Source organism: Kitasatospora sp. NPDC050463 (genome assembly GCF_040655255.1).
GTDB lineage: Bacteria > Actinomycetota > Actinomycetes > Streptomycetales > Streptomycetaceae > Kitasatospora.
In genome coordinates, this window is the sequence record NZ_JBFAJO010000051.1 from 1 (window position 1) to 57,017 (window position 57,017).

Annotated in this window: 46 protein-coding genes and 3 pseudogenes; 24 read left to right on the top strand and 25 right to left on the bottom strand. The window is 71.6% G+C overall.

Annotated elements, in window-relative coordinates; genetic code table 11:
- Window positions 1–273: 273 nt before the first annotated feature.
- Complete coding sequence (locus tag AB0J08_RS27630; protein WP_360639904.1) at window positions 274–3,456, bottom strand: BTAD domain-containing putative transcriptional regulator; 3,183 nt, start codon at window positions 3,454–3,456, stop codon at window positions 274–276.
- A gap of 249 nt (window positions 3,457–3,705) precedes the next feature.
- Here AB0J08_RS27630 and AB0J08_RS27635 point away from each other — a divergent pair, with 249 nt between their 5' ends.
- The 8 genes from AB0J08_RS27635 (at window position 3,706) to AB0J08_RS27670 (ending at window position 12,596) form a co-directional block, all read left to right on the top strand.
- Window positions 3,706–3,903, top strand: a complete 198-nt coding sequence (locus tag AB0J08_RS27635) for a hypothetical protein (protein WP_360639907.1) — start codon at window positions 3,706–3,708, stop codon at window positions 3,901–3,903.
- A 144-nt stretch (window positions 3,904–4,047) separates the two neighbouring features.
- On the top strand, window positions 4,048–5,022 hold the full coding sequence (locus tag AB0J08_RS27640) for an LLM class flavin-dependent oxidoreductase (RefSeq protein ID WP_360639910.1): 975 nt from the start codon (window positions 4,048–4,050) through the stop codon (window positions 5,020–5,022).
- A complete protein-coding gene (locus tag AB0J08_RS27645) occupies window positions 5,019–5,729 on the top strand; it encodes a flavoprotein (RefSeq protein ID WP_360639913.1) in 711 nt (236 codons plus the stop codon). Before AB0J08_RS27640 ends, AB0J08_RS27645 begins: the two co-directional genes overlap by 4 nt.
- Entirely contained in the window at window positions 5,719–6,729 is a 1,011-nt protein-coding gene (locus AB0J08_RS27650; RefSeq protein WP_360639916.1) for a hypothetical protein, read from the top strand. Before AB0J08_RS27645 ends, AB0J08_RS27650 begins: the two co-directional genes overlap by 11 nt.
- Window positions 6,656–9,475 (top strand): insulinase family protein, encoded by a 2,820-nt coding sequence (locus AB0J08_RS27655; RefSeq protein WP_360639919.1) that lies wholly within the window; start codon window positions 6,656–6,658, stop codon window positions 9,473–9,475. Before AB0J08_RS27650 ends, AB0J08_RS27655 begins: the two co-directional genes overlap by 74 nt.
- Window positions 9,472–10,647 (top strand): class V lanthionine synthetase subunit LxmK, encoded by a 1,176-nt coding sequence (gene lxmK, locus AB0J08_RS27660; RefSeq protein WP_360639922.1) that lies wholly within the window; start codon window positions 9,472–9,474, stop codon window positions 10,645–10,647. The genes AB0J08_RS27655 and lxmK overlap by 4 nt, the downstream gene beginning before the upstream one ends.
- Window positions 10,644–11,675, top strand: a complete 1,032-nt coding sequence (locus AB0J08_RS27665; protein ID WP_360639925.1) for a T3SS effector HopA1 family protein — start codon at window positions 10,644–10,646, stop codon at window positions 11,673–11,675. The genes lxmK and AB0J08_RS27665 overlap by 4 nt, the downstream gene beginning before the upstream one ends.
- 489 nt (window positions 11,676–12,164) lie before the next feature.
- The gene (locus tag AB0J08_RS27670; protein ID WP_360639928.1) at window positions 12,165–12,596 is read left to right on the top strand and encodes a helix-turn-helix transcriptional regulator; all 432 of its coding nucleotides are present in this window, start codon (window positions 12,165–12,167) and stop codon (window positions 12,594–12,596) included.
- A 79-nt stretch (window positions 12,597–12,675) separates the two neighbouring features.
- Here the strand turns inward: AB0J08_RS27670 and AB0J08_RS27675 are convergent, their stop codons facing one another.
- The 5 genes and pseudogenes from AB0J08_RS27675 to AB0J08_RS27695 all read right to left on the bottom strand — a co-directional run bounded on the left by AB0J08_RS27675 (window position 12,676) and on the right by AB0J08_RS27695 (window position 16,733).
- A complete protein-coding gene (locus tag AB0J08_RS27675; protein WP_360639931.1) occupies window positions 12,676–13,278 on the bottom strand; it encodes an ATP-dependent Clp protease proteolytic subunit in 603 nt (200 codons plus the stop codon).
- Window position 13,279: 1 nt separating this feature from the next.
- The gene (locus tag AB0J08_RS27680) at window positions 13,280–13,918 is read right to left on the bottom strand and encodes an ATP-dependent Clp protease proteolytic subunit (protein ID WP_360639934.1); all 639 of its coding nucleotides are present in this window, start codon (window positions 13,916–13,918) and stop codon (window positions 13,280–13,282) included.
- Between the two features lie 217 nt (window positions 13,919–14,135).
- A pseudogene (locus AB0J08_RS27685) lies at window positions 14,136–14,417 on the bottom strand (GNAT family N-acetyltransferase); the annotation flags it as partial.
- Window positions 14,418–14,655: 238 nt separating this feature from the next.
- The gene (locus AB0J08_RS27690) at window positions 14,656–15,309 is read right to left on the bottom strand and encodes a hypothetical protein (protein WP_360639937.1); all 654 of its coding nucleotides are present in this window, start codon (window positions 15,307–15,309) and stop codon (window positions 14,656–14,658) included.
- A 716-nt stretch (window positions 15,310–16,025) separates the two neighbouring features.
- Window positions 16,026–16,733 carry an NPCBM/NEW2 domain-containing protein gene (locus tag AB0J08_RS27695; protein WP_360639940.1) on the bottom strand — a complete coding sequence of 236 codons (708 nt, stop codon included), beginning with the start codon at window positions 16,731–16,733 and terminating at the stop codon, window positions 16,026–16,028.
- A 418-nt stretch (window positions 16,734–17,151) separates the two neighbouring features.
- Between AB0J08_RS27695 and AB0J08_RS27700 the strand changes: the two genes are divergently transcribed.
- The gene (locus AB0J08_RS27700) at window positions 17,152–17,349 is read left to right on the top strand and encodes a hypothetical protein (RefSeq protein WP_360639943.1); all 198 of its coding nucleotides are present in this window, start codon (window positions 17,152–17,154) and stop codon (window positions 17,347–17,349) included.
- Here AB0J08_RS27700 and AB0J08_RS27705 read toward each other — a convergent pair.
- A complete protein-coding gene (locus AB0J08_RS27705) occupies window positions 17,336–18,265 on the bottom strand; it encodes an NADP-dependent oxidoreductase (RefSeq protein WP_360639946.1) in 930 nt (309 codons plus the stop codon). The two genes, AB0J08_RS27700 and AB0J08_RS27705, sit on opposite strands and share 14 nt — an antisense overlap.
- A gap of 87 nt (window positions 18,266–18,352) precedes the next feature.
- On the opposite strand from AB0J08_RS27705, the gene AB0J08_RS27710 reads away from it, so the two are divergent.
- The gene (locus AB0J08_RS27710) at window positions 18,353–19,288 is read left to right on the top strand and encodes an AraC family transcriptional regulator (protein WP_360639950.1); all 936 of its coding nucleotides are present in this window, start codon (window positions 18,353–18,355) and stop codon (window positions 19,286–19,288) included.
- Between the two features lie 276 nt (window positions 19,289–19,564).
- Here the strand turns inward: AB0J08_RS27710 and AB0J08_RS27715 are convergent.
- A pseudogene (locus AB0J08_RS27715) lies at window positions 19,565–19,726 on the bottom strand (NUDIX hydrolase); the annotation flags it as partial.
- 92 nt (window positions 19,727–19,818) lie between these two features.
- Window positions 19,819–20,706, bottom strand: coding sequence for an NAD(P)-binding domain-containing protein (locus AB0J08_RS27720; protein WP_360639953.1), 888 nt, complete (start codon window positions 20,704–20,706; stop codon window positions 19,819–19,821).
- A gap of 51 nt (window positions 20,707–20,757) precedes the next feature.
- Between AB0J08_RS27720 and AB0J08_RS27725 the strand changes: the two genes are divergently transcribed.
- Window positions 20,758–21,117, top strand: coding sequence for a helix-turn-helix domain-containing protein (locus AB0J08_RS27725; RefSeq protein WP_360640067.1), 360 nt, complete (start codon window positions 20,758–20,760; stop codon window positions 21,115–21,117).
- A 257-nt stretch (window positions 21,118–21,374) separates the two neighbouring features.
- Here the strand turns inward: AB0J08_RS27725 and AB0J08_RS27730 are convergent, their stop codons facing one another.
- Window positions 21,375–21,551: a hypothetical protein gene (locus AB0J08_RS27730; RefSeq protein WP_360639956.1), complete on the bottom strand. Its 177-nt coding sequence runs from the start codon at window positions 21,549–21,551 to the stop codon at window positions 21,375–21,377.
- A gap of 172 nt (window positions 21,552–21,723) precedes the next feature.
- Entirely contained in the window at window positions 21,724–22,419 is a 696-nt protein-coding gene (locus AB0J08_RS27735; protein WP_360639959.1) for a hypothetical protein, read from the bottom strand.
- Between the two features lie 83 nt (window positions 22,420–22,502).
- On the opposite strand from AB0J08_RS27735, the gene AB0J08_RS27740 reads away from it, so the two are divergent.
- The 4 genes from AB0J08_RS27740 (at window position 22,503) to AB0J08_RS27755 (ending at window position 25,088) form a co-directional block, all read left to right on the top strand.
- The gene (locus tag AB0J08_RS27740) at window positions 22,503–22,733 is read left to right on the top strand and encodes a hypothetical protein (RefSeq protein ID WP_360639962.1); all 231 of its coding nucleotides are present in this window, start codon (window positions 22,503–22,505) and stop codon (window positions 22,731–22,733) included.
- A 99-nt stretch (window positions 22,734–22,832) separates the two neighbouring features.
- Window positions 22,833–23,822 (top strand): hypothetical protein, encoded by a 990-nt coding sequence (locus AB0J08_RS27745; protein WP_360639965.1) that lies wholly within the window; start codon window positions 22,833–22,835, stop codon window positions 23,820–23,822.
- A gap of 39 nt (window positions 23,823–23,861) precedes the next feature.
- The gene (locus AB0J08_RS27750; protein ID WP_360639968.1) at window positions 23,862–24,125 is read left to right on the top strand and encodes a hypothetical protein; all 264 of its coding nucleotides are present in this window, start codon (window positions 23,862–23,864) and stop codon (window positions 24,123–24,125) included.
- A gap of 51 nt (window positions 24,126–24,176) precedes the next feature.
- Window positions 24,177–25,088 (top strand): S8 family serine peptidase, encoded by a 912-nt coding sequence (locus tag AB0J08_RS27755; protein WP_360639971.1) that lies wholly within the window; start codon window positions 24,177–24,179, stop codon window positions 25,086–25,088.
- Window positions 25,089–25,177: 89 nt separating this feature from the next.
- Here the strand turns inward: AB0J08_RS27755 and AB0J08_RS27760 are convergent, their stop codons facing one another.
- Window positions 25,178–25,558, bottom strand: coding sequence for a replication-relaxation family protein (locus AB0J08_RS27760; protein WP_360639974.1), 381 nt, complete (start codon window positions 25,556–25,558; stop codon window positions 25,178–25,180).
- 215 nt (window positions 25,559–25,773) lie between these two features.
- Here AB0J08_RS27760 and AB0J08_RS27765 point away from each other — a divergent pair, with 215 nt between their 5' ends.
- The gene (locus AB0J08_RS27765; protein WP_360639977.1) at window positions 25,774–26,157 is read left to right on the top strand and encodes a hypothetical protein; all 384 of its coding nucleotides are present in this window, start codon (window positions 25,774–25,776) and stop codon (window positions 26,155–26,157) included.
- 336 nt (window positions 26,158–26,493) lie between these two features.
- On the opposite strand, the gene AB0J08_RS27770 is transcribed toward AB0J08_RS27765, so the two are convergent.
- The 4 genes from AB0J08_RS27770 to AB0J08_RS27785 form a co-directional block, all read right to left on the bottom strand.
- Window positions 26,494–27,234 (bottom strand): hypothetical protein, encoded by a 741-nt coding sequence (locus AB0J08_RS27770; RefSeq protein WP_360640070.1) that lies wholly within the window; start codon window positions 27,232–27,234, stop codon window positions 26,494–26,496.
- A 2-nt stretch (window positions 27,235–27,236) separates the two neighbouring features.
- The gene (locus AB0J08_RS27775; RefSeq protein WP_360639980.1) at window positions 27,237–27,725 is read right to left on the bottom strand and encodes a GNAT family N-acetyltransferase; all 489 of its coding nucleotides are present in this window, start codon (window positions 27,723–27,725) and stop codon (window positions 27,237–27,239) included.
- 179 nt (window positions 27,726–27,904) lie between these two features.
- The gene (locus AB0J08_RS27780; protein ID WP_360639983.1) at window positions 27,905–28,534 is read right to left on the bottom strand and encodes a maleylpyruvate isomerase N-terminal domain-containing protein; all 630 of its coding nucleotides are present in this window, start codon (window positions 28,532–28,534) and stop codon (window positions 27,905–27,907) included.
- Between the two features lie 885 nt (window positions 28,535–29,419).
- Window positions 29,420–31,624 carry a serine/threonine-protein kinase gene (locus tag AB0J08_RS27785; protein WP_360639986.1) on the bottom strand — a complete coding sequence of 735 codons (2,205 nt, stop codon included), beginning with the start codon at window positions 31,622–31,624 and terminating at the stop codon, window positions 29,420–29,422.
- Window positions 31,625–32,081: 457 nt separating this feature from the next.
- On the opposite strand from AB0J08_RS27785, the gene AB0J08_RS27790 reads away from it, so the two are divergent.
- On the top strand, window positions 32,082–32,645 hold the full coding sequence (locus AB0J08_RS27790) for a GNAT family protein (RefSeq protein ID WP_360639989.1): 564 nt from the start codon (window positions 32,082–32,084) through the stop codon (window positions 32,643–32,645).
- A 192-nt stretch (window positions 32,646–32,837) separates the two neighbouring features.
- Window positions 32,838–33,053 carry a transposase domain-containing protein gene (locus tag AB0J08_RS27795; protein WP_360639992.1) on the top strand — a complete coding sequence of 72 codons (216 nt, stop codon included), beginning with the start codon at window positions 32,838–32,840 and terminating at the stop codon, window positions 33,051–33,053.
- A 353-nt stretch (window positions 33,054–33,406) separates the two neighbouring features.
- On the opposite strand, the gene AB0J08_RS27800 is transcribed toward AB0J08_RS27795, so the two are convergent.
- Window positions 33,407–34,924: an RICIN domain-containing protein gene (locus AB0J08_RS27800; RefSeq protein ID WP_360639995.1), complete on the bottom strand. Its 1,518-nt coding sequence runs from the start codon at window positions 34,922–34,924 to the stop codon at window positions 33,407–33,409.
- Window positions 34,925–35,454: 530 nt separating this feature from the next.
- Here AB0J08_RS27800 and AB0J08_RS27805 point away from each other — a divergent pair.
- From AB0J08_RS27805 to AB0J08_RS27820, 4 genes are all read left to right on the top strand, one after another.
- On the top strand, window positions 35,455–42,792 hold the full coding sequence (locus tag AB0J08_RS27805) for a LamG domain-containing protein (RefSeq protein WP_360639998.1): 7,338 nt from the start codon (window positions 35,455–35,457) through the stop codon (window positions 42,790–42,792).
- 679 nt (window positions 42,793–43,471) lie between these two features.
- Window positions 43,472–44,395, top strand: coding sequence for a thermonuclease family protein (locus AB0J08_RS27810; RefSeq protein ID WP_360640002.1), 924 nt, complete (start codon window positions 43,472–43,474; stop codon window positions 44,393–44,395).
- Window positions 44,396–44,715: 320 nt separating this feature from the next.
- Window positions 44,716–45,900, top strand: a complete 1,185-nt coding sequence (locus AB0J08_RS27815) for a CapA family protein (protein WP_360640005.1) — start codon at window positions 44,716–44,718, stop codon at window positions 45,898–45,900.
- A 355-nt stretch (window positions 45,901–46,255) separates the two neighbouring features.
- Complete coding sequence (locus tag AB0J08_RS27820) at window positions 46,256–46,732, top strand: LysM domain-containing protein (RefSeq protein WP_360640008.1); 477 nt, start codon at window positions 46,256–46,258, stop codon at window positions 46,730–46,732.
- Here the strand turns inward: AB0J08_RS27820 and AB0J08_RS27825 are convergent.
- Entirely contained in the window at window positions 46,654–47,010 is a 357-nt protein-coding gene (locus tag AB0J08_RS27825) for a hypothetical protein (RefSeq protein ID WP_360640011.1), read from the bottom strand. The genes AB0J08_RS27820 and AB0J08_RS27825 overlap by 79 nt on opposite strands.
- Window positions 47,011–47,034: 24 nt before the next feature.
- Window positions 47,035–47,583 (bottom strand): helix-turn-helix domain-containing protein, encoded by a 549-nt coding sequence (locus tag AB0J08_RS27830; protein WP_360640014.1) that lies wholly within the window; start codon window positions 47,581–47,583, stop codon window positions 47,035–47,037.
- Between the two features lie 526 nt (window positions 47,584–48,109).
- Here AB0J08_RS27830 and AB0J08_RS27835 point away from each other — a divergent pair.
- Window positions 48,110–49,057, top strand: coding sequence for an SDR family NAD(P)-dependent oxidoreductase (locus AB0J08_RS27835; protein WP_360640017.1), 948 nt, complete (start codon window positions 48,110–48,112; stop codon window positions 49,055–49,057).
- A 416-nt stretch (window positions 49,058–49,473) separates the two neighbouring features.
- On the opposite strand, the gene AB0J08_RS27840 is transcribed toward AB0J08_RS27835, so the two are convergent.
- From AB0J08_RS27840 to AB0J08_RS27850, 3 genes are all read right to left on the bottom strand, one after another.
- Window positions 49,474–50,031, bottom strand: coding sequence for a hypothetical protein (locus AB0J08_RS27840; protein ID WP_360640020.1), 558 nt, complete (start codon window positions 50,029–50,031; stop codon window positions 49,474–49,476).
- Between the two features lie 258 nt (window positions 50,032–50,289).
- Window positions 50,290–51,375, bottom strand: a complete 1,086-nt coding sequence (locus AB0J08_RS27845; protein ID WP_360640024.1) for a HEAT repeat domain-containing protein — start codon at window positions 51,373–51,375, stop codon at window positions 50,290–50,292.
- A gap of 358 nt (window positions 51,376–51,733) precedes the next feature.
- Window positions 51,734–53,206: a tyrosinase family protein gene (locus AB0J08_RS27850; RefSeq protein ID WP_360640027.1), complete on the bottom strand. Its 1,473-nt coding sequence runs from the start codon at window positions 53,204–53,206 to the stop codon at window positions 51,734–51,736.
- Between the two features lie 208 nt (window positions 53,207–53,414).
- On the opposite strand from AB0J08_RS27850, the gene AB0J08_RS27855 reads away from it, so the two are divergent.
- The gene (locus AB0J08_RS27855; protein ID WP_360640030.1) at window positions 53,415–53,837 is read left to right on the top strand and encodes a hypothetical protein; all 423 of its coding nucleotides are present in this window, start codon (window positions 53,415–53,417) and stop codon (window positions 53,835–53,837) included.
- 757 nt (window positions 53,838–54,594) lie between these two features.
- Here the strand turns inward: AB0J08_RS27855 and AB0J08_RS27860 are convergent.
- The 3 genes and pseudogenes from AB0J08_RS27860 to AB0J08_RS27870 all read right to left on the bottom strand — a co-directional run bounded on the left by AB0J08_RS27860 (window position 54,595) and on the right by AB0J08_RS27870 (window position 56,853).
- Window positions 54,595–55,200 carry a DUF5134 domain-containing protein gene (locus tag AB0J08_RS27860; RefSeq protein ID WP_360640033.1) on the bottom strand — a complete coding sequence of 202 codons (606 nt, stop codon included), beginning with the start codon at window positions 55,198–55,200 and terminating at the stop codon, window positions 54,595–54,597.
- A gap of 352 nt (window positions 55,201–55,552) precedes the next feature.
- On the bottom strand, window positions 55,553–55,927 hold the full coding sequence (locus AB0J08_RS27865; RefSeq protein ID WP_360640036.1) for a DUF6193 family natural product biosynthesis protein: 375 nt from the start codon (window positions 55,925–55,927) through the stop codon (window positions 55,553–55,555).
- 75 nt (window positions 55,928–56,002) lie between these two features.
- Window positions 56,003–56,853: pseudogene (locus AB0J08_RS27870) on the bottom strand (IS5 family transposase).
- Between the last annotated feature and the right edge of the window lie 164 nt (window positions 56,854–57,017).

The following is a 57,017-nucleotide window of genomic DNA, read 5'->3' on the forward strand; positions in this document are numbered from 1 at the left end:
GTGTTGTCCGTCACCACGGACAACACAACGAAGACCTCAGTAGGTGTTTGTACAAGAGGCCTCGCCGACAGGGCCGTCGAACGCGCCGGCGCCCACGCCGAGCGCTGGAGCGACCACGCCCCAGTCACCGTCAAGTCCGACCTCGGCGATAACTGACCTATGGGCAGGTGCAACTCAACAGCGCGCGATGGCCTCGACGTATCACGCCACGGCCCCCGGTAGAACGCCCCAGGCAGATTCCTCCTTCGGTCTGCGGCAAGCCACGGTCCGCCGCTACCCGGCGGCGTGGATCCGGCGTGCGGCACCGTAGTCGGCGGCCGGGGGGTGTGCCTGGGACAGGGCGGTCAGCACGGCCCCGGCCCGGCTCTCCAGCGGCCGGTACCCTGCCTCTGCGGCCAGGTCGCGGGCCCGGCGGGCGAGTTGTTCGGCATCGTTCCGCGACCCGGCCTCGTGGTTCAGCTCTGCGAGGCCGATCAGGGCCACCACGGCCGGTTGCCGGCTGCCACACGAGTCCGCCAGACGCAAGGCCCGGCGATGGTGCAGCCGGGCCACCGTGCGGTGGCCGAAGCGGTGCTGGGTGGTGGCCAGCGCGTTGAGCGCGACGGCCTCCGCATAGGGGTCACCGGCGCCGTGGAGAATCGCGGCTGCGGTTCGGGCGAGTTTCAGTACCACCTGTTCGGCGGCGCCCGCGTCGAGTTCGACACAGGCCAGATACGCGAGGGCAGTGCTTTCCCCGTCCACGTGCCCGAGCTTGCGGTCCAGGCGGCGGGCCTCCTGGAGGCAGTCCCGAGCAGCGTCGAGCTCTTGGCGCTGATGGTGGGAGATCCCGAGGTTGATCAGGGCGGCGGCCTGCCCGCGTTCGTTGTTGGCTGCCCGGTGAAGGGCGAGGCTCTCCTGCAGATACTCGATGGCGGTGTCGATGCGGCCGATGAGCCCGCATATCGTGCCGAGATTCTGAAGGTTGATCGCGACGTTGATGCTGCGGCCGAGCCTTCGGTTGACGGCCAGGGCCCGGTGCTGCTGCTCGGCGGCCTCACTCGAGTGGCCCTGGATCGACAGCGCGATCCCGAGGTTGGCGTGCCCGGTGGCCTCTCCGACCAGCCATCCGGCGGCGACGGCGAGCCGGATCGCCTGCCGGTAGTGGTCGACGGCGGCGGTGAGGTCCCCGGTGCAGTTGGCGATCACGGCCTGGTTCAACTGCATGGCGGCCCGGGCGCGCGCATCGCCGTGTCGTTCGGCCGCTTCAAGACCGGCCTGCGCCACGGTGGTCCACTCGACGACGTTCCGGTGGGCCATGTAGTAGCCGCGCAGCGCGTCCGCGAGCAACCAGGCGGTCTCGGGTTGACAGGCCTCGGCGGCCGTCACGGTGGCGGTGACGAGGTTGTGCCGTTCGTCGGCGAGCCAGGTCGCGGCCCGGCCGGGGTCGGGGAAGGCGGCACCCTCGTCCGGCTCGGACCGGACCCTGGGCAACTGGGGGAACATCACGGCGGCAGCAGCTCCGGCATACCGGCCGTACCAGCTGTAGGCACCCCGCACCACCGCGGCTCGTGCGGCGTCCGGCTCCTCGACGAGTACCAGATCACGGGCGTACTGGCGGAGCAGGTCGTGCAGCTGGTAGCGGCCCTCGGACGAATGATTGACGAGGTGAGCGTCGACCAGCCGCCGCAGAAGCACCTCGTTGCGGGCCGGCGCCTGTGGACCGGCCGACTCTTCTCCGCGGGTGGCGAGCAGGAGTACATCGGCCAGTGCTGCTGGGAAGTCCGTGAACGGCAGCAGCCCGAGCAGCCGGAACAGCCGCCTCAAGTCAGGGTCGAGCGCGGTGTACGAGTGGTCAAAGGCAACCCGGACAGCCGCGGCCTCGTCGCCGCGTACCGCCAGCTGGTCGAGCCGGTTGCCTCCGCCGAGTCTGGCGACCTGGATCTCCAGGCCTGCCCCGGGCTCGGAGGAGGCCTGTGCCGCGGCGATCCGGAGCGCCAGAGGCAGGCGGCCGCATAACCGTGCGAGCGCAAGGGCGGCCGACCTCCCGGTCTCCTCCGCACCCGGGGGTTGTCGCTCGCCGGCCGTCCGGCGGATCAGCTCCACCGACTCGTCTTCGCCGAGGACACCGAGCGGCAGTTCCCGGGCTCCCTCCCGGGCCACCAGACCGGTCAGCCGGTTACGGCTGGTCACCAGGACCGGAACCCCGGTCGCGCCGGGCAGCAGTGCCCGAACCTGGTCCACCGAGCCGGCATTGTCCAGGACGACGACCATCCGGCGGTCCTCGACAGCCGAGCGGAACAGCGCAGACGCCTGTTCCTCGTCGGACGGCACCCGGTCCGGCGGCACGTTGAGCGCGACGAGGAAACCTGCCAGCGCCTCCACCGGGCGCAGCGGCCGCCCCGGGCCGTGGCCGCGGAGGTCGACGAAGAGCTGCCCGTCGGGGAAGTGCCCGCGCGCACGCTGCGTCCACTGGATGGCCAGGCTGGTCTTGCCGATGCCGGCCATCCCGCTGATCGACACCAGCATCGGCCCAGGGCTGGCCAACTCCTTCTCCAAGGCGTCGAGTTCACCGGCCCTTCCGACGAATCCCGCGATCGGGCGGGGCAGTTGACGTGGCACGATGAGCCGCGGGGCGGCCGAGGGCGGAGCGGTGGACGAGGAGGCGGTGGGCTGCGGCCCAGGGGGCTGCGGCGCAGTCGTCGGTGTGACAGCCGCCAAGGCCGGAGCCGGCCGCGCCACCTCCAGCGCCGGATCGGCGGCCAGGATGCGCAGGTGGAGCCGGCGCAGCTGCGGTCCCGGGTCGATACCGAGCTGCTTCACGAGTTCCCGCCGGGTGCGCTCGTAGTACTCCAACGCATCCGCCTGACGCCCGCTGCGGTACAGGGCGAGCATGAGCCGGCCGGCCCGGCCCTCGTCGAGGGGGTGGTCGGCTGCCAGTCGCTGCAGTTCGCCGAGCACCTCGGCATGCTCGCCGGAGCCGAGCCTGAGGTCCATCAGGTCGGCCTCGGCAGTGCGGTGCCGTTCGTCGAGCAGTGCGCGCAGGTCGTTCAGCCAGGGCGTGTCGATCCGGGGCAGCAGGGCGCCGCGTCGGAGCGCGACGGCCTGCTCCAACAGGAGCCGCGCACGAGCCGGTTCGGCGGTCCGCGCCTCGTCCGTCCAGCGTGCGAAGCAGTGCAGATCGACCGCCATGGGGTCCACCTCGACGGTGTACCCACCGTCCCTGCGCTCGATCCGGGCCGCTCCGGACTCCTCCAGGGCCTGCCGCAGCCTGGACAGGTAGCTATAGAGGGTGCTCCGGCCACGGCGGGGCGGGGCGTCGCCCCAGACCCGTTCGATCAGCTGCTCCGCGGGCACGCAGGCGCGCAGGTCCGCCAGCAGGGCGACCAGGACGCACTGCTGCCGCGGGTGCCCGACATCGACGGCCCGTCGGCCGGCCCGCACCTCGACACCACCGAGTAACCGGATCTGAACTGACATGCCGTCACTCTCCTTCGATCTGCGGGAAATCACGACGCTCGCAAGCCGACGCGCCGCAAGCCTAGCCATCGCAACCGGAAGGTGAAATCGGCGAGCCGACCTGCGAGTTCAACATCGCTCGCAAGGTCCGGGCAAGCCTCGGCTGCGACCTTCGAATCAGCCACACCGGCCGGGGAACGCGGTCGCAGTCCCCGGCCGGCGCGCATCGAGGCGCCCAGGTGGCCGTCCCTCACACCGCAGGAGGAAGTCATGCAGAACACCCTCGCCGTCCAGGACGACATCGACGTCATGCAGCTGCTCGGGGGCTTCGAGGCCTACGCCCAGGCGTCCGAGCTGGAGCTCGACGCGTCGGTCGACGCGCCGGCGCTCAGCCCCGTGTTCATCTCCGTGGCGACGATCAAGTTCACGATCGTCTCGGTGACCGTCACGGTCGCCAACGGCTGCTGACGATAGTCGCACGACGGCGGCTCTGAGGAGGGACGTTGCACCCCTCAGGGCCGCCTGCCGCACCGTCCCCTTCCGGGCCGCGTCGCGGTGTGGCCGCCGTTGCCGCACCGCGACGCGGTCGGGACCTACTCCCAGGGTGGCCTGATGAACCGCCATGTATCCGTCCTCGTCCCCTTCGTGCCCGCCCGGGCCGAGCAGATCATGCCGTTCGCCGCGTTCGTCCAGTGGCGGGGGGCCGCGGCGCTCTGGCAGGGGCAGGGCATGACCACCGAACAGCACCAGGTCTTCACGCAGGTCTGCGGGCTCGGCGCCCGCGTCCCGTTCGGCATCGGCGTCTCGCTCATGCCACTGCGCCATCCCGCGCAAGCGGCGCTGGAGGCCCGCACTCTCGCCGCCGCATCGGGGCACCCTGTGACCGCCGCGTTCGGGCCGGGCGCACCGGAATTCCAGCGCGCGCTGCTCGGCTCCGCGTACCCGAGTCCGCTGACGGCCGCACGTGAGTACCTGGCGATCGTCCGGGCCCTGCTGACCAAGGGCGAGGCCGACCAGGGCGGCACGTACTTCTCCTACCGCGGCCGGCTCCCCCAGCTGCCCACCCCTTCGGTCCGTCTGGGCCTCGGCACCCTGCGGCCGGGGATGGCCCGGCTGGCCGGGGAGGTCGCGGACGTGACGGTCAGCTGGCTCACGCCGCCAGGCTACCTGCGCGACGTCCTGCTGCCCGCCGTCCGCGAGGGTGCCGAGAAGGCCGGCCGGCCCGCACCGCGGATCGTCACCGTTGTGCCCACCGCGCTGGAACGGGCCGGACGCGACACCATTGCGCTGCTGACCGCAGGCAGCGAGCTCCACCTCCGGGCCCCCCACTACCGGGCCATGCTGAACCGGGCCGGGGTGCCGGTCGACCCCGGCCGCCCCCGGGAGAGCGTCCGCGCGGCCGTCGAAGCCGGTGCCATGGCCACCGGGAGCACGGAGCGGATCGCCGAGACGGTGACCGCGTACCACGACGCCGGAGTGGACGAGGTGGTGCTGAACTGCACTGGCGTAGCCGGGGTCCTGGGCCCGCACGCCGCTCTCGAAGATCTGAACGCGCTCTTCACCGGCACCGGATGGGGGACACGATGAGCACGGCAACGGACCCGGTCCCGGCGCCGCCGCCCCTGGGGGTGGCTCGGCTGCTGCTCGTCGGGAGCGGCTCCACGGCCGCGGCCGACCTCCCGTTCTGGGGGGACTGGCTGCGCTACGCCTATCCCGGTCTCACGGTGCGCGCGGTCGTCACCCGTAGCGCCGAACGCTTCGTCACCCGGGAGGCGCTGGCGGGCCGGTTCGGCGGCGGGGCTCTCCTCGACGTCTGGCCCGACGAGGCGACCCCGTCCGCCCGGCACGTGGAGCTGGCGACCTGGGCGCAGGCCATCGTGGTGTACCCGGCGACCTTCGGATTCCTCGCCCGTCTCGCGCTGGGCCTGGCGGACAGCCCCGCCCTGCTGGCCGCCCAATGCACCGACGTCCCGATCGGGGTCGCCCCGGCGCTGCCCCCCGGGGCGACGACCGCGGTGCCCTACCGGTCCCACCTCGCCGCCCTGGAAGCGCGGCCGAACGTCGTGGTGGGAGCACCCGTCCTCGCCCGGAGCCAGACGACGGGCCGGCCCGGGGCCTGGGCGCCGCTGCCGTTGCACCGGCTGCTGGCACTCGTCGAGGCACGGCGGGTACTCCTGGCGGGCGAGGGCGGGAACGGGGAGGGGAACGACCGGCAGGCGGAAGACCGGACCGTGCACGGGGACGACGCGGCCGGGGACGGTCCCCCGGCCCGGGGGGCGAATCATGCCCACTGACGCCGCCGAATTCGGTACGGGCCTGCTGCGCACCACGTTGCGCCGCACCGTGCACGGCTACCGCTGGTCCCGCTCGCCCGGCCCCCGGGCGCCGTCGCCCTTCGCAGCCCTCTCCCCCGGGTTGGTCGACCTGCTCGCCGCTCTTCCCCAGATCCCCGGGGCCGGCTGGCTCCTCGGGGAGGAGGACCGGCTGGGTCACCGCCACTACTCGGCGCGGAGCCCGCTGAGCGCGGCCCACCTCCTGCTGCTGGGCGCCGGCATGGCGGAGGACGACCCTTCCCGCACCCCGATCGTCGAGGCCCTCACCGATCTGGGCCGGCTCCTGGCCAGCCTCCACCGCGTCCGGCTACCGCCCGGGCTCCCACCGCCCGCCGCCTCCCGCGCGCTGCGCAGGCTGCACGCATGGCTCACCGACCGCTCGTCCGTCCCCGGTGCGCAGCTGCTGCGCACCGCCCTGGGCACGCGGCGCTACGCCACCCTGGCACGGGGCTGTGCGAGCGCCCTGGCCCCGGGAAGTTCCGGGGTTCTCTGCCACGGGGCCCCCGGTCTCGGCTCGTTGCTGCTGCCCGACGACACGGGCGGGGCAGCGGCGATGTTCATCGGGGAGGACCTCTGCCGGGCCCCGGCCGGGTACGACCTGGGATGGCCGGTGGGCGAGCTGATCGAGCTGCGATCCTCGCTCGGAGTCCGCGCGCCGCAGTCCTGGCAGCCGCTCGTCAACGCGGTGGCCACCGGGTACGGAGCGGCCGGGGCCGTGACCGACCCTTTCTGGCCCGCCCTGCGCATCGCCGTCCACGCCCACGACACCATCGCATACCGCCCCTGGCCGCCCGAGGCCGCGCTCCCGCGCTTCGTCCCTCTGCTCCGCGATCTCCTCGACGCCTCCGACCTCCACAGATCTGATCTTCTCCCGGAAAGGAGCCCTCATGCGCCCGTTGGCAGGGACATCAGCAGGCCTCAGCAGGACCACGCTGGCGAACGGTCTGACCCTCCTCACTGACCTCCGGCCCGACCGGGCCACCGTCGGTGTCTGCGTGCACTACCGGGCGGGCTTCCGCGCCGATCCCTCCCACCGGCCGGGCCTGGCCCACCTGGTGGAGCACCTCATGTTCCAGGACGGCCGGAGCCGGGCCGGCAACGCCTACTTCGCCGCGTTGCACGCCGGCGGAGGCACAGCCGGCGCCACCACTCACCAGGACTACACCGACTACTTCCACGGTGTCCCGGCAGGCTCCCTACCGCAGGCTCTGGCCGCGGAGGCCGACCGCATGAGGGCGCCCAGGTTCGCGGCGTACGGCATCGCGCGGGAAGTGGGGGTGATCCAGCAGGAGGTGGACCTGTTCAACGGCAAGGGCCCGTGCCCCGGGTTCCCCTGGCCCCTGCTCGCCGACGTCCTGTTCGACCTCCCGGCGAACACCCGGGACGGCTACGGCAACGCCCGCACGCTGGACGGCACCACCGTGACGGAGTGCGCGGACTTCTTCGCCCGCCACTACGCGCCCGCCAACGCGGTGCTGACCCTGTCGGGCCCGCTCGAACCGGCCGTCGCTGACCTGGTCGCGGCCCACTTCGGGGGGATTCCCGCCCGCGCCGTGCCTCCGCCACCGGCCGCCGACGAGCCTCCGCCGACCGTCGACCACGTCGTCACCCGCTTCATTCCCGGCCGCGGGCCGGCTGCCTCGGCCATCGGGTACCGGCTCCCCCCGGTGCCGGGGGACCTGCGCGGCTACCTCGCCCATCTGCTGATGGCGCGGATGCTGTCCTCCCTCGACGGCGGTGGTCCGCTCGGGCGGGCCCGGGTAGCAGGACCGGCCGGCACGACGGAGAGGGCGGGATCGGCCGGCCGGATGGAATCAGCCGGGCCGGCTCCGGGGATCGACGACGCGCGGTGCGGGTTCTTCGCGCCGCTCGACACGACCGGCCCCGACGCCTTGGTCATCGCCGTTCGCCGCCCGCACGGCGCGCCGCCGCAGGAAGCGCTCGCCGTCGTGGACCGGGCGCTCGCCTCCGTCGCGGACGGCGGCCCGCACGGCCTCGACCTCGGTGGCCTCATCGAACGCGTCGCGCTGGAGCATCGCCGCGAGCACGATTCCCCGACCGCCAGGGCCCGTGGCCTGGGACGGTTCGAGACGCTCTTCGGCCAGGCCGAACTCCTCGACGGGCTGCCGGACCTGCTCCGCGCCGTGCCCGCGGCAGACGTCGCCTCAGCCGCCGCAGGGCTCCTGGCCTCGCATCGGGCCGTCCTGCACGTCGAGCCGGCGAAGCCGAGCGGCGGCGTCCGGCGGGGTGCGGGCCCGGCGCGGCCCCACGGTTCCCGGGCGGACGCCGGTCCACCGGCGTCCGGTCCGGGAGCGGTCGATCGGACAGGCCCGGGGGTGGGCACCGGCGCGGCTCCGGGCTGCGGCGCGGCGGCCGCCGACACCGTGGTGCCCGCGTCCCGGGCCGTGCGGGTGGACGCTGGACGGGGCCCCTCCCGGGTCGCCGCACCCACCCGGCCGGCCCGGGACGCACCCGCGCTGTTCAGCGCGTTCAGCGAGGTGGTGCCCGCGCCGGACCGACCCGGGGAGGCACGGGTGGCCACCGTCCGCGACGCCTCCGCGCCACTGCTGGAGTTGCGACTGTGCCTGACCCTTCGCGACGCCCATGACGCTGTCACCGCGTTCACGGTCGCGCGGCTGCTCGCCCGGCGTTGGGCCGCGAACCCCGGGCTCGGCGGCGACTGCACCGCGTCGGTCGAGGGCGTGCGCGTCCACCTGACCGGGTGGCTCCCCGCTGGGACCCGGCGGCGCTGGCCGAACGCGCTGGCCCAACTGCTACACGAACCCGTCCGGCCGGCCGAGCCGCGGGACGGCGCGGACCGGGTCGCGGCTGCGGTCCGCCGAGCCCTCCAGGACCCCGCCTGGGCTCTGGACCGGGCCGCGCTGCGGCTCCTTCACGGCCCGACCGCCACCCCTGCCGGCCTCCGACCCGACATCGAGGCGCTGGTGGACCGGCCGCTGCCGCTGGCCTCCGCGACCCTCGTCGCGGTCGGCGACCTCGACCCCGAGCAGGTGGCCGCGGACGCCCGCCCCGCCCTGGACCTTTCTCCCCCGGCGGCCGGCACCCGGGCGGGCGCGGAGACCGGGGTGGTGAGGAGCGCACAATCCGGTGACGGCGCCGGATCGGCGCCGCCCGATCCCGCCCTGCTGGTCATCCGCCGACCGGGGCCGTCCTTCGCCCTGCTGTGCGCTCGGGAACCCGCCCCCCGCACCGACCCCGCCGCCCGCTTCCTGGCGGTGGCGCTCGTCGGCGGCCACCCCGGCGCGCGGCTGACCGAGGACCAGGGCCGCGCCGGTGCGATCCGGGCCGTGGCCGGACGGGACGGCCGGTTCGGCGTGCCCCGGGTCACGATTACCACCGCTGCCGGCCCGGAGAACACCGAGGACGCCCTCACCCGTCTCGCCCGTGGGCCGGCCCGGCGGGGCGGGCGACCGGCTGTGCCCACGGCTGCGGAGATCACCGCGGCCCGTGTGTTCTGCGCCGGCCAGCTCGCCCGACTCGACAGCTCGAACGCCCTGGCCGACCAGCTCCTCGCCTGGATCCTCCTCGGTCACTCCACCAGCGGGCTCGCCGACCTGCCACGCGCGTTCGCAACCGTCTCCGACACGGAGGTGGCCAAGGCCGTCCGGGACCTCTTCGACGTGCCCGCCTTCTCCGGCGTCCTCTTCCGGAACACCCACGAAAACACACCGCGGAGCACCCCATGACGCTCACCCCGATACCGGAACGTCCGCAACCCGCCCGGTTCGCGACCGTCGACCTCGACCGCGTGCCGCAGGTCCAGCATCTACTGGACCGACTCGGCCTCGGCCGCTACGACCGCTCCACCGTCGTCACCCTGCCGGGCCGCAATGACACCTGGGCCGGGCCCACCACCACGGGAGCAGCCGTCTTCGTCAAACGCCTCACCGGCCCGAAGGAGGACGTCCGGCAACGGCTCGACCGTGCGCTCACCTTCGAGCGGTTCAGCGACCACGCACCGGCCGGCCACCTGCGCGGCCCCCGGCTCCTCGGCCACGACGCCGATGCGGGGCTGATGGCGTTCGAGTACCTCGCCGACGCGCGCGGCGGAGACATCCTGACCGGCACCGGACCCGAAGCCGCAGACACCGCCTGGAAAACGGGTGGCGCGCTCGCCCGGCTGCACGGGACCGCTGCCCCGTCCGGCGGGGCCGGACTCGAGCACCGGCCGCCCGCGCTACCGTCCGACTTCCTGCTGCGAGGCCTGCCGCTGCCCATGTACGAGCGCGCGAGCGGCGCCGAACTCCAGGCCTGGCATTTGCTGCAGAACGACCCGGCCGTGCTCGACGCGATCGATTCCCTCCTCGACGCCGAGCGCACCGCCCCCCGAGGACCGGCCCACTGCGACCTCCGTCTCGACCAGTTGCTGATCACCCCCGGGAGCCCGACCGGAGCCCTGGCGGCCGACTGGGAGGAGTTCCGGCTCGCCGACCCGGCACGCGATGTCGGAAGCCTGGCAGGGGAGTTCCTGTACCGATCGGTGATGGACATCGTCAGCCCTGGCGCTCCCGACCTCCCTTCGAACGGGTCGGACGGCACGGACCGTGAGCAGTTCCCCGACACCACTCTGACCCGGGGCGACGTCCTGCGCCGGGGCGCCGGCGCCCTCGCCCGGCTCCGCCCGGTGGTACGGGCCTTCTGGAGCGGGTACCGGGCCGAACGGCCCGACGCCGATCCCCGCCTGGCCGAACGGGCCACCGCCTTCGCCGGATGGCACACGATCGACCGGCTCCTCGCCGCCGCGGCACGACGCAACCGTCTGCTCGGCATCGAGCGGGCCGCCGCCGGCATCGGCCGCACCGCCCTGCTCGAACCCGCCCGCTTCGCCCCCGTCATCGGCCTCGGAGGACAGGGATGACCACAGAACTCGCCGAACCACTGGCCGCACTGCTCGACGCCGTCTCGCTCGCACCGGACCGCACCTCCGCGACCGTCGGCGATCGGACCCTTCGGGCGGCAACACCCGCCGCGCTCGAGCGCGAACTCGGCAGCGCCCTGTACGAGATGTTCCACGCGGGCCGCGAGCACCGTTCCGGGCCCGTGCAGCTCGCTCTCCACGACGCCGACCTCGTTGACGCGCTGCGCCGAGGTGTGCCGCACCGTCATGTCGAACGCGAGGTCCCGCTCGCCGAAACGCCCGAACGGAACGAACGGTCCTCCTCACGCACGCGACACGACGGGGCTGAACCGCCCAAGCGCGCCGGGGACCTCGCCCTGGCCGGCGCACAGGTGCTCGTGTCATTGGGGGGAGTCCGGGTCCGGCTCCCCGCGGCCGCCGTCGCCACCGCCCCGGCCACCGGCACCGCCCGGGTGACGCTCTCGTCGTGCCGCCCCGCGCTCTCCCCCGGCTTCTTCTCCGTCCTCGGCTCCCGGGAACCGCAGCCCGGCGAGCCCCTGCTCCGGGTCTACGCCCACCTCAGTACCCCCTCCGCTGCCCTGCCGGCCTGGTCAACAGCACTGGACGTACTGGAGAGAGCCGAAGCCGCGTACCGCGCCAAGATCCTCGCCCTGCGGTCGGAATACCCACGCCGCGACGCCCTTGTCATCTACCTGGGCGCAGGCTCGTGGCACGCCTGCCACGACCTGGCGGCCGTCCTGCACGGCTTGCCTGGTATCGCCGCCGACACCTCCGACTTCGCCCTCCAACTCGCCCCCGGCATCGCAGCGGCCTGGGAACCCGACGACGACCGGCCCAGCATGCGGGACCTCAGCTTCGGCCAACACCGGGCCACGGTCCTCGCCCAGGCTCTGATCACGACGGGCCCGGGCGGTGACGCGGCATCCGTCTACCGCGAGGCGGCCACCGCCCTACGACTCGCCCAGATCGACCCCACCGCCCCCTACCGCAACTTCGGCTCCGCCCCGCTCCAGAGCCCTAATCTCTGACGTGTTCATCCGGCTCAGTACCTGCAGGGCAGATCGCCGGCCCACCACTGGCCGGCGTCGAGGAGGCGTTGGACCAGCTCGCACAGGCTGGTGGCCCCGCCCTATCCGGAGGGGCATGCCCATGCAGTCCTCATCAACGTGACGGCGGAGCTCCAGCAAGAATTGATCGACCGTCGCAGCGTCAAACGAAGGCCACACCACCATGACCCGGGAACTCGGCGAGTGGATCGTGAACGAGATCACCGTGACCGACTGACCGACTGACCGGCCGACCCGGTGTGATCGGGCGGTCCTGCGGGACCGCCGGCGGCTACGCCCGGACGCACGGCCCCTGGGAGCCCTTCCTGATCGCTCCCCGGGAGCCCGCTCTGCCCCGCGGGCTCCCGGGGAGCGCCCCGCGGTCCGGCCCGCGCAGCTTCACTGCGCGGCTTCACTGAGGGCAGAACGGTGCTCCCTTCCCTCGGCGCCCCTGATGCCTAGTCTGAAAGGGTGAGCACTGAAGCCCCGAACGAAGCCCGCGTCATCCCCTTCCGCCCGCAGACCTCGCCTCCCGCGTCCGGTGGCGCGGCCCGCCCCCCGCGACCGGCGAGAGCCCCGGAGCCGACCGCGCCGAAGGAACCCCTGTGGCGCGACATCGTCGGCGATGTGCTGCGCCGCGAGCGGCTCTCCCAGGACCGCACGCTGAAGGACGTCGCGCAGGCGGCCCGAATCTCGATGCCGTACCTGTCGGAGCTGGAGCGCGGACGCAAGGAGGCCTCCTCCGAGGTCCTCGCGGCCGCCGCCCGGGCCCTCGGGCTCGGCCTCACCGACCTGCTCTCGCTCGCCCAGGACGAGCTGGCCCGCTACGCCGCCCCGAGCCGGGTGGGCCGGGGCCGCACGGCGCCCACGGCGCGGTACGACGGCCTCTGCCTCGCCGCCTGAACGAGGCGATGGCCGGTCGGCCGGTCCGGCGGGGCGCACCGCCGGACCGGGCGCCCCGCCGGCCCTCGGCCGCGCGAGGTCAGGCGAACGGGAGCCGTCGGCTCAGCACCTCGTCGGCGATGCCGTAGGCGACGGCCTCCTCAGCGGTGAGTACCTTGTCCCGGTCCATGTCCGCGCGCAGCGTCGCCGTGTCGTGCCGCGTGTGCCGGGACAGCACCTCCTCCACCTGCGCACGGATGCGGACCATCTCCTTGGCCGCGAGGCTCAGATCGGAGACCGTCCCTTGCCGGCCGCCGCTGGCCGGCTGGCCGAGCAGCACCCGCGCGTGCTGGAGCACGAACCGTCGCCCGGGGTCTCCTCCGGCCAGCAGCACCGCCGCCGTGGAGGCCGCCTGGCCGACGCAGAACGTGGCGATCGGGGCCTGCACGAACGTCATGGTGTCGTAGATCGCCATGAGCGAAGTGAACGACCCACCGGGCGAGTTGAGGTAGATCGAGATCTCGCGCTCCGGGCTCTCCGACTCCAGGTGCAGGAGTTGCGCGATGACCACGTTGGCGACCCCGTCGTCGATCTCGGTGCCGAGGAAGATGATCCGCTCGTTCAGCAGCCGACTGAAGACGTCGTAGGACCGCTCGCCCTGCGCGGTCCGCTCGATGACGTAGGGAACCGTGTACGACCCCATGTCACAACCCCATCCGTCGGCGCGACGAGGCCGGGCGGATGTCGGCGACCGACTCCACCACCCGGTCCACGATCCCGTACTCCCTGGCCTGCTCGGCCGTGAACCAGCGGTCCCGGTCGCCGTCCCGCGCGATCGTCTCCTCGCTCTGCCCGGTGTGCTCGGCGGTGATCCGCTCGATGGCCTCCTTGGTGTACTGGAGGTTCTCCGCCTGGATCTCGATGTCCGCGGTGGTGCCGCCGATGCCCGCCGAGGGCTGGTGCATCATGATCCGCGCGTTCGGCAGCGCGAACCGCTTGCCGGGCGCCCCCACGGTGAGCAGGAACTGGCCCATGCTGGCGGCGAAACCCATCGCCAGCGTCGAGACGTCGTTCGGGATGAGCCGCATGGTGTCGTAGATGGCGAGACCCGCGGTGACCGAGCCGCCGGGGCTGTTGATGTACAGGCTGATGTCGGTGCGCGGGTCCTCCGCGGACAGCAGCAGGAGCTGCGCGCACACCCGGTTGGCCGACACGTCGTCGACCTGCGTGCCGAGCAGGACGATCCGCTGGGCGAGCAGCTGCGCTGCGAGGTGGTCGTCGAAGCGGCTGGGCGGTGTGTCGCCCTCCGCCGCACGGGGCCGGGGCGTGGTGGGTGGAGTCATCTCTGCTCTCCTTGTCGGGGCGGGCTTGCCTCGACTCCACTTTTGACCCGGGAGGCGCCCCCGATGCGGTTTATCTGCCCGCCGCAGATTCGCCGGAAGCAGAGGTCCCGGCCCGGACACGGCGCTGGCGACGGACATCCGGGAGCGGGCGGGGCCGGGCGCAGCGGCCGGTGCGGGCGGTACCGGGGCTTCCGCCCGCTCGGGACTCCGGGCCGACTCAACCGGACGGTGTGCGCGAGGAGCACACGCCGAACCACTGCTCGGCGCCGTACCCCCCGAACCGCTCCACCTCGGTGAACCCCGGCTTCGCCGCCAGGCACATCGAGCGCTCGTTGGCGGTCTGGGTGCAGAGCACCACCGGCTCGCCGGGGAACGCTTCGGCGAACCGGTCGAGTGCCACCGCGCACGCCTCGGCGACGTACCCGCGCCCCCACGCTTCCGGCAGGAACAGGCAGCCGAGCTCGGCCTCCCCTGCCTCGGGACGGACGTGACCCGGACGCCGTCGGTGAGGTGAGCGGTGGGGGTGTCCGCGGCACGCGTGTCGAAAAGGCAGGCGCCACCGTCGGGCGTGGCGTCTCGCCGTCAGCCGACCACGTCCGACCCGCCGCGCCGCCGGGGCCGGCGTCGCCGCACGCCGCCGGCCCCGGCGGCGTTCACCACGAGACCGTTCACGGCCTCATCGGTCAGGTGCCCGCGCCGAGCCGGGCTGCCTGGCCATCCACCGCCCCGTAGCCGGCTCAGATGTCCACCCAGAAGGCCTCCATCCAGTGGCCCTCACCGATGCTGCCGATCCACTGGTCGTACGACCACTGGCCCGTGCCCTTCCAGCCGACGTTCTGCACGTGGGCAGCGGCCTTCATGGTCTCGTTGGTGCTTCGCAGGCGGATCGCCTCGAGTACGTTGCCGTTGGCGTTGGAGATCTCAAGCATGTAGCCCGGCGGCACGTAGTCCTCCGAAGCCGTCCCGTCGTTCGCCCAGTGCGTCTGCACGTTGAAGTTCAGAGCGCCGACCGTGCCGACGATGAAGCGGACCGCGTCGATCGGGTCGTTCTTCGCCTCCGTTCCGGTGAAGCCCGCTTCGTTGCTGCACACCACGGCGGTCCATCCCGCGGTCCGCGCGTGCGCCTGGAAGCACAGGACGCGCCCCTGGGTCTCGGGGCTGAACGCGGTTCGCGCCGCGCTCGCCGCGTCCACGGTCCGGGCCTGTTCCGGGGACAGCTTCTCGACCTTGACCACCACGCCCGTCGCGGGAGCGGGCGGGTCGGCCGCCTGCGCCGCTGGCACGATCCCGACGAGCGTGAGAGCAGTGAGCGCCGAAACGGCGGCCAGTGCACGGAATCGCATGATAACTACCCCATTCGATTGCTGGATACGCTGCTTTGCACGCGTCATGAAATAGCACCCGGAACGCCCCGACCACAGGATTATCGGACACATTTTCAGCCGGACCCCATAGGCCTTGGACCAGCCCCTCATCGAGGCACAAAGCCCTGGTGGACGACGCGATGACCTCAACCGAAGAGGGTGCCACGGCCCAGCAGCGAGCCAGGTTGGGCCGATATCTGGGGATAGAACTGATTCCGCCGGATCTTCGGCCAACTGTCCCGACCATTTCCCTGTGAGCTGTGCGGTCGGCCCCAATAATGTCGGATGGCATGAGAAGTGGCATGAATTCCCGACATTTGCTTCGATCAGCCCCCGGCCGGGGGCGCTGTGTTCGGGCTGGGCGTGTGGATCACGTCGCCAAGCGGGCCTCGTCAGCGCCGAGGCTCCCCCACCGCTGCCTGCAACTGGGCTTAGCCGAGGCCCAGTTCGCGCAGCGCCTCGGCGTCACCGGTGCGGTGGGCGTACGCTGCGCCCGCGGCGCGCCCGGGGGGAACTTCGCCCACCGGATCGGGTCGTCCTCGAACGTGACCGGCTCGGCCTCGTCCGCCTCCGGCACCGGGCCCTGTCCATCCTCCGTCAAGGATGCTCCATCGGGCACCGGGGGCCTGCGGCGCGGATCGACCAGTGTTGATCAGACTGGTGGGATCGTCCACCGACGGCAGTTGCAGGGTCAGCGACGTCTTCGCCGCCATCTGCAACGCCTTCGCCCAGTCGGCCCGGCCCTAGGGGGCCTTGGTGACGACGGGGTCGATCCACGCCCCGACGTTGTTCAGGCCGAAGGCGAAGCAGTACTCGGAGCCAAGGGTGATTCGGAAGACACCGCTAACGTCCAGGTTGACGGGCATTGTTGAGCCGACCGACACGGCTCGTTCCACCTTCCGCTCGCCATCCAGCTCGATGTACATCTTCACGGTCGTGCCGGAGGACGAGCTGTCGGCCAGGCCGTACGACATGGTCAGAGTGGTGTACTCGCGGTCGAGTTGCCAGGTGGCGGAGGCGCACGTGCTGGAGAGCACCGTGGGGTAGACCGTGCCGTTGACCTTCTGCGGTCCCCGGGTGTAGCTCTCGCTCTTGTGGTTGACCGGCTGCAGGTCGTCCACCAGGGAGACCCGCTTCGGTGCGGGAGCCGCCGTCTGGCCGCTGCCGCTCGGGGTCGGAACGGTGGAGGGTACGGACGAGCTGGTCGGGGTCGCGGTCACGGTTGCGGTCACGGTTGCGGTCGCCGTGACGGTCTGGGTGACCGTCTGGGCTGTGGGCGAGTTCACCACCGTCGGAAGCCCGAAGAAGCCCAAGAGGAGGCCGGCGACGGCGGTGCCGGCCGAGACCAGCGCGGCTATCTCCCCGAGGCGGCGACCGCCCGCGGGCGTGGGCCCGCCGCCAGCACCCAGCGGATCCGGTGGGGCTCCGCCCGGCGGAGGTTCAACGGTCACTGGTTCTCCTTCAATCAGCTTCAGTGCGACAGGTGTTGATATCTCTCTACATCAACTGGCGAGACGTCAGAAGTGATATTGGCCGCTCCCTGCCCCCTAAAACAGATGGCCCGGGGACATGGGCAGGACCAGCAGGGAGAAGCGGTGACCTCCGGGCAGGGGGCCGAAGTTGATCCGAAGGCGAGCACCACCGGCACCACCAGCGGGGCAGCTTGTGGTGACCTCCGGTTCCGTCACGGTGAGACGGTGACGGAACCGACTGCCCCAGCAGGTGCCAGCCCCGCTGCGGCCGGCACTTCCCAACTCGGCCCGCACAGGCCGGCCCGGCCTGTACTGCGGGCAAACGTGCCGCCAGGCCGCCCTACGCCAGCCTCGCCCGACCGGACAGGCCCGCAAGCTACGGGAGCTGCTGGAGAGCATGGCACCGCAGCCGGCCGGCGCCGGACAGCAGGGCCCGGAGTCGATGGGTGGCGAGGAACTCGCCCAGGTGGTCCGGCACACCAGAGCCGCCCTGGAGCACTCGGCGGCCCGGTACGAGGCTCTCGACCTGCCGCCCGACCGGTTGGGCTCGGGGAGGCGGCAACAAGGTGCGGCCTCCGCTCTCAGGGGACGATGACGACCTTGCCGCGGATACGGCCGGCTTCACTGAGGCGGTGGACGTTCGCAAGGTCGGCCAGCGAGTGTGATGCGCTGATGTCGAGTGCGACCTTCCCCGCGTCGACGAGTTCCACGAGCGCCGCCAGGTCCGCCGCATCGTTGCGGGCGACCATGTGCGTCGCCCTCACCCCGGCGTCGGCAGGCGGTTCGACAGGGGTCGCGATCGAGACGATCCGCCCGCCCGGCCGTACCGCGGATGCCAGGGCCACGGTGTCGTGCGGGCTCAGTGGGACGAGATTGAGCAGGGTGTCCACCGGACCGTCGAGCGCGGCTGCGACCGGCCCGGCGGTGTAGTCGATCACCTGGTCCGCCCCGTGCCGCCGGACGGCCCCGGCGCTGCGGGGACTGGCGGTGGCGATAACCTCTGCCCCGGCATACTTGGCGAGCTGCGTCACGAAGCCGCCGACCCCTCCCCCCGCGCCGTTGACCAGCACGCGCTGGCCAGCGGCCACCTTCCCGTGCTCGAACACCGCCTGCCAGGCCGTCAGGCCCGCCACCGGCAGGGCTGCGGCGTGCGTGAGAGGAACGGCTGCCGGTGCCGGAACCAGCAGTGCACCCGGCGCCCGAACGTACTCGGCGGCCGCTCCGGCACCCTCCAGCCGCCCGACGACCCGGTCGCCGACGGTGAACCCCTCGGTCCCCGGGCCGATCTCGGCGACCGTGCCGGCGACGTCCCAGCCCAGCGTGTAAGGGAGATCCACGGGCAGGAACGCCTGTAGCAGGCCGGCGCGCAACGCGGCCTCGGTGGGGTTGAACGAAGTCGCCGCGACGCGGACGAGCACTTCACCGGCGCCGGGTCGCGGCCGCGGAACGTCGTCGTAGCGGATCACGGACGCATCGCCGAACGCGTGGATACGAGCGGTCTTCATCTTCATGTCGTGAACCTACGGCCGTCCACGGAGACGATCCATGCGCCAGGGTGCCCTGTTCATGCGTGCTCGTCTCATGCGTACGCTCGCTCCATGGATGTGCTCAGCGACGTGATCACGGTGGCGCGAAGCGGCCGGCCCCGGTCGGCGTACGTGCGATGGCATGCACCCTGGCGACAGCAGTTCGCGTCCGTACCGGGTTCGGCAGGCTTCCAGGTGATCCTGGAGGGCCATTGCTGGCTCCTGTCGCCACACGCGGCGCCGGTCCAACTGGACGCGGGCGATGTGCTGTTCCTGCCGCACGGCAGCGGGCACACCCTGGCCGACAGCCCGGCAACCGCGGCCACAGCCCCGGTCTGCAGCCCCGACGACGCCGAGGTGCCCGGGCCCTACGCGTCGGACAGCGTCGACCGGCTCGGTCAGGGCGGCCCGGCCACCGTGGTGCTCTGTGGTGCCTACCGGCTCGACCCGTCCCGAACCCACCCCCTGCTGCTGACCCTGCCCGACCTGATCCACCTGTCGGCCGACCGGGACCGCCATCCCGAGTTGCACGCGGCGGTGCAACTCCTGGCCGCCGAGGTGGGCAATCCGCGCCTGGGCACCAGCGCAACCGTCCCCGCGCTCCTGGACACGCTCCTGATGTACATCCTGCGCATCTGGCTCGCCGAACAGCCCGCCCGAGACAGCATCACCGGCTGGGCCGCAGCACTCAACGACCCGGCGGTCACCGCCGCCCTCCACGCGGTCCACCGGGACCCGGCAGCGCCCTGGACCGTGGCGAAACTCGCCGCGGAAGCCGGCCTCTCCCGGGCGACCTTCGCCAGGCGCTTCACCTCCAAGATCGGTCAACCGCCCGTCGGCTACCTGACCTGGTGGCGACTGACCACGGCAGGCCGCCTACTGCAGGCGACGGAAGCGCCCTTGAGATCCATCGCCGCCCAGGTCGGATACACCTCCGAGTTCGCCTTCGCCAACGCGTTCAAGCGCACGTACGGGCTGGCCCCCGGCGCGTACCGGCGCCGAAGCTGATTCGGCGGCGAGGACCGTGAGTACGTTCACCTGGATGCGACCGGGCACGCGGACGGCGGCGGTGTGCACATTCGGGTGTACGCCGACAGCGCCCGGCCCGGGTCGTCCTGCTCGGCCTGGACGACTGTCTCCACCAGGGCGTCGCGCAGGTGGGCGGTGAGGACCAGGTGCCGGCGGCGCAGCGACTCGTCCTCGCCCGGCCAACCGGCCGCTCGGCCGCTCGGTCTCCTGGTCCTGGACGAAGCGCAGCTGCGGCGGGTCGGGCAGCGCCGCCAGGTCCAGGCCGAGCTCCTCGAGCAGCTCCCGGCGCAGCGCGCCGAGCGGATCCTCGCCGTCCTCGACCAGGCCTCCGGGCAGCGAGTGCTGGAGGCCGGCCGAGCGCTGGCGCCGGATCAGACGGGCGCGGCCGTCGTGGATCAGCACCGCGCAAACCCCCACCCGGTGCTCTTCCGGTCTTTCGCCGTGGACCTGGCCGCCCAGCCGGGCGACTTGGACGCAGTCGCCTGAACTGCCGCTGACCCCGGGGAAGTTCAGTGTCGGCCGAGCACCTCGGCGAGGCGGCTCACGCCGTCCTCGCCGTGGCCGAGCGCGATGGTCCGGCGGACCAGTCCCTCGGCCGCACGCATCACGCCGGAGTCGATGCCGTGCGACTCGGCGGCGTGTACGACGTGAGCCATCGTGGAGACTCCGGAGGTGAGCGGGTTGATCGCGCCCGAGTAGCTGGCGCTGTCGAAGTCTGCGGCGAACTCGGCGAACAGCGGGGGGAGGATCGCGCCGATGCCCTGGGCGAACGGCGCCAGCTCCCGCCCGCTGATCCCCTCCGCCTTGGCCAGCGCCAGTGCGTGCACGTACCCGGCCATCGCCGTCCAGAAGATGTCCAGCAGGGCGATGTCGAACCCGGCCGCCCGGCCGATCTCCTCGCCGAGGTGGGTGTGGGTGCCACCGAGGGCCGCCAACACCGGCTGGTGCCGCCGGTACAGGTCGACCGGGCCGCTGTGGATGAACACCGCCTCCGGCGTACCGATGCTCGGGGCCGGGGTCATGATGGCGCCGTCCAGGTACTCGACGCCGTGCTCCGCCGCCCAGGCGGCCGTGTTCCTGGCACGTTCCGGCGAGTCGGCCGTCAGGTTGACGACCGTGCGGTCCTTGAGCGCGGCGGCGACCTCCTCGCGGCGCAGCACGGCGTCGGAGGCGTCGTAGTTCACCACGCAGACGATGACCAACTCGGCTGCCGCCACCGCCTCTTCGGCGGTCGCGGCGCTCACCGCTCCCTTGGCGACCAGCTCGGAGTCCCGGCCGGGGGTCCGGTTCCAGACCGTGGTGCGCACCCCGGCCCCGACGAAGGTGGCGGCCAGGGCACGGCCCATCGGCCCGAGGCCGAGCACGGTGACGGCGGACTGCACGTGGTTGGTGGACATACTTCAGCTCCTGTAGACATGGTGGTGGACATCGAGAACGAGGGGGCGAAGATGACGCGCAGCCGGGCCGTGGACCCGAACGTGTGCGGTGTGACGGCCGCGATCTCCGTGATCGACGGCAAGTGGAAGACGTCGCTGCTCTGGCTGTTGGAGGCCGGCCCGCACCGGCCCGCCGAACTCCGCCGACGGCTGCCGGATCTGAGCGAGAAGGTCCTCACCCAGGCGCTGCGAGAGATGGAGTCCGACGGCCTGGTGCACCGTGAGGTGCACGACGTCCTCCCACTGAAGACCGTCTACTCCCTGACCGACTTCGGGCTCCGCCTCTCCGAGGCGCTGGGCCCCGTCTCCGACTGGGGCCACGAACGCCTCGACCGGATGGCGGCCGAACCGGCGGAGCCGCCAGCACTCTGACCTTTCGTCATCTCCCTCCGCCCCCTCCGGGATCAAGACTGCCCGCCGCTCACCGCCCTGCCCAGTACACACAAAGAAGTGGGTACGACCCGGGGCCCGAGCCCGCGGCGGCGTCCCGGACGCTCGCGGCCGTCAACGGGACGACAAGGGCGGCGCCGCGGACGTGGCTCAGCCACAAGCGCCCAACTGGCGGCGGTCCCGAGGAGATCTCCTCGGGACCGCCGTGATCCGCGTGGCTCGCGGGCGTGCGTCGTGTCCTATGCCGTCCGCCTCCGCAGCGTCTTCGAGGTGACCGCGATCCCCGCCGCGACTGCTGCCAGCAGGGTGCCGACGATGGAGCTCACGACGGCGCCGGTGTCGAGATGCAGGCCCACGTCGGAGGAGGTGGCCTGGGCGAGGCCGGCGGCCATGCCCGCCAGCGGGGGCAGCGTCACCGCGACACCGAGAACGGCACCGACGGCGACGACCAGGGCGGTCTCGCCGACCGAGAAGAGGAGCAGTTGGCAGACGGTGCGGCGGACCTCATCACCGCGAAGTCGCGGCGCCGACCGTGGGCGGCCATGGCGATGCTGTTGGCGACGGCGATGACGCTGTAGCCGACGGCGATCACAATGAGCAGGTCGGCGAGGCTGTCGGTGAGCCTGGCATCGGTGTTGTAGTCGGCCAGGGCGTACTCGGTGACGTCGTGCACGGCGGTGCGGGGACCGCGTCGGTGGCCCTGTCGTCACCGGGAACGAAGATGTCGTTGGTGAGCGCGGCCGGGTCGTGGGCGCGGACCAGGTCGCGGGAGACGACAAAGTCACCGCGGTCCGGGTCGTCGGCCAGGACCGCCCCGACGTGCAGGGTGACGCTGAGGCCGTCGGCGAACCGAACCAGGACGTCCTGACCCGCCCTCAGACCCAGTTCCCCGGCAACACGCTCGCCGAGCACGGCCTCGCCCGGACTGTTCCAGTAGATCGCCTGGTGGCTACAGTTGCCGCTTGCGGGGTCGGTGCGGTGACGCACGATGCGCACGGCCTGGACCGCGTGGGGGAAGTCCAGGTCGAGTTCGGTGACGGTGAGGGCTCTGGTCGCTCGGGTCTCCCTGCGGCCGTCGCCGATCTCGCGGTCGCAGCGGCCCGCGGTGACGTCCTTCCACGGTAGTGACCGCAGGCGGCGGTGGAGTCCGGGCTGGTTGGCCTTGACCCCCAGCAGGTAGTGGGCCTTCTTCTCCTCCACCAGGAAACGTGCGTGGCCACGCTGGGTGTGCAGGGCGTCCGCGGTGACGGCGCGAGCGTGAGGATCCTCGTGCCCATACTCCATGGCTGTTCATCACTGTCCGTTCCCATGGCGTCCCGGGCGGAGGGTCGCGGCCTACGACCTCCGCCACCCGAGGGGTGAGGAGGATGACCGAGAGTGAGAAGCGGGACGGCGCCCGCCGTGCTGACGGTGAGCGTCCCCCGCGCCGGGTCCGCGTCCCCGGCTTCGTCACGGACGAGGACATCGGCCTCGGGGACGCCGTCAAGCGCGTGACGAGCACGATGGGGATCAGGAGGCCCTGCGGCGGCTGCGAACGGCGAGCGGCCGCGCTCAACCGCCGGCTGGTGCTGTCGAGGGGACACGGTCACCCATCGTGACCACCGGCCGCGAACACTCGGCGTGACGACCCGGCGTGACGCGTCCCGCCCGCACGGCACGCAAGGCGCACACGGCACGCAAGGCTTGAGGAGTCATCCATGGACCACCCGACCGACCAGGAGTTCCAGGCCCGGCCGCAGCCCCCGGAGGACGACCGGCCGCCGACCGAGCCCGAGCGCTTGGGACCGGCCCTCGAACCGGCCGCCTCCGCGGCCACCCCCGCTGCCGCCACCTCGGCCTCCGGCGGCACCGGCGCCACGGCGGACTGCGGCTGCGACACCGCCGCGTTCGCCGAGCAGGGCGGCGCAACCGAGCGCGCCAACCACTACGTGTACGTGCTCGGCCAGGTCGACTTCCGGTTCCCGAGCCTGGCGGTCGAGAAGGAGGTCGCCCAGGCGGTGGCCCGGTCCGAGAGCGCGGACCTGACGGACCGTCAGGCCGTCCACGCGGTGATCACGCAGCCCGAGAATCGTTACCTCGCACGGCAGTTGTGCTACGCGCTGTGCGTGCAGGGGATGGAGACCTACATCCTCCGGCCACGGGACCCCGTGGAGTTCGACCGGCTGGTCGAGGCCGTCCGCCCGGAGCCCAAGGGCACCGACCTGGACGTGGTCATCGGACACCGCGGTCCGCTCGCGCCACCCTCGCTCTGTAACGGGCTGACGATCCCGCTCGTGAGCTTCGAGCAGATCTACTCCTTCACGAGCGACGAACTCATTGCCGCGATCGGCAAGCCCCAGGGGATGAGCGACGAGCGGTTCGAGGCCTCCTCCCACGAACTGCTACACCGCGTCATGCAGTTGGCCGACAACGCGGGCGACACCGACGAGCACCGTGCCATCAACTACCTCGCCGTCCGCTACCCGCGGATCTACGAGAAGACCGTGGAGGCCTTCGCCGCCGAATCCTCCCTGAGCGGGGTGAGCTTCCACGAGTCCCGGCTGAGCGGCGCCCGCCGGATCACGGACGTCGTGTTCTGCTACACGGACCGCCGGACGGACGTGAGCGAGAAGTTCTTCGTCCGGGTGGACGTGACCGAGCCCTTCCCCTTCCTGGTCAACAAGCTCTGTGCCTACTACGACCGTTGACCCGCGCCAGTCCGGCGCGGAACGAAGGAGGTGTGAGAGATGAGCGTCCCGGGCTTCACCGCCGACTCGGCGGTCTACCGGACGAACGGGCACTACCGGACGACATCCGGCGGCGGCTCCGCCGGATACCGGCAGATCATCACCCTGCAGGACGGGTTCTGCAGACTGGTCGAGTGCCCGGTGATCTGCAATTCCGCCTGCCGTGGCGGCCCGGAGAGCGCCAGGTGCGAGCAATGCATGAAGCGCTGCAAGATGGACTGCGACTCCGACGTCGACGATCCGTTCGCCAACCGCCGTGCCTGAACGTCTGGTGACGCCCCCCAGCCGACGACCTACGACACGGAGGACGATGCGATGACGGCACCGCTGGACCAGGTCGGGCTCTCGCCCCTGATGGCGCGAGGCGCCGGCCGGCCCGAGGTCGCCGTCGGGGTGGTCGACGGCCCCGTCGCCCTCGACCACCCGGGGCTGGCCGGCGGGCGCCTGCGCCTGCTGCCCGGCGGCGTCGGGGCCGGCGGCGGGGACCACCGGGTCGGCTGCGGCCGTTCCGCCGACCCCGTCTCCTGCCGTCACGGCACCTTCGTCGCCGGTCTGCTCGGCGCCCACCGGATGTCGGACCCGCCCGGCATCTGCCCGGGCTGCACGTTCCTGCTGCGCCCCGTCTTCGGGGTCGGCCGATCCTCCGACGGGGGCAGCGTGCGGCTCACGGCGGCCGCGTGGCCGGAGGACCTCGCCGACGCCATCGTGGAGACCGTGGACGCGGGCGCCCGGGTGCTGAACCTGAGCGTCGCACCGGAACGCCCCTCCAGCGCCGGGCACCGCGAGCTGGAGTGGGCGCTCGACCACGCGGCCAACCGCGGCGTGATCACGGTCGTCGCCGCCGGGAACCAGGGCGCGGTCGCCTCGTCCGTCCTCACCCGCCACCCGTGGACCGTCCCCGTGGGCGCGTACGACCGGCGGGGGCGGCCGATGGACCTGTCCAACCTGGGCGGATCGATCGGCGGTCGCGGCATCGGCGCGCCCGGCGAGGCGGTCGTCGGCCTCGGTACCGACGGCCGCCCGCTGGCGCTCACCGGCACCAGCGCGGCCGCCCCGTTCGTGGCCGGCACAGTCGCCCTGCTGCGGTCCGCGTTCCCGGCCGCCTCGCCCGCCGACGTGCGATCGGCCCTGCTGCGCGCCGGTTCCGGGCGGCGCCGGACGGTGGTCCCCCCGCTGCTGGACGCCTGGGCCGCGTACGGCACCCCGCACCGGGCCAGGGTTGGCTGACCGGGTTCCAGCGGGTTCCAGGGCTCGCCGATCACCTGGCCGGAGCCGAGGGTCGATGCCCACGGGACGAGTGCGCAGCATGGCTGCGGTCACGAAGAGGTGGGCGGCGGTGACGAGGGTGACGTGGCGGTGCCGGCCCAGGGCAACCGGCAGGTACCCGGCGCGGAGTGCGCCCCAGGTAGGCCCGGCGCCACCAGAGCACCGTTCGGTCGGCTGGCTCCTCGCCGAGGGCCGGATCGTTGGCCCGGACCTTCACGCGAAACACCTCGCGGGTAGGCGGTGAACTTCGCCGCCACCCGGGCAGGGCCCATGGTGGAACGGTCGACCTCCACCATCAGCACCGGCACCCCGGTCTCCGGCGCCTGGAGCACCGCGTCCGGCCGAACCCTGCGCTTGCCGTGGACCTGTGTCGTGCCGCCCGGGCAGATCACGAGTGCCAGCGACCCATGCCGCATACCTATCCGAACCATGGCAAGCTGGGCGTAAGTGATAGTGCTCTACAGAGGAAAATCACCCATGACACATGGAGCCCACCCCCATGCTCCTACCATCCGCGCGAACATCGACCGGGCCCGCGGCTGCGAAGAATGCCGCAGCTGGGGCACCGTGATCACCCCCGAGGGCCGCCACGAGCTGTGCCCCAGGTGTCAGCACCCTGATTAACGCCTGCCCAGCGGTTCGCTCCGTGGGTGCGTCCTCCGGGCAGGTAGCGGCGTCGGGTCGGGCAGCCGCCGAGTCCCTCGCCAACCCCGGCCACAGCGGCGCGAACGGCACGGCCGGTCGGCACGGCGACAGAGGCGGGAGCGGCAGGGCCAACACCCAGGGCCTCAACGCCCCCGGTGGCACCGGCAGCACAGCCGGTTCCGCCGGAACAGGCGGCGCCGCCCCCACCCAGGATCTGCCCACCGCCGTCAGCGCCGCCCTGCCCGAGGGCGTCGCGGTCGGCGAACGAGGCGGAACCGGCGGCCAAGGCAACGACGGCACCGGGGGCAAGAACGACGGAAGCCCCGGTACCCCCGCAACCGCCGGCTCCCGAGGCGGCGACGGCTACGTCATCGTGACCTGGTGACACAGCGGCCGCAGCCTCACCCAGCAGCGCGCCGCCCAGCTCGGCACCGGAGCGCTCGTCTTCGATGCCGGGGGCTGACATCAGCATGGGGAAGCGGTGCTAGGCTTCGGCCCATCTCCAGTTCGGCGGCCGGGACGTCGTGGCGGGCACGGACACACGGGCGACGATCCGCCGACGACCTCGACCGGAAGCACGGCGCCGCCGGCCTCCTGGTGGGCCTCGGTGGGGCGCTCCGCGATGGCCCGTGAGTGTGCGGCTCGGGCCCGGCAGGCACCTGTCGGCGGGCTACCAGAGGACGTTCCGAGCCGATTTGCCCGATTCGACTGTTGGCCCGGGTCAGGAGGGCTGGTGGGCCGGAGTGGCCGGGTGGGGCCGCATCAGTAGTAGGTCCTCGCCCCAGGCGTCCAGCACCGCCGCGTGGTCGGCGGCCCGGGCAGCGGCCTCGACCCGGGCGAAGAGCCGCTGCTGCAGTGCCACGTCGCCGGTCGCGGTGATCCGGGCGACGGTGTCCAGCAACGCGGCGCTCTCCCAGCCGGGCAGCGGGAACCGGTCCAGCTCCCAGGCCAGGTACTTGTTGTAGGGGCGCGGTCGGCGGTTCAGGGCGAAGAGCAGGTCGAGTAGGAATCCGACACTGGCGGCCGCGTCGAGGTGGCCCGCGAGCGGGTTGCCATCGCGGTGGTTCTTGACCGAGCGGTAGAGCGAGTTGGCGTAGGCGTCCAGCAGGGCGGCGCCGGACTGGAAGGCCTCCTCTGCGCCGAGCCGTCCCATGGCGGCGACGATCCGGGTGACCTCCCCGTCGCGGCGGTCGACCAGCACCCGGGAGCGGGCGATGGCGTACCGCTCCCAGTCGGCGGGTCGGCGGAACCGTTCGAGGGTGGTGACGACCAGGTCTAGCTGCGCGGAGCGGTAGCCGTCGAGCGCGGCCAGCTCGCTCGCCGCGTCGTCGGCGAGGATGACGTAGAGGTCGTGGTCGGAGTGACGGGTGGTCATGCCTTCGTGGGCCTGGGAGCCCTTGAGGACGAGCCCGACGACGGCCGGATCGGCTGTCGCATCGGCGACGAACGCCGCGAAGTCCATCGTCACGCCAGGTCCTTGCGCATCAGCGTGCACATCGTCTCGTACCGCTGGAGCGAGCCGTCTTCGGCCTCCACGTCCCAGGAGTCGAGCTCGCGGCTGAAGGCCCGGTAGCCCAGGCGTTCATAGAGGGCGCGGGCGCGCGGGTTGCTCTCCTCGACGCCGAGTTCGGCGCGGGTCAGGCCGCGGGCGCCGATCCGCTGCTCGGCGGAGCGGATCAGCAGTGTGCCGATCCCGCAGGACTGCAGGGCCGGGTGGACGCTGAGTTGCCACAGCGTGCCGGCGCCGGGCTTGACCGTGTAGTCGATGCCGCCGACCGCCACCGGGAGCCCGACCGGCGTGCACACCGCCAGGTAGTCGATCTCGCCCGCCTCGGCGCGGCGGATCTGGTGGACGAGCTCGCGCACGTGCTTGGGGGAGCCGGCCCAGCCGCAGGACGGCAGGTCCGCGTCGGTGAGGCCGCGCACCGACAGGTGCAGCCTGATATCGGTCATCGCCGCATCCCTTCGGCTCCAACAGCGGCCGTCTCTCATTTCAGCAGGCCGGTCCCCGCGCCGTCCAAGGAGTTTCGGACCGGCCCCGGCGTCAGCTCGGAAGGGCTGGCGCTCGCGACTGGGGGGACGGGCGTCGGCGAGGTTCGGCGCGTGAGCTTTTGAGGGCTCCTGCGCTTGCGCTAGAGCGCCGAGATGGAAACAGGTGCACGTTCGCTGCGGCTCAGCGCCCGCAGCACATTGGTCGCGCCATGCCGCCGCAAGGCGATCCGGGACAGCAAGTCCACGACGGTTTCGACGGCAGGGGCCGGGAACTCAGGGGTCGGCAGCCCAACGCTGTGCGCAAGGTCGTCGGAGTGGACAACGAGTTCCAGGAGCCGGCTGGTGATGAAGTCGTCGAGGCTGATCGACCACGGTCCCCAGGTGGGGCGGCGAACCAGGCGATCCGGGCCGGCGGGCAGGATGCCGCGCAGTTCCTGGACGCATGCGGCGACTCGCGCGGCCAGCGCGGCCGGGCCCTCGGCTGCCTCTTCCTCTCCGCCGGACCGGATGGCCTGATTGAACGGGGTGTCGAGATCCGAGCCGATCCAGCTGACTCGCGCGTAGTACTCGTGGATCGAGATGGCGGGCTCGGTAGGTACTGGCTCTGCGAGCACCGTGCGAATGAAGAAGACCTGCCCGGCCAGGTGACCCGCCAGACCCTGGACGCTGAGCTTCGCCAGCGCAGAGCTCTGGTGCCAGCCGTCCGCCACTTCCGGAGCGGCCAACAGCTTCGCCGCCGTGTCCGCCACACTCAGGTAGAGCTCCCTCACCTGCGTCACCTTGCCGTTCCCCTGTCACCGTTGGAGGTTGTCTGCCTGGTCAACCTCGCGGCAAGGGCGACGCATTCCCGGACGTGACCCGACTGGACGGCGGGACGCAAGGCGCTGCTCGGCCGGGCTTTCGGTTGGGCTGAGCGGGCTGCTCGCGGACTTGCTGGGGGTTGCGGCCGTGGCAGGGTGCACAGCCCCTGCTCGGTCTCGGCCAGGATTCCCGCTCGGCGAGCCGCTTGCGCTTCAGGCGGACGTTGTTGATGTTGCCGACTGCGATCTCCACGTCCATCGCCTCGCACACCGTCCGCGCCCGCAGCGGGGCGTCGGCCGGACCCGGAACGCTACGCCGGCGTCCTGGCGCCCGCCGCGGGGAAGGCCGAAGTGCCATTGCCACGCGAGCGGTGTGGCAGAGGTGTCGGTTCGTGCGGGCAGCTCCGGCCGTGGGGTCGGAGCTGCCCGAGGGGTCGCGGGGCGCGGGCGCGGCTTACTGGGTGTAGAAGGTGGCGTCGGCCCGGTCGGTCGGCCCACACCGTCACCCGTGCGGGCTGGTGGATCGACCAGCGCTCCTCCGAACCCGGCGACCTGGAAGAGCTGCTGGAGGCCGCCGTGGACTCGGACCGGCCGACCGAAAACCCCTTCGTGTGAGCGCCCGGTGCTCTGCTCACCTGGTCGGGCCAACAGTCAGATCGTTCACGTCGCCAACAGCAGTGCTTGCCATCGCCGCCCGTCGAGGTGCTTCTGCACGTGACCTCCACGGCGAACACGGCGCGAATCCGGTCCGGACTGATCAGGCCTCGAATGCGATCGGCACGCGGGTGATCCGCGCGCCGATCACGTGCCGAGTCCCGGCGGGATCGACGGCAAGCGGCTCACGCGGCCGTGCCGTTACGTCGCCACCGCGTAGAGAGATACTCCGCCAAGGCTGTTGCCGCCGACGACGTACACCCGTCCGTCGGCCACGGTCGGCGCCGAGGGTTCTGTGCCGCCGAGCGTGGCCGTCCACAGCTGCCCTCCGGCTATGGCATCCACCGCGTGCAGGGTGGCGGTGCTGCCGCGTTGTCCGCTGGAGAAGTAGATGGTTCTGTCGGCCACGGCCAAGGACGACTCGACCGCGCGGGTCGTCTCTCGTCGCCATCGCAGCTCGCCGGACTCGACGTCCAGTGCGAGCAGGATGCTGCCGAAGCCACTGTAGGCCGACACGGGGAAGTACAGGAGCCCGTCGGCCAGGGCGATCGACCGACTCGTGCCGTCGCTGCCGGTGGGTGACTTCCGCTGGGGCCGGCCGGTCGAGGCCTCCACGAAGTACAGGCCATCGCGAGAAAGAGCGTAGACACCGCTGGGGGAAGCGGCCGACGACGGGACGGCGGCGGTCACATTCTGGAGGCTCCACCGCTGCTTGCCGGACTTCACGTCGACCGCGTAGAGGGTGTCGAGGTCGGTGCGAACGTATACCGTGCCGTCGAGAATCATCGGAGCGGTGCCCACGGAGCCGTCGAGCGGGAATCGCCAGGATTCTTCACCCGACTGCATGTCAAGTGCGAACAGGTGCGGGGCGTTGAGGTCGCTGCTCACGCTCCTGGCGCTGGCAACGAAGACGTGTCCGTCGGCGACGGCGGGTTGTGCCATCGACGCCCGGTCCAGGGCGTGTCTCCACCGTTGCTCGCCGGTGGCGGTGTCCACCGCGTAGACGGCTCCTCCCGAAGCACCCTCGTCACTGCTGACGAACGCCACCTTGTCGACCACGACCGGCGGCGAGAGGTACTTTCCGACGGGGGGCGTCTTCCACAGCTGACGGCGGGTGGCGGTGTCCACCGCGTACAGGATTGCGCCCTCGCCCCGGTCGGGGTCGGTGCCGGTGCCGTACAAGGTGCCGGCGGCGACGGTCGGCGCCGAGAAGGTTGAGGCCGGGAGGGGGAGGCTCCACAGCAACCGGCCGGGACGCCCGGAGGATCCCGGGGCGGCGGGCGGATGCGTGAGCCGCCAGCCTAGGTAGCTGCCGCCTGCCGCGATCCCGGTGCCACCAAGGCCCACCAGCAGCCGGCGACGCGACACCCCGGCCGGGCGCGTGACGGATCCGTCCTGGTCGCGGGTGGAGGTCGGGGCTCCCTGGGGCAGCGTAAGGACCAGCGGCTCGGACGGCTGGTGCCCGCCGCCGATCGGGGGGTGCGGGGCGGGTGGTGGGGTCGACGGCGGCTGCGCGACCGTGTGCTCCATCACGAGATCCGCGACCGTATCGGGCATCCACCCGATCTCGGTCGCCGGCACGGTCGCGGTGGGCGCGCCGACCCCGGAGAGCTCCGCCAACAGCTCGGCCACCGTCGGTCGCCGGCCCGGCTCCTTGGCCAGGCACCGCGCGACCACGGCCCGCAGCCGCGGGGGGAGCCCCTGGAGGTCGGGTTCCTGATACACGATGCGGAAGCTCAGGGCGTGAGCCGAACCGACGCCGAACGGGCCCGATCCGGTGGCCGTGAACGCCAGCACCGCCCCTAGCGAGAAGACGTCGCCGGCTGCCGTGATCCGCCCTCCGGTCAACTGTTCCGGGGACATGAACCCGGGCGTCCCCACCACTGTGCCGGTCCGGGTGAGCGCACTGGCCTCGGTTGCCGCCGAGATCCCGAAATCGATCACCCGAGGGCCGTCCGGGGCGAGCAGTACGTTCGACGGCTTCAGGTCCCGGTGGACGACGCCGACGCCGTGGATCGCCTCCAAGGCTTCGGCCAGGGCCGCTCCCAGTGCCAGTACCGAGTCCTCGGGCCACGGCCCGCGCCGGGCCACCGCGGCACCGAGGTCCACTCCGGGAACGTACGCCGTGGCCAACCAGGCCGGCCGCCCCTCCGGATCGGCATCGACGACCCCGGCGGTGAAGACACCGTTCACGCGACGGGCGGCAGCCACCTCACGGGCGAAGCGGCGCCGGAACTCACGGTCCTCGGCCAGCTCTGGACGCACCACCTTCAACGCCACCAACCGGCCCCCGGGCGTTCGCCCCAGATAGACCCGCCCCATCCCGCCCGCACCCAGCCGCGCCACGATCCGGTACCGCCCCACCCGCTCGGGGTCCCCGGTCTCCAACGCCTCGAACGTGCTCATCCCCGTCACCTCTTCGGCATCCCCGCCCACGGTCACGCCCCGTGCGCACCACATCCTTCCCGAGGTCCCGGCCCGGGTGGGCCGCTTCACCGAAAGTGAAAGGTGACATGGCATTCACGGAGGGCGTGACTCCCGTCGCGGCGGCCCAACGGTTGACAGAGCCGCAGCCACGGCACTTCTACGCTGGCACCGGCGCGGCCTTCTCCAGTTCCAGCCGCCCTGTGCCTACCACTCGTCTCCGGCCGGGCCAAACCGCCAGAGCTCCGGATCCTCTCTGTCAGCCCGTCGGGAGCCGACGCCCGTAGAGAGGGACCGCCGTGATCGCCCACCTGCAGCGCGCCGCCACCACCACCGCGCTGAGTAGTGGGCCCGGTGGAACGACGTTGTTCGTGTTGAGGGCACCGCGGTCGGATCAGTTAGGCTGACGGGCAGCTCTCGGGGAGGGAACACCAGATCGATGACCACGCCTTTGCTGCCGTTCAGTACTGAACGGCTCCTGTTGCGTCTGTTCACGCCGGACGACCTCGATGACTTGTACGCGTATCAGAGCCTCTCCGAAGTCGCTCGCTACCTCTACCGGCCGCCGCTCACTCGTGAACAGTGCGTGCAGAGCCTGACGCGGCGTGCGGCCGGCACGGCGTGGGCCAAGGATGGTGACGACCTGGTGGTCGCCGTCTGCCCGGTCGGTGAGGCCAAGGTCGTCGGCGAGGTTGTCCTGAAGCTCGCGAGCGCGCGGGCGCGCCAGGTAGAGATCGGCTGGATCTTCAACCCTGTGTACGGCGGTCGGGGTTACGCCACCGAGGCAGCGCGTGCGATCGCCGCGCTGGCCTTTGCCGAGCTGGGCGCTCACCGGCTCTTCGCCCGCCTCGACGTGCTCAACACCGGGTCGGTGCGGGTCTGTGAGCGCCTCGCCATGCGCCGGGAGGCGCACCTTGTCGAGAACGATCTCGACGACGAGCGCTGGGGTAGCGAGTACGTCTACGCGATGCTCGCCCGAGAGTGGAAGGTTGATCGGACCTGACAAGAGGGCTCGGCCAGACAAGCCGATGAACTGAGCGCTTGGCCGTTCGGTTGGCCATGACCACGCAGCTGGTTCTGGTGGACGCCCGCATGGGGAGCGGAGTCCCGATAAGACGACGTCGTCCTCCAAGACGAGTCGTTCACCACGGGAGCTCCGCTGTCCGGTCAGTGTGTCATCAGTCGTGAGATCGCGGTGGCCGAAGGTGTCTTCGCCCCTGGTCATCTGGGCGAGTTGACCCAGATCGTGCCCTTCGAGATGGTCGACGACGTCCTCGCCGAGTGCGGGGCGGTTCAGCTGCGGCGGCGGAAGCTGCCCGCGCGGGTGGTGGTCTACCTGCTGCTGGGGGCCGCGTTGTTCGAGGAGTGTGCGGCTCATTCGGCCCGGCGGATCGGTGCGGCTCAGCGTTGAGCTGACGCCCCGTCCACGAGGCGCAAGGACGCGTCACGCTATGAGTGTGGCCCGGGAACGGCGGAAGCCTGCCGATCGCCGCGTGCGGCGATACGGCGGCCGAAGCGGTCCACGGGCGGGATGTTCTCTCCACCGGCGGGGAAGCCGCGCCCGGCGTCGAGCCTGTTGGCCGGCGCCGGGCGCAGGGATCGGAGTCCTTCGCCGACCCGGTCAGAGCTGGAGCCAAGCCATGTGGACCACGTCGGCGGACAGTGGGCTCTGGGCAGGCACGATGAAGGCTTCGCTGGTGACTCCGGGCGTCAGGCGGACCGATCGGTAGTCGGCCCCACTGGTCCGGCGGATCGCCGGACCGGTCAGTTGAGGGCGGCCCAGTTCTGGCTGTTGGCGTTGCTGGCGGCCTTGCCGGTGACGGCGGCGCCGGGCGCGATGGAAATGCTGTCGAGGGTGTATCCGCTTGCGGGGTTGGTGATCGTGTAGGCACCGCTGCCGTTCTGGGTGACCTTCCAGTACTGCCCGGCGTTGGAGGAGTTGGCGGCCCGCAGGGTCGCCTGGGCACCGGCGTTGTCGGGTGCGGTCAGCACGTAGGCGTCCGGGCAGCCGTCGATGAGCTTCACGGTGCCGTCCGGGGTGGACCGCAGCGTCCACTTCTGCTTGGCGCGAGCGGGGTCGTAGGCGGCGAGGACGGCCTGGGAGCTGGCGGTGGTGCCGCACTGGTCGGCGCGTTCCATGGCGAGGCCGCCGCCGTTGGTGAGGGCGTGGGTGCGGCCGTCGCCCACGATCGTGGGGCCGTAGTTGATGGTGTGGGCGACCAGGGTGCTGAGCGCGTTTCCGGTGGTGGAGAGTGCGGGGTTGGCGGTGGGTCGCCCGGTCTTGAAGTAGTCGGCGAAGGTGCCGGGCCGGCGAGCGGTCATCACGTCGATGGTCCTGTCCCAGCCGCCGTCGAGGTTGTTCCACAGGTCGAGCAGCGCGCCGTCCACATTGCCCTGGACCTGGTCCCCCGTGTGCCAACCGGTGGTGTACGTGAAGGTCTGGCTGCCGCCGTCGGCCCACACGTAGCGGTAGTCCTGCAGGAGGTACGCGGCCACGGAGTCGGCGAAGGCCTCGGTCCAGGAGCAACTGGCGGAGCTCACCTGGTTGACGCTGTGCGCATCGCAACCGTCCACCGCGGGGAACTGCCCGTTGTACAACCGGTGCTGGAAGAAGTGACCGGCCTCGTGGAGCACGGTGTGCTCGGAGTCCGGGTCGGTGGCTGCCAGGTGGACCGTGTTGGTGGCCAGCTCGTACCACGGGCCGTCGGCCGAATTGGCGGTCCACCGGATGTTGAGTTCGGTGCAGGTGTTGTTGTTCGCCTCGTTGGTGGACCAGCAGTCGCTGATCGGGTTGTGGCGCGCCCACCACAGGTGGTTGACGATGTCGAAGGCGTGCCAGCCCCGGGAGTTCGACACCTTGAGGGTGCCCAGGTCGGCACTGGCGGCAAGGTTCGCCTTGACCGGCGAGTCGAACGTGTATACGGCGCCGTTGTCGCCGCTGACCTTCCACAGCTTCGTGCTCTCGGCATTGAACCGTACCCACATGCTGGTCATCACCGCCGTGGTGGTGGGGGTGTAGCAGAGGTTGAAGCCGCCGTCGGCCACGGCCGTGTACTGGAAGTCGGCGGTGAGCTGGCGCGGGGCGTCGGTGGACTTCTCCCGTCCCCACAGCTGGACGTTCGCGTTGCGGACCGGCTTGGTCAGGGTGGGCTTGTCGCGGCCTGCTTCGGCCGACTGGTAGTCGTACTGGAGGTTGCCGCTGAGGCAGATGGGGGAGACAGCCGCTGCGCTGGACGCCGTCAGAGGGACGACGGCGCCGGCTACGAGCAGAGCGGTGCTCATGGCTGTGAGGCCGCGAGGCAGCCGAATGCCGAGGGTCACGGGGGATTCCTCTCAAAAGGGGTGTTTCACGGTTCTGTCGGTGCGGGGCATTCGTGCGATCCGGTCTGGCCCGTCACGGACACAAAGAAACTCCGGGCGAGCCTGCGACCTACCAAGTCGCCCTGGGACTCCGGAGTTTCGACGGGTCGTCAGTCTTCCAGCGCCCGTCGCGGCCACATGCCGGTGCCAGACGGGTACCGCGCGCCTCATCGACGGATCGGTTGCGGGAACTGCCCGGGCCGGGCGCGATGGCACAACCTGCGTCACCCTTTCGTGGCGCGCAGCGGGTTGCCGCCGGCCGGAGCGCGATGTTCCGGCCACCAGCCGTACCGTTCAAGTCGGTTGTGAAGAACGTATGTTCATAAGACCTCCCCACTGAAGCTCCGCTGCCAGACTTGCTGACGCCCCGTCAGGGGTGCGCGGCACATCCATCGCCGCTCCGGGGCGGGGGACGGTCCGGAGCAGGCGCCCATGCTCGTGGGAGGGGAACAGTGGCACTTCAGGAATCCCTGCTCAAGGTCTACGGAGACCGGTCGTACCGGCACGTGACCATGGCCCGGCACCAGGGCACGACCGTTGCGTTCGCGATGGACGCGCCCCGCCGGATCGTCTACTCGGTGCTGGACCTGTCCGGTCAGCAGACCAAGGGCGACGTCGATGCCGCGTACTGGAGCGACAACCCGGCGGAGCTGGTGTTCCCCCGGGAGCTGGCGGAGGTGGGGTTCGCCGCCGTCGGTGCGACGGCGATGCCGACGGTCACGCGCGGCGGGGCCGAAGCGGCCGCCTTCGCCAGGCCGACGGCGAGCGAGATCGACCCCTTCCTGTCCACGACCGCGCGGCTGACGGCGGACGCCCCGTTCCACGTGCTCTCGGACGGCACGTACGTGGTGGTGCTGCGGCAGTCGGTCGGCGGGACGGACCCGGGCGCGGTGTACAAGCTGACCGGCGGCGGCTGCTCGGGGGACGCGTCCCGGACCGACTTAGTGCTGAGCGGGGCGAAGAAGGTGCCGCTGGTGCGCCACACCCTGCTGGTGGACCGGTACCTGCTGGTGGACGGCAAGCTCAAGCCGGTGCTGGAGGTGCGCTACAAGCGCAGCCGGCACGCCACCCTCCCCGAATCGGCCAAGGACAGCCTGGGCACCGAGGACATGGAGGGCCGCCCGTTCTACGAGCCCACCCAGGAGCTGTCCTTCGTCCGGAACCTGACCAAGGGCAGGTTCGCCGCCGTCCTGGTGCCCACCGCCGTCAGTGGCGCGCAGCGCTGGCAGCTGTTCGCCCACAACGACGTTACCGGCCGGGTGGACAGCTTCAACATCGAGCAGGGTGTCAACGGCCTGTTCAACACCCAGGGCACCCGCTTCTACACCAGCCCGGACCCGAGCTACCGGGACGCGGTGTTCGAGCGCAACCCGGGTACCTGCCCGTTCACCAAGCGCGAGCTGGTGCCGGTGGTGAGCACCGAGGGGTACGCGGAGACGGCGCTGCGGCTGACCGGCACCGCCCCCTACGTCGACCTGGGCGACGCGGCGGCGCTGCGGTTCGGCGGCAGTGCCTACTCGATCGAGGCCTGGGTCAAGCCGAGCTCCCACGACGGCCCGGTGCTGAGCCGCGCCGGTGAGTACCAGCTGGCCGTTGACACCACCGGTGCGGTGACGCTCACCCACGACGGCGCGCCGTCCGTGCTCAGCTCCACCGGCATCGTCCCCACCGACACCTACACCCACATCGCCGCCACCTTCGACGGCACCACCGCGCAGCTGTACGTCAACGGCAAGCCGGCCGGCAGCGGCGCCCTGCCGTTCACCCCGACCACCGGTGCGAACACCCTGATCGGCAAGAGCGGCGCGGGCGACCACTTCGACGGCGACCTGGACGAGCTGCGGATCTGGAACCGGGTGCGCTCCGCCGCCGAGCTCACCGAGGACATGAACCACCGCCTGATCGGCAACGAGCCCGGCCTGGTGGCGTACTACCGGTTCGACGAGGGCAGTGGCACCACCGCCTACGACCAGACCGACAACGCCGTGAACGGCACGCTCTCGGCCGACGCGCAGTGGGCCGGCTCGGACGCGCCGGTCGGTGACCACCCCGGGGTGCGGCGCGACAGCTTCACCCTCAAGGGCCGCACCGTCGCCTCCGGCATGACGGCCGCGCTCTACCACCAGCAGGAGAACGTCACCGCCGGGTACCGCCCCGACCCCAAGCCCGCCAAGCGGCAGGCCCGGGTGATGCTGGCGTTCGCCGCCACCTACGGCCAGGAACCGGCCGTGGTGACACTGGACTTCGCCGTCGCCCGCGACGGCCGCCTGGCCCAGGTGCCGGACGTGCTGGACCCGCAGGTGCTCAAGCGGCCGGTGAAGGGGCACGACTCGGAGCAGATCAGCGCCCTGCAGCAGGTGATCAAGCGGCTGGAGCCGGAGGTCGCCGACCTGCAGCAGAAGATCGCCCAGCTGGCCGGTGACGCCGGCAAGGTGGCCGCGCTCCAGGCGCAGTACGACCAGATGAAGCCGGGGTTCGACGACCTGGAGCGGCGTTACCTCGCCGAGAAGGACCTGCCGACCGCCTACAACTACACCCTGGGGCTCAAGAACCAGCGGGTGAACTCGGCCGGGTACCGGTGGCAGTGGCTGTTCGCCTCGCGCAACAACCCGACCGGGGGCGTGGCGGCCTTCGCCGAGACCAAGCCGGGGTCGACCTGGCGGCTGGAGGCCGTCGGCGAGAGCCAGGACGGCAAGCCCTGCTACTGGGTGGTCGCTGACAGCGTCACCATGGATCTGCTCGTCGACGGCGGCTCTACGGCGGAGAACGCCGTGGCGAAGATCGGCACCCGCACACCGGGCAACCATGCCACGCAGTGGCAGCTGATCACCGAGGGGCAGCTGAGCCCCACCGAGACGTACGTCCGCCTCGTCAACCGCAAGAGCCGGCTCGCGCTCGGCTCGCCCTCCACGTACGACTTCGCCCTCCCGGTCCAGTCGAGCGAATGCCTCCGGGCGGACTCGGGTGTGTTCGTCATGACGAACCTGGGCCTGCGGTCCGGGCTGGACGTGCAGTACCGGCCAGCCAAGAAGGCGATGGACGACCTGCGCACGGCGCTCCAGGGCGCGCTGACGGCCCAGCAGCGCATCGCCGAGCTGCAGCTCGCGCTCGCCGCCCGGCAGGCGGACCTGCAGACCGCCCGGGCCCAGCTGGCCGCGCTGTCGACCGCCCTGCAGGGTGACGACGACCTGACGCTGGCCATGCCGCTGCTCGCGGTGGACTGCGCCGGGCTGAGCCTCGCCGGCGGCCTGCTCGAATTCGCCAGGGGCACCGACCGGCCGGCGCTGCTCGACAGCGGCACCGGCAACGTCGTGCTGTACTTCCGCGGGGTCAACGAGCAGTTCTTCGCCGTCTACTACGACACCTCCGTCATCCGGGGCACCCAGACCCTGGCCGGGGACGGCGGCACGCTCAGCTTCCTCGCCCGTGACCCGGCCGTCACCCTGGCGGGCGCCACCGTCCAGGTCAGCAACGGTGACGCGCCCGACCGCTGCGACCTGGCGATCACGGTCGGTGCCGACACCGAGACCTGGAAGTCGTTGCCGCGCAAGGCCGACCAACTGGCAGCCGCGCTGGCCGGAAACCCCGGCCGTCCGGTGACGGTGGGCACGGTCGCGCAGGTCACGGGCACCACCGTGGCGTTCACCGCCGCCACCACCGTCGCCGTCCCGGCCAAGGCCCACCTGCTCATCGGCAGCACCAACTACGCCGCCGACACCGAGGCCTCGAGCGGCGCCAAGACGCTCACCCTCACAGCGGCGGGCACCGCGATCAAGCCCGGCGACAAGGTCAGCCTGGTCAGCTACGACTGGTCCCGCGCGACGGCGAGCCGGGTCGGGGTCCTGCTGTCGGGAGGATCCCGGCTGGTCTCCCTCGCCACGGGCGGCGTCGAGTCCGTGCGCAACGGCACGGCCAAGCCGGCCATCAGCGGCCGGGGCTGCTGCTGGCGGGCCGAGATGCCCGGCCGCGCCTTCCAGTTCGACGGCAAGGAGCAGTACCTGACGCTGCCGGCCGCCAAGCAGCAGGCGGTCACCCCGAGCGGTGACCTGAGCCTGGAGGCCTGGGTCAACCCCGAGGCCGGACAAGGCCGGCTCATCCACGGCAAGACGGACCAGGCGGCCTACTCCCTGGCGCTCGCCGCCGCCGGGCTCCCGGTGTGGCAGTTCCTCGGCGGCGACCGGGTCGAGCTGACCAACTCGCTCGACCTGGCGAACCGCGACTTCACCCTCGAACTGTGGGCCAAGCGCGACCAGGTCAGCACCGGCAGGGCGCCGCTGCTGACCCACGGCAACCAGGCCGGCGGCGTGGACCAGACCCTGTGCCTGTACTTCGAGCCCGACAACACCTTCGGCTTCGCACTGTACGGCGACGACCTGACCACCGCTCAGGCCTACCCGGACCTGGAGTGGCACCACTGGGCTGTGGCGTACAAGAACGCCACCCGCGAGCAGATCGTCTACCGCGACGGCGTCGAGGTCGCCCGCCGGACCGCCACGGGGAACTACACCGGCCGCGGCCCGCTGGTGCTGGGCCACCAGCAGTTCACCGGCGCCTACCTCTACGGCCAGATCGACGAGGTCCGCGTCTTCGGGCGGGTCCGCACCCCGCAGGAGATCGCCGCCCAGCGCTACCAGCGGCTGTCCGGCCTGGAGCCCGGACTGCTGGGCCACTGGACCTACGGCGGCTCGAACGGCACGGCCTCACCGATCAAGGGCTACCAGGTGGTCGCCCGGGTCGGCAACCGGGTGATGAAGTCGGCGGAGCGCTTCCCGTGCAACGAGTGGGCGCACCTCGCCGCGACCTTCAACCAGTCCTGGGCGCTGCGCCTGGATGGTGGCGAGGGTCTGTCGGTGGCCCCGCAGAGCTCGCTGGACATCCTGGAGGACCTCACCATCGAGGCCTTCGTCCAGGTCGACGGGCTGAGCAAGCCCATGGGGCTGCTCGCCAAGGGCACGGTCGTCGACGGAGGCCGGGACGGCGTCCCGTACCAGCTGAGCATCCTGGCCGGCGGCCGGGTGGAGCTCGCCTTCGCCGAAGCCGGCGGAAAGGCCGTCCGGTACACCTCCTCCGACCCGATCCGGCCCGGCATCCTCCAGCGGGTGACGGTGGTCCGGCAGCGGATCAAGCCCGCAACCGCCGCCGCGCCGACCGAGACCAGTCGGCCCCCGCAGGCCATCAGCTTCTACATCGATGGCGTGCCGTCCGGCGTCCGGCAGATGTACTTCGGCCCCGGAGCGCAGGCCAACAGCAGCCCGGTGGAGATCGGCCGCGGGCTCCAGGGCGTCCTGTGCGAGGTGCGGCTGTGGAACTCCGCGCGGGAGCCCGTCCAGCTCGGGCTGCCGGTCACCACGCGCGACAAGGGGCTCCTCGCCTGCTGGCCGTTCAACGAGAACGCCGGGAACGTCACGACCGACCTCGGCGGCTCCTTCCCGGCCAAGCTGCGGGGGGCCAGCTGGACCCCCGACGTCGACCCCCAGGCCAGCCCCCTGCGGCTGTACCGCAACGGCGAGCCGCTCACCGAGGGTCAGGTGACCGCGCAGAACAGCCCGGCCTGGGGCGACACCCAGCTCACCCTGGGAGCCGGCCTGACCGGCGGCAAGCCGACGGACCTGCTGACCGGCACCCTGGAGGAGGTGCGGGTCTGGCGCACCGTCCGCACCCGGGAGCAGCTCCTGGACAACCTGTTCACCCGCCTGCGCGGCGACAAGCAGGACCTGCTCGGCTACTGGCCCTTCGACCGCGACTCCACCGACGCCACGGCCGCCTCCGTGCGCGACGAGGGCCTGCGCGGCAACAGCCTGGACTTCTCCCCCCAGCGGCCGCGCATCCTGCTCTCCACCGCGCCCATCTCCACCGACACCGCCCAGGTGCGCTCGGCCCTGGCCGACGTCCGCACGCCCTTCCACAACACCATCGGCGGCGCCCCCGGCGCCACCGAGTACGCCGACCTCCAATTCGACGCCGGTGGCCAGGCGATCGGGGTGCTCAAGCGCGGCTACGGCTTCGTCCGCGACGGCCGCTGGCACCTGATCACCGGCTACAAGGTCGGCGACCTGGTCACCGAGTGGGTCGGCCAGGCCCAGTTCGACCCCCAGCTGATGGGCTACATCGAGGGCGCCCCGCCGGTGCCCTCGGAGAACCTCACCGACAAGGCCGCCGGCTACGCCGGCGCCTCCTCGGTCGAGTTCAACGAGGCCGACCAGGTGGTGCAGAGCCTGTCCACCAGCAAGACCCAGAGCCGCAACACCGCCTTCGGCCTCACGCTCAGCGCCGAACTCGAAGGCGAGACCCAAGTGATCACCGCGCCGTTCGGCCTCGGCATCTCGATCCCGGCCATCAAGCTCAAGGCAAAGCTCGCCGCGACGGGCAACCTGGAGTACTCCAACACCTGGAACCAGGAGACCAAGGTCACCCAGGGCAAGAACACCGCCCGCAAGAGCAAGCTGGCCCTGGCCGGGTACACCGAGGACGCCGCCAAGGTGCTCAACTCCGCCATCGGCCGCCGCTACGTACCCGCGAACACCGGCATGGCCCTCGTGCAGTCGCAGACCGCCGACGTCTTCGCGCTGCGCCTGGCGCACACCGGCGCCCTGGTCGCCTACCGGAGGCTGCCCAACCCGGACATCTCGGCGGACTGGAACATCATCCACTTCCCGATCAACCCCCGGTACACCAAGCAGGGCACCCTGGACGGTGCGGTCGGCTTCAACGACCAGGGCAAGGTGCTCGACCCCGACTACCCCACCGCCACCGGCTACGGCGAGTACAGCTACTTCAAGCCGCGCGACGCCTACGCCCTCAAGCGCCGAGTCACCCGGGACCAGCAGCGGCTGCAGGCCTTCTACGAGTCCATCTCGACCGACGCCGACGCCCGCAACCTGGCCGACGACCCTGCCCAGGCCCAGGCGCAGTCCGTGCTGCGCGGGCTGGGCGTGTCCGTCGGGCAGCAGCCCGCCCGCACCGGCACCGCGCGCAGCGCCGCCGCCGGCGGGTTCTCGCACCGGGACCTGGTCAACACCTACGTGTGGACCGCCCACGGCGGCTTCTTCGCCGAGACCGTCACGGCGACCGACGCCGTCAGCGAGACCACCTCCGGCGCCTACAGCTTCAACCAGAAGATCAGCGGCTCCCTGGCGCTGAGCTTCGGCGTCGGCCCCCTCACCGTGACATCCCAGCTGGACGCCTCCAGGGGCGGCGGCTTCAGCATCACCCGGGCCAAGAGCAAGGAGTCCTCCCGCACGTTCGGCCTCGACGTCCAGTGCGCGCCGTCGGGGGACCTGCAGCGCCGCGACAAGGACGGCAAGCCGGTCTACGACGCGGCGGGCAAGCCGGTCCTGGTGCCGGGCAAGGTGGACGCCTACCGCTTCCTCACCTTCTACCTCGGCGAGAACAGCGCCAACTTCGACGACTTCTACCACAAGGTGGTCGACCCCCAGTGGCTCGCGGGCAGCGACACCCCCGACGCCGCCGCCCTGCGACAGAGCCGCCAGAACTCCGCCAAGCCCCCGTGCTGGCGCGTCCTGCACCGCGTCACCTACGTCAGCCGCGTCCTCGCCCCCGTCCCGCCGCCCACCGCGCCGCCGCTGGAGAAGGCGATGCGCACCGAGAACATCGCCAGCAACTACGAACTGATCAAGCGCCTCGAACCGTACGTCCGCCCCGCCGCCACCAGCACCGGCAGCCTCGCCGTCGCCACCCGCGACGCGCTCACGGCCCACCTGCCCGAACTCCTGCCCCACGCCACCGAGATCACCTCCTACCTCGCCGGCTACTTCGGCATGGAGAGCTGAACCCGTGCCCGGCCCCCCGACACACCGGAGGGCCGGGCACCGCATCCACGGCAAGGCGGTCGACGCCGCCGGCAAGGCGGCACCGCTCGTGACCGGCAGCGGCACAACCTGAGCGCCCTCGGCGGCATGCTGAACCAGGGCTCCAAGGCCGACGCCCCGTCCAGCACCGGATCCGCAGCGAAGGCCTGACCACCGCACCACACCGCGGGGCCCGGAAGACCGCCCGGGCCCGCGCAGTCACAACAGCAACACCCGTCCGATGAAAAGCCAGAACCTCTGCGCTCGGCGATCTCGGTCGGCAGTACGTCCTGGAGCTGCGTCCGCCATCTTCATGACCAGCAGATGGCGGACGCAGCTCCCGCCGCCCGGCGCGGCCGGATCGGGCGGGTGTCCCGTCACGCGACCAGGACGTCGCCCGTCTCCCGCCGTTCGTGCGGCACCACGTCGACATGCTCGGCCGGTACTCGTTCCTGCTGCCCGGGACGCCCGGGATACCCGGAGGATTGAGGCCCTTGCGTAACCCGGATGCCACGAACGACACGAAGACACGCGACGCCTTGCTTCCCCTTCGGGGACAAGAACCACGAAGCGGGTGTCCACCCACCAGGCGCAATGACCCGACGCGCATGTTCGAGCCCGGAGGGCTACGGTCCGATTAGTCGTTGTTGGGAGAATCATCATGAGTTACACGCTGTTGCGTGGCCTGTTCGTCATCCGCTATCCCGACCTGCCGCGCCGGGGCCCCGAGCCGGACGGTGACACGGTCAAGTTCCGGCCGGACTCGCCCGCCCTGGTCGAGGGACTCCCCCGACCGTCGGGCACACCGCCGGACATCAACGCCAGAGGGATCTCGGTGCGACTGGAGGCAATCGACGCGCTGGAGACCCACTTCGCCGAGACCCACCAGGAGCTGGCCGGCGCGAACGCCGCCCGCGACAGGTTGCTCGACCTGCTGGGCTTCACCGGCGTCACCTTCTTCGACGACCAACCGAACAAGGTCAAGTCCGCCGACCAGGACACCATCCGCGGTCATGTGCTCTCCAACGGGATCGACGCCAACGGGCGACTGATCGGGTTCGTCTTTCCCGGCGACCCCACCGAGCCGGACGGCACTGCCGTCCGGCTGGAGGAGGCCCGCACGGACCGGTCGGCCAACGCGACACTGCTCACGGAGGGGCTGGCCTACCCGGCGTTCTACGCGACCCTGCCCGCCTCGCTGCGCACCCACCTGGCAGGGATCTCGCAGGCGGCCCGGAAAGCACAGGTGGGGCTGTGGCCCCGCTCGACGGCCGACCCGAACGGCAAAGCCAGTGTCGCGGACCTCGACGCGCTGCAGCAGCTGGTGATGTGGCCCAAGCTGTTCCGGCGGCTCGTGTCCTACCTGGCGACGGGCGCCACCGACTTCGACGGGTTCGATGCCTGGCTGCGGGACGACAAGGTGCACCGCGACGACCCGCTCTTCCTCCTGGACCGGGGCGAGTTCGGCAACCTGCACGACGTGATCGACGCCGCGGGCCAGGACATTCAGCTCACGCTCTGGCCTGAGGACTTCATCATCAGTCCCGACCCCGCGCCCCCGGGAGCGTCCACCAAATCTCGCTAGAGCTCGTCTGACAATGCGCGTCGCATCGGCGCGCGGCATCGGCCGCCCGGCTGGACGTGCCACCGGATCGCCCTCGTACTGGACGTACTTGGACGATCCGGTGGCACGTCCAGGCGGGATGCGGGGCGACGCACTCGCCCGGCAAGGGAGAACAGGTGTGCGCGGGCACGCCTGGTGGCAGGTAGGCCCGAGTGCCCGCTGACGCGCGTGCGGGGTACCCCCATCGGAGCGACTGCCAGGTGTGGGCTCCGGGTCGGGACGGATGGGCGCTCGCATAGTCGGAGTGCTGCCACCTCCGCCGATCATGAGATGAGCTGATGATGCGCCGCCTGCCTCACCGGGAGACCTTCGCCGCAACCCTGACGCTGCTCCTGACCGTCGCCGGGTGCGGCACCCCGGCCGTGCCGCGGACCGCACCGTCGCCCTCGTCGCAGGTGAATGCGGCCTCCCCGAGCGGGCCGCGGGCGTTCACGTTGGTCGCCACGGGGGACGTCCTGCCGCACACCGAGATCATCCAGCAGGCCCTGGAGGACGCCGGGGGAAGTGGGTACGACTTCGGCAAGATGCTCGACGGCGTCAAACCCGTCGTCAGCGCGGCGGATCTGGCCATCTGCCACATGGAGACCGTGTACGGCGCCGATGGCGGTCCCTTCACCGGCTACCCGTCGTTCAAGTCGCCCCCGCAGGTCGCACGGGCCCTCAAGGACGTCGGCTACACGGCCTGCGACACCGCTTCCAACCACACACTGGACGACGGCCCCGACGGCATCCGTCGAACGCTCGACGCCATGGACGCCGTGGGGCTGAAGCACACGGGGTCCGCACGCAGCCAGGACGAGGCGGCCAAGCCCGCGCTGCTCACGGCCGGTGGGGCAACCGTGGCCCAGCTCGCCTACACGTACGGCACCAACGGCATCGCGCTGCCGAAGGGGCAGCCGTGGGCGGTCAACCTCATCGACCGGGACCGGATCCTCACGGACGCGCGGGCCGCCAGGGCCGCCGGTGCGGACATCGTCGTGGTCAGCGTCCACTGGGGCACCGAGTGGCAGGACGAGCCGAACCCTCAGCAGCTGACGCTCGCCCGTGAGCTGGCCACCGAGCAGAGCGAGGGCCACCCGGAGGTCGACCTGGTCCTCGGCACCCACGCCCACGTCCCACAGGCGTACGAGAAGATCAACGACACTTGGACGGTCTACGGCATGGGCGACCAACTCGCCGGACACATGTTCAACTACTCCGGAGCGGAGGACCCGCGCGGCAACTGGAGCTCGATCGCCCGGTTCACCTTCTCCCCGCCGGCCCTGCCGGGACAGCGCTGGACCGTCAGCAAGGCCGAGTTCATCCCGCAGCTGACCGACCTCGGCCCGCCGCACCGGGTCCTCGACCTGACCGAGGCGGTCCGCCGCAACCCCGACCGCTCCGACTACACGCGGGCCTTGGAGCACATCCGCTCGGTCGTGCTCAGCCGTGGCGGTGCCTCCGCAGGGCTGACCCTGGCACACTGACCAGCCGGCCGGCCATCACCCGCCCGGTGATCGCCGCCAGGACCACGGCCGTGGCGGCGGGAGCCGGTCGTCCGGAATCCCGTTCACCGGACCCGCACCGGGCTCGGGGGCGCGGACTGACCTGGCCTGACCGGACGTGGTCGAGGACGTCGACGACCCGGTCGGCGAGTTCGCGGACGATCGTGGTGACCGGGCCCCCGGTCGGGACACGCCGGGGCGCCACCCCCACCCCACAGCACCGCACCCCCGTGCGAACCGAGCCGTTCGGCCTACCGCCGTTGCACCTCAGACGATGCGGTCACATAAAGTCGTCGATAGGTGACTTTACGTGCTCACCCGGCTAGGAAGGCAGACCATGCGACGGAACTCATCCCTCGACGCGACGACTCGCCGAACGAGCTCGCGCACCCGAATAGCGCTGGCGACCGTCAGCGGCCTTGCCGTCGGCTCCATACTGCTGGCGTCAGGTTATTCGGCTGCGGCGCAGGACCGTGACCCGACGCATTCGACCTCGGCGCCCGCCGGCCCGGCTCCCGCGGCGCCCGTCACGCCCACCCCGACACCTGCTCCCGCGAGACACGTGACCTACACCGTGAAGAGTGGTGACACTCTGTGGGGCATCGCCGAAAAGTACTACGGCACCGGCGGGCCTCGATTCGTTCTAGGTCACGCCTCCGGTTCGGCGGCGACGGCCGTCGGGCCGGCCGGAGATCGGACCGGATCCAACGGCCCGGCGGCCGTCGCCGCACAGGGTCAGCTCACCGCTGTGGCACGCTCGATGAGCGCCACGGTCGCGCGCGGATCGGAGACCTCGACGACCAGGCGGGCGTAGCGTTCGTCCGCCAGCTCGATCACCACGGCCTTGGTCGCGTCGTGGACGTCCCAGAAGACCCGCTCCCCGTCGATGTGGAACGTGCCGGCGGTGATGACGCCGGGGAAGTGGGTGCCGGGGGCGCGAAGGCCCTTCGCCTCCCGGGAGATCCCCGGATCGGCGGTCGCACCGCGGACGTTGGCCAGGGGGATGACCAGTCGGCTCTTGAGGGCCCAGAGCTTGTCGAGCCCCTCGATCTCCACGATCAGGTTGTCGCCGTCGATACTGACGTTGGCCATGTCGGTTCCTTTGCGGTGGATGGTTCAGTGCTGGTCGAGGCGCTGCGCAAGGGCGGCGCCGGCCTGGTCGACGGCCGCGCTCGCCGCGCCGGACCTGGCCCGCAGGCGCAGTCCGAGGACTGCCGCGGTGAGCGCGGTGGCCAGCCCGGACGCTTCGCCGTCGTCGTCCGCCCGGACCAAGGCACCGGTGGCCCGGTCCAGAGCGGCGAACGCTTCGGCGACCATGTCGGCCACCTCGGCGTCTTCCGGCGCGCGTTCGGCGGCGGCCAGCAGGAGCAGGTCGAGGCCAGCCCCCGTGACAGGTGCGGCAAGGGCCTCGCGCAACCCCTCCAGAGGGCCGGCGCCTTCGGCGATGCGGCCGATCAAGGGGGCGAGGTCATGATCCAGGGACCAGCGCAACGCGGCCAGGTAGAGCCCGCGCTTACTGCCGAACGTCTTGTACAGGCTGTTGCGGTGCACACCGAGGTGAGCGACCAGGTCATCGATGGAGGTGCCGTCATAGGTTCGGCCGGCGAACAGCTCCGCCGCCGACCGGACCACTTCGGCCTCGTCAAATCCTCTCGGGCGTCCCATGGGATGACCGTACCGAGTTGAGGAACAGTCAGTCAAGAACAATCGTTCCTAAACTGCGCCGTTCGAGCCGTTCGAGCCGAGCAGTTGCCCGGCTCGGTAGACGGCCTACTGGCTGCGTTCCGCCGACCGGGCCGGCGACCTGGGTTTCGGTGGATCGCGCATGCGGCCTGACCCGTTGTCCCGACGCCGGCCGGCCCGGCCTGGACGGGCTGCTCCTGGTCGGCGTCGTCGTCCACGGTCTGGTCGCGCTAGGCAGAAGGATCGTCGCAGTCGTCACTCCCCCGGACGTCCGACGGCGCCGTGTACGGCCACGGGAGGAGACTGCGCGGATCCTCGTCCTTGAGTCGGTGAGGAACGCGCTGGTGTTGCCGCGCCGGGCCCGCGCGATGTCGCTCGGCTGTCAGCGGGGACAGCGACCTGTCGGTGGGATGTGAGTGGCCCCGAGGACCCTGGGAACCGAGCGAGGCCGACCGTAAGCGTGCGGGCCCGCCCGTCCCCGACCACTCCGAGCTTCCGGGAGCCCGCCATGCCCTCCGTACTCCAGGTCCCGCAGTGGGACGTCCAAAGGCTGCCTCACGCCGAGGGAAAGAGCTTCCTCATCACCGGCGGCAACGCGGGCATCGGGTACTTCGTCGCCGAGCAGTTGGCCGGCACCGGGGCCACGGTCGTTCTCGGTAGCCGCGACAGGGCGAGGGCCGAAGACGCGATCGCGTCCATCAGATCGCGCGTGCCCGGTGCCAAGGTGAAGCACGTGCCGCTGGACCTGGCTGACCTCGCTTCGCTCAGGACATCCGTGGAGGCGATCGGACTGGACCGCCTCGACGCGATCGTCCACAACGCCGGGGTGGCGCTCGACCACCCACCGCGCCGCGAAACCGCGGACGGCCACGAGCTGATGTTCGCGACCAACCACCTGGGGCACTTCGCGCTGACCCACCACCTGGCCCCACTGCTCACGGCGACCCCGGGGAGCCGGATCGTCACCACCGGCAGCTTCGCCGCCAAATCCGAACGCCTGGATCTCGACGATCTCCAGAGCACGCACGACTACCAGCCCAAACGCGCCTATTCGCGGTCCAAGCTCGCCCAGATGCTCTTCGCCCTCGAACTCGACCGCCGCCTGCGCGCCGCCGCCAGCACGACGCTGAGCGTTCTCGTCCATCCCGGCGGCGCACTCGACTCCCTCACCCCTTCGCGCCCGCCAGTCCACGTCCGGACCACCGGCCAGCGGCTGAGCCGCCTGCCGCTCGGCCTTGTCGTCCAGGGCAAGGACGCTGCCGCATGGCCCGCAGTCCGGGCCGTACTCGACCCGGGCGTGCGCGGCGGCCACATGTTGAGCCCCCGAGCATTCGGCCTGCGCGGTACACCCAGGATCGAACCCCTCTGGAACCACCTGGCCGACACCACGACCGCGGCACGCCTCTGGACGGCAAGCTGCGAATTGACCGGCACCGACCCGACGTTCACACACTGACACGGGCTTCGCGCGAGGCCGGGGGCAGCCCGGTGGTGCGCGAGCCGGCCGGCCGTCAGGACGAGGAGGAGCACGCCCGGCTGCTGGAGCTCGATGCGCCCCGTCCCTTCGGCCGCAGCACGGCGTGCGGGGCGACTACACCCGTGGTGAACCGGCGGATCTCGGTCCCGGCTCCACGTTCCCACCAGTACCGTGGGCCCTGTCGGGCTGTCCGGCTATCAGGCCGGTGAACGCGCACGTCCCCCAGAGGCCTCCTGTCGAGCACCTCGACGTCCATGATCCGCCCGTACACGTGCCGGTGTGAGTCGGCCCGCGGCGACGGGTTTCTCCCAGGGCCGGCGGAGGTCCTCGACGGACGGGCGGGCGGCCAGGACCACCGTGGCAGCGTCTCCGAAACGCTCACGTCGACCGGCCGCCTAGCGACGCAGGATGGTCCCGCCGTCGATGACCCAGAGGCTGGCCGAAACCGCGCCGCACGTGACGACTTCGGAGTGCGTCTGGGGGTTGGTCCGGTTCCAGCCGACCCGGCGCTGGTGCTGCTCGTCGATCGGGTAGAAGGTGAGGCCGGCCTCGGGGTGCTGGCCCTCCTCGAAGAGGTACGGCTCGCCCCCGAACGGGGTGACCACGATCTGCGAGATGGGCCCGGTCACGGTGATGGCGCCGTTCCCGTCGACGGTCAGGCAGTCGACGTCGAACTCGGCCCGGGTGGTGCCGGTCTTCTCGAACACGTGCTGCACCACGACGTGCCCCCGGGTGTGGCCATCGACCACACGGGCGCTGACCCGCGCGGTGAGCCGCTCGCCCGGGTTGGGTCCCGGGCCGTGCTCGTTGAGCAGGGTCCAGCCGTGCAGCGCGAGGTGCCGGGCCGGTAGGGGGGTGGCCGGCGCGGGCGCGGCCGCAGCGGTGCCGGCCGTCCCGGCCGCGAGCGCCACGGCCGCAGTGGTGAGCGCGATGGCGGTGGTGAGCTTTCGCATGGTCAATCCTCAGTGGGGAGAAGGGAGTCGGGCTCTTCCCGATTGCCTCCAACCTCCCAGCTCACCCCCGGTCGCGGCCTCCGCCGCAGGGAGGGCCCAGCTCCCCCCAGCGGGGGAACCGCCCTCCCCCGCCCGACTCAGCGAGTGGCATGTCACCACGCCGCGTGGCGTATCACGTCCAGGGCGAGGGCGGCCGCGACCAGGGCGACGGCGAGGCCCACGAGCGGGTCGGGCTCCCGCCTGCCCCGTCGGCGACGCTCACCCTGAAGCCGCCGAGGGACCGTCAGCCCGCAGTCCGATCCCGGCGGAAGCGGTGAGGTCGGCCACCACCAGCTGCGCCGCCCGTACCGGGTCCCCGTCGGCGCGGGTGAGCAGTGAGGCCGCGTCGTAGCTCGCGTCGACCGTCGCTCGGTGGGTCACTTGCATCCGGTGCACCGACTCGTAGCGCGGTGAGCTGAGCGCCGCGCCGATGTCGGGGCGCAGCCGCTCCAACTCCACGACGACCGCCCAGGCGTCGTCCTCCGTCCGGGCCCGCCGCACCGGGTCGCAGGCCGCGATGGCCCGGTCGGTTTCGGGTGCGTGGAACTCGTAGGTGGCCAGAGCCGGCAGGAGTTCGGGAACTCCCAGGATCTCCGCCGCGTCCAGGGTGAAGATCTGGGACCCGTCATCGGAGTCCAGCAGTTGCGCGATCAGTGGGACGGCCCGTGGGTCGTGCCGTCTGGCCAGCCCTCGCGCGCCCTCTTCCCGGACCTCGCCGTCCTCATCGGTGGTGCACTTCCACAGCGCGTCCCTGATGGCGGTCGTGTCCAGCTCCAGCTGGAACCCCAACGTGAAGGCCGCCCAGTTACGGACCTCGGGGTCCTGGTCCCGGGTCAGCCGGATCAGTGCCCGGACGTCGGGCCCGTCGGGCAGACCGCTGTTGACGGTGCTGATCTGCAAGGCGACCTGCCGCCGCAGGTCGGCGTCCTCGTGTCCGGAAAGCCCCACCAGCACGGGAACGGCCCGCCGGTCCTGCGCCGAGCCCAGGCCGGAAACGAGGGAGCGCAGCACGCAGGCCTCCGTCTCCACCTCGGCCAGCGCGATCAGGGCGGTGGCCGCCTCGCCACGCAGGGTCTCATGCCCGCTGGCCGCATGGCCCACCAGATCGCAGCCCACCTCCCGCGCCAGGACCTCGGCCGACGCCAGCAACCCCACCCCGCAGCGCAACGCGGTCTCCCCGCTCTCCCCCGTCGCCGCCTCCCGGACCAGCGCCCAGTAGGCGTGCACGTCGTGGTCCGCCTCCGAGGCCTGCGCCACTCGCGCCGCAGCCAGCAAGCGCCCCGCCAGACCCACCGCGTTGTCCATGCGCGCATTCCTATCTCGAACGGCCTGCCGCCGGGTAGTGATTTCCTACGCCGGCCCCGCACCCGGTGGGCCTCACGGCCGGCTGCGGCGTCGCCACGGCCGTGTTCACTCTCACCACACCGCGCCTCCTCGTCCGCGACAGTCGCGCCGGTCTTCGCCCTGTCCGACGGCGCGCCTGGCGCGATCGTCATCGCGCCAGGCGACGCCCGCGGAACCGTGCTGATCCCGGAGAATCGCGGAGGCGGCTCCTGTCGCGGCCTTGATCGGGCCGACGGCTGCCGGCCGGCCGCAGCCCGTGGCTGCGCGAGATCCTCGATGGCCTCACGCAGCCACGGGCAGACGATCGTTGGTCGGGCGCCTAGATGCTGGTGATGCTGACGCTCTCGAAGCTGGGCTTCGGGCCAACCGTCGCCGGTTGCGGGATGGACGGCACGATCGAAACGGTGAGCGGGCCCTCCGGCAGCAGGCCCTGTTCCGTCAGCCGTTGGACCTGCTCGGTGACGTCGTAGCTCGCGTCGTGCCCGCCGGCCCCGGCCATCCCGAAGAAGGAGATCCAGCCGACGAAGTAGGGGCCTTCCGGGTCGAGGTCGCCGGTCGGGCCGTTGAGAAAGACGTGGAACGGTGTCCCGGGCGGCATGTTGGTGTGCACGCCGTGCACGGTGAGGATGAGGTTGGTCTGCGGCTCGTCGCTGGCGGCGACCGAGCGCATGGCCCCCTCGACGCCGCTCGGCTCCACCGTGGTCGGCTCCCGGACGTCGAGCAGTTGCCTGGGGTTGCCGACGGTCGCCAGGACCCGCCGGCCCGCCTGCGGGGCCCCGGGCGGGGGCACGAACAGGGGGCGGGTGCCCACCCCGTCGGTCAACGACTCGTACGAGTAGTCGCCCGCATTGTTCAGGACCGCCGTGCAGGAGGGCCGCTGCTCCTGCCCGCCCTCGTCGAAGAAGATGAACTCGTGGTCCAGCCAGGACGTGTGGTCCGGGTTGTGGTTGCCCTTGTCGAGCCAGCCCGACCAGAGCCGGTCGAGGTTGGCGTGGTGCAGCCAGAAGATCGGATCACGGGGGGAGCTCTCCACGCGGCCCATCCAGCCGCCCACACCACCGTGGACCTGGTTGTGCGGGGCGTTCTCCAGGTCGCCGAAGGCGGGCTGGAAGTGGGGCATGTCGGTGTAGGTGATCTCGCTGCCGAAGGTCGGCTGGACCCGCGGCCGGCTCTTCGTAGCGGCGAAGATCGTCTCGCTCATCGCGGTGAAGGGATTGATGTCCCGGTAGATGTTGGTCTCGAAGGCGGAGTTCTTCCCCTTGGCGCGATACGGGGCCGCCCAGAATTCTTCGTCGGGCGGGTCCAGGTCGTCCCGGAGGAAGAGCGGGTTGTCGAGAGTGAGGTCGGTGCCGCCCGAGCGGGCCGGCATCCTCGGGCTGCGGAAGGCCGCCGGGAGCGCGCGCGAGGTGAAGCTGGTGGGCCGGGTCCTGGTCGGTGCGTCCAGGGCGTAGTTCCAGTACGGCAGGGCCCAGCTCGTGGAGGGGTCGGGGGTGATGTGCTCCTCGGCGGCGATCTCCCGGATGGCCGCCCGGATGATCCGCTCGAAGTACCAGAGGTAGCCCCGGTGCCACGGCAGGAAGAACCAGCCGCCGTGCGGACACTGGTTGAAGGCGTCGTTCCTCACCGTGACGGTGGGCGGGACGCCGTGGATGCATCCCTGGAAGACCCAGCTGGTCGGGTCGGTCTCCGGCCGCTGCTGCATCCTCCCGACGGCCCGGGCGTACCAGTACAGCGCCGGATCCCACTCGGTCATCTTGCTCGCGTCTCGTCGCACCGACGTGCCGTTCGACATGTCACTCCTAGTTTTGGGCGGGACACCCTCGCCGGGCGCCCCGGATTCGTACGGGCGGCGACGACCGCCCCACATGCATTTCGCTCACAAACGTTCTGGAGGGTGAACCACACGCGCTATCCGGACGCGCAGCGCTGGCGGCGTGGCCTGGCCGCAGGACCCTGGAACGAGGTGGTCGATCCGCCTCACCCTGTCCAGGAGGGACGAAATGAACGTCATGGAGTTGACCGGCACGTATACGTACCGGAGCTTTCTCGAGGTGCCGGACCCCGTCGACGACTTCAACAAGCTCCGGTTCGCACAGGCCGAGCTGAAGCTGGTGGCCGAACCGGACGGCACGGTCCGCGGCGAGCTGATCCTCTCGGATCCGGGAGAGGAGCCGTTGATCATCATGGATATGACCGGAAGCGCATCGGCCTCGTCCCGCGTCTCGTTCACCCTGAGTGGTCGGGGCCGGCCGCCCATCGCGGACTTCCACTACGAGTACGACGGCGCCATCCTGCGCCACTGGGAGACCGGAATCGACCAGCGGATGGTCCTCGCCGGGACGGTGCTGCGGGCGGAGCCCCACGGGGGCGCGCCCGCCGGGCAGACCGCGAGCTTCCTCGCGGTTCGGCGCGACGGCGCGTGACCCGGTCAACGGACCGCCCGCCGTCAGCCCGTGCCGACCGGCATGGCGACCATGCCGACCGACGTGACCGTGCGCCGCACGGCAACCGGGCCGGCTGAGGCCAGGGCGGGCGCGTTCAGCGAGGCCGGTCCGCGGGCGCGGGCCGGCTCCGCTCCGTGCGAGCCGGTCTCCGGCCGCGGCTCCCCGCGACGGCGAGTGCGCAGTGGCCGCGCACCAGCCGGTCGGCGCGATCAGCAGGACGGTGGCGATCACGGGCTCTTGCACGGGAACCCCCGTTCCAGTGGCCGTACCCCCGTTCTCCAAGGTAGGCCGGGGTTACGCAGGACGCGCGGGGAGCCCGGCCGGGCGCGTCGGCGGTCACCCTCCGTCCCCCCTGCCGCGGCGACAGGGAGTGACCGGAACTGCGGCGCGCCACAACTGACGAACAGTCGACGCCGCCGAACCGTTGGACCGGGCCCGGTTTCCGGTCCTGGCATGCGGGTGCACCCGCAGCGACCAGCCGTTCGGTGGTGCGGAGACACGTGGTCACCGCCGTACAGGGGAAGCGGGTGCATGACTCTCGTTCCGGCCGCGCGCGGAGGACCACCGGGAGCGGCTCCAGCCTGGCCGGGGCCGGGCGGACGGCTGGCTTCCTGGCGGTGACGCGCGAGGGTGATCCGGCGGAGCCCTTCATGCTGCTGCTGCCTCTACGCCCACGGCGTGCCGGGGCCGCCGTACCGGTCGGACCGGCCCCGGCCCGCCGTCGGCCGATCCGCCGTCAGCTCATGGCGAGCAGCATGTAGAACATGCCCATCGCCATCACCGTGCGCCGCGCGGCGACCAGCCCGGACGAGGTCAGGACGGCCGGGCCGCCGACGCGGGTGAGTCGGGCGCCGGCGGCCGGGCGCGGCAGCAACGAGCCTGCGCCCCCGACGGCGTAGCCCAGGAAGTACGCGGCCAGGGCGAGCAGCGCCCACTGCGGTAGGGCGGAACTGACGCCCCCGTGGGCGGCACCGCCACCGGCGTGCTGGTGCGCCGGTGCCGTGCACAGCACCAGCGCGGCCATCGCGGCCGCGCTGAGGAGGTGGTGGGGGTAGTGGCTCCAGGCGCCCGCGAACGCCGAGCGGGGATGGCGGAGCAGCCGCCCCACCAGGAGGAGTGTCGGCCAGAACACCGAAGCGGTGAGCAGAGCCGCCCACAGGACGGGCGACAGGGGGTCGAACGCTGGTGCCATCATCCCGACCATGGCGAGTGCCATGACGATCTCGGTCGGCTCCAGCCGACGGTCGGGGCAGCCACGTCCCACGACGACGAGGACGCAGTGGACCGTGCAGCAGCCGGTCAGGGCGATCAGCAGGGCAGTGGCGATCACGGGTTCATGCACGGGAACCCCGTTCCACGGGCCGCCCCGGCCCCGGTGGAGCCGGGCGGCGTTCAGGCCGTCGTGGGGGGCCCTTCGCCTGGTGAGCGCCCCGTGGGCTCCCCTTCCACGGTAGGCCGGGCTGCCGTACGACGCTCGGGGAGACCGGACGGGTGCGGACCCCCGCCTCCGCGCGCACCATGCAGGCGAACACGTGGCGCATCAAGACCTATGACTGGGAGCGGCAACATCGTGAGAGACGGGACAGGTCGGTCCTCACAGCCGTTGCACACCCCGACTGTCCCGTCTCAGCGCAGTTTGATCAGTCTCGGCGGAGTTTGACCGGTTGGCTCGGCACGGCAGCTCTGCGGCTGGTTCAGTCGACGGAGTTCTCCGGTGGGGGCCACGGTCCGTCGAAGGCCGGGCCACAGTCAGGGGGGAGGTGGGCCACTACCAGCGCAGCCGCCTCCTGCGGTGTGAGTGACTCGCCCAGGACACGCTGCGTCACGCCCCGCGGCGCGTACACGATGCACCATTGCGCGTCGCCCACGATGAACGGCAGGTCGTTGCTCCACGGGAACCGCGTGTTCCGGTGGAAGGTGAGCGCCCCGTGGCTCGGAAAAGGGAACAGGGCCCGCAACCGCGGTTCGGCGTAGGCGGCCTCTATGACCGCGGGTTCCCCCCGTCGCGCCTCGGGATGCCTCTCCAGTATCCCCCGCCAGGTCTTCTCTACCACCGTCTCCTCAGTCATCCCGCGATCATGACGCCCGCACCCGGCCAAGACAACCCGCTGTCCTGTCTCACGTAAGACCGACCGGCAAATGGATCACTTGAGGCGTCGGGTGGTGGGTCGGCCGTCCCAGCGGTAGCGGCTCCGTGCTTGGCGGATCACATGCGGAGCGTGACGAGAACGGCAGCCAGGTAGAGGTAGAAGTCCACGACCTTGCCGTTTCTCTCGGTGCACCGTCGAAGCTTGCCGTAGTCGTTCATCCACGAGTGCGTGCGCTCGACCGGCCAACGCCTGCCAGCCTGGATCGGAGCGGGTATGCCCTTGCGCGCGATCGCGGCGGTGAATCCCAACTCGGCTATCAGTGCACGGGACTTGTTGCTGTCGTAGCCCCGGCCGAGGTTGACGTCGACGGTCTCCGGCAGCGGCCCGACCTGCTTCTTCGCGGCGTCCAGGGTTGGCCCGAGAAGCGGTGAGTCATGCCGGTTGGCCCCGTCGGAGACGATCCCGAGCGGGACACCGCGGGCGTCACAGGCAGCGGAGCGCTTCAGGCCCTGTTTGCCCCGGTCGACCGGCGAACGGCCGGCCTTCTCCCCGCCGGACGGGGCCTTGGTGATGCAGCCGTCCACCGAGATCTCGCCCAGGTCGAGGCCGATCATCCGGTCGTAGGCGTCCAGGGCCAGAGCGTGCAGCGTTTGCGAAATCCCCTGCTGGGAGCACTCTTTGAGGCGTCGACGGATGGTGCGGTCGGAGCATCCGGGCGTAGAGATCCGTTCGTAACCGGAGCCGTGGACCAGCGCGAGCACGATGTGCTCGAGCACGGTTCGGTCGGGAGTCCGGCGGCGATGGCAGCCCAGCGGGTGGCCCGCGGCGTACTCCTCCCGGGCGGGCAAGAGTGCGGCGAACTGGTCCCAGAGGGGTTCGAGCAGGCAAGGTGGCAGCGCGGGCACGGCCGTCCTTCGTGATCACTGAGCGTAGAGAACTCCATGATCACGCGAACCCGTGCCCGTACTGCTTCCTCCCCCACCCCTCGGACGCCTGCCCGTCGGTCTAAGCTGCTGTGCGCCCGGCGCAGGACGTCGGAGGGGTCGACATCCTGCGCGTGTGCTTTTGT

Coding starts and splice junctions, on each gene's coding strand:
- AB0J08_RS27630 (WP_360639904.1), bottom strand. CDS start 3,456: ATGTCAGTTCAGATCCGGTTACTCGGTGGTGTCGAGGTGCGGGCCGGC.
- AB0J08_RS27635 (WP_360639907.1), top strand. CDS start 3,706: ATGCAGAACACCCTCGCCGTCCAGGACGACATCGACGTCATGCAGCTG.
- AB0J08_RS27640 (WP_360639910.1), top strand. CDS start 4,048: ATGAACCGCCATGTATCCGTCCTCGTCCCCTTCGTGCCCGCCCGGGCC.
- AB0J08_RS27645 (WP_360639913.1), top strand. CDS start 5,019: ATGAGCACGGCAACGGACCCGGTCCCGGCGCCGCCGCCCCTGGGGGTG.
- AB0J08_RS27650 (WP_360639916.1), top strand. CDS start 5,719: ATGCCCACTGACGCCGCCGAATTCGGTACGGGCCTGCTGCGCACCACG.
- AB0J08_RS27655 (WP_360639919.1), top strand. CDS start 6,656: ATGCGCCCGTTGGCAGGGACATCAGCAGGCCTCAGCAGGACCACGCTG.
- lxmK (WP_360639922.1), top strand. CDS start 9,472: ATGACGCTCACCCCGATACCGGAACGTCCGCAACCCGCCCGGTTCGCG.
- AB0J08_RS27665 (WP_360639925.1), top strand. CDS start 10,644: ATGACCACAGAACTCGCCGAACCACTGGCCGCACTGCTCGACGCCGTC.
- AB0J08_RS27675 (WP_360639931.1), bottom strand. CDS start 13,278: ATGGGGTCGTACACGGTTCCCTACGTCATCGAGCGGACCGCGCAGGGC.
- AB0J08_RS27680 (WP_360639934.1), bottom strand. CDS start 13,918: ATGACTCCACCCACCACGCCCCGGCCCCGTGCGGCGGAGGGCGACACA.
- AB0J08_RS27690 (WP_360639937.1), bottom strand. CDS start 15,309: ATGACGCGTGCAAAGCAGCGTATCCAGCAATCGAATGGGGTAGTTATC.
- AB0J08_RS27700 (WP_360639943.1), top strand. CDS start 17,152: ATGGCACCGCAGCCGGCCGGCGCCGGACAGCAGGGCCCGGAGTCGATG.
- AB0J08_RS27705 (WP_360639946.1), bottom strand. CDS start 18,265: ATGAAGATGAAGACCGCTCGTATCCACGCGTTCGGCGATGCGTCCGTG.
- AB0J08_RS27710 (WP_360639950.1), top strand. CDS start 18,353: ATGGATGTGCTCAGCGACGTGATCACGGTGGCGCGAAGCGGCCGGCCC.
- AB0J08_RS27720 (WP_360639953.1), bottom strand. CDS start 20,706: ATGTCCACCAACCACGTGCAGTCCGCCGTCACCGTGCTCGGCCTCGGG.
- AB0J08_RS27725 (WP_360640067.1), top strand. CDS start 20,758: ATGACGCGCAGCCGGGCCGTGGACCCGAACGTGTGCGGTGTGACGGCC.
- AB0J08_RS27735 (WP_360639959.1), bottom strand. CDS start 22,419: ATGGAGTATGGGCACGAGGATCCTCACGCTCGCGCCGTCACCGCGGAC.
- AB0J08_RS27740 (WP_360639962.1), top strand. CDS start 22,503: ATGACCGAGAGTGAGAAGCGGGACGGCGCCCGCCGTGCTGACGGTGAG.
- AB0J08_RS27745 (WP_360639965.1), top strand. CDS start 22,833: ATGGACCACCCGACCGACCAGGAGTTCCAGGCCCGGCCGCAGCCCCCG.
- AB0J08_RS27750 (WP_360639968.1), top strand. CDS start 23,862: ATGAGCGTCCCGGGCTTCACCGCCGACTCGGCGGTCTACCGGACGAAC.
- AB0J08_RS27755 (WP_360639971.1), top strand. CDS start 24,177: ATGACGGCACCGCTGGACCAGGTCGGGCTCTCGCCCCTGATGGCGCGA.
- AB0J08_RS27760 (WP_360639974.1), bottom strand. CDS start 25,558: ATGGTTCGGATAGGTATGCGGCATGGGTCGCTGGCACTCGTGATCTGC.
- AB0J08_RS27770 (WP_360640070.1), bottom strand. CDS start 27,234: ATGGACTTCGCGGCGTTCGTCGCCGATGCGACAGCCGATCCGGCCGTC.
- AB0J08_RS27775 (WP_360639980.1), bottom strand. CDS start 27,725: ATGACCGATATCAGGCTGCACCTGTCGGTGCGCGGCCTCACCGACGCG.
- AB0J08_RS27785 (WP_360639986.1), bottom strand. CDS start 31,624: ATGAGCACGTTCGAGGCGTTGGAGACCGGGGACCCCGAGCGGGTGGGG.
- AB0J08_RS27790 (WP_360639989.1), top strand. CDS start 32,082: ATGACCACGCCTTTGCTGCCGTTCAGTACTGAACGGCTCCTGTTGCGT.
- AB0J08_RS27800 (WP_360639995.1), bottom strand. CDS start 34,924: ATGAGCACCGCTCTGCTCGTAGCCGGCGCCGTCGTCCCTCTGACGGCG.
- AB0J08_RS27810 (WP_360640002.1), top strand. CDS start 43,472: ATGAGTTACACGCTGTTGCGTGGCCTGTTCGTCATCCGCTATCCCGAC.
- AB0J08_RS27815 (WP_360640005.1), top strand. CDS start 44,716: ATGCGCCGCCTGCCTCACCGGGAGACCTTCGCCGCAACCCTGACGCTG.
- AB0J08_RS27820 (WP_360640008.1), top strand. CDS start 46,256: ATGCGACGGAACTCATCCCTCGACGCGACGACTCGCCGAACGAGCTCG.
- AB0J08_RS27825 (WP_360640011.1), bottom strand. CDS start 47,010: ATGGCCAACGTCAGTATCGACGGCGACAACCTGATCGTGGAGATCGAG.
- AB0J08_RS27830 (WP_360640014.1), bottom strand. CDS start 47,583: ATGGGACGCCCGAGAGGATTTGACGAGGCCGAAGTGGTCCGGTCGGCG.
- AB0J08_RS27835 (WP_360640017.1), top strand. CDS start 48,110: ATGCCCTCCGTACTCCAGGTCCCGCAGTGGGACGTCCAAAGGCTGCCT.
- AB0J08_RS27840 (WP_360640020.1), bottom strand. CDS start 50,031: ATGCGAAAGCTCACCACCGCCATCGCGCTCACCACTGCGGCCGTGGCG.
- AB0J08_RS27845 (WP_360640024.1), bottom strand. CDS start 51,375: ATGGACAACGCGGTGGGTCTGGCGGGGCGCTTGCTGGCTGCGGCGCGA.
- AB0J08_RS27850 (WP_360640027.1), bottom strand. CDS start 53,206: ATGTCGAACGGCACGTCGGTGCGACGAGACGCGAGCAAGATGACCGAG.
- AB0J08_RS27855 (WP_360640030.1), top strand. CDS start 53,415: ATGAACGTCATGGAGTTGACCGGCACGTATACGTACCGGAGCTTTCTC.
- AB0J08_RS27865 (WP_360640036.1), bottom strand. CDS start 55,927: ATGACTGAGGAGACGGTGGTAGAGAAGACCTGGCGGGGGATACTGGAG.